The organism is Novosphingobium meiothermophilum, assembly GCF_003171715.1.
Classification (GTDB): domain Bacteria; phylum Pseudomonadota; class Alphaproteobacteria; order Sphingomonadales; family Sphingomonadaceae; genus Novosphingobium; species Novosphingobium meiothermophilum.
In genome coordinates, this window is sequence record NZ_QGHL01000005.1 from 112,515 (window position 1) to 167,702 (window position 55,188).

The 55,188-nt window shown below is 65.9% G+C and carries 56 protein-coding genes and 1 tRNA gene (2 of these 57 running past the window's edge); 33 read left to right on the top strand and 24 right to left on the bottom strand.

What is annotated here, in order from left to right:
- The 4 genes from pgmG to DKM43_RS03810 all read left to right on the top strand — a co-directional run.
- Positions 1–251, top strand: the 3' end of a protein-coding gene (pgmG, locus tag DKM43_RS03795) for a phosphoglucomutase/phosphomannomutase PgmG (protein ID WP_109797163.1). Its footprint begins 1,168 nt before the window's first position; 251 of the gene's 1,419 nt are visible here — the last part of the coding sequence; its start codon lies beyond the left edge, outside the window; its stop codon occupies positions 249–251.
- A 104-nt stretch (positions 252–355) separates the two neighbouring features.
- Positions 356–2,074 (top strand): Hsp70 family protein, encoded by a 1,719-nt coding sequence (locus DKM43_RS03800; RefSeq protein ID WP_109797164.1) that lies wholly within the window; start codon positions 356–358, stop codon positions 2,072–2,074.
- Positions 2,071–3,882 (top strand): hypothetical protein, encoded by a 1,812-nt coding sequence (locus DKM43_RS03805; protein WP_109797165.1) that lies wholly within the window; start codon positions 2,071–2,073, stop codon positions 3,880–3,882. Before DKM43_RS03800 ends, DKM43_RS03805 begins: the two co-directional genes overlap by 4 nt.
- Positions 3,883–3,896: 14 nt before the next feature.
- Positions 3,897–6,311, top strand: coding sequence for a ligase-associated DNA damage response DEXH box helicase (locus DKM43_RS03810; protein ID WP_109797246.1), 2,415 nt, complete (start codon positions 3,897–3,899; stop codon positions 6,309–6,311).
- An 11-nt stretch (positions 6,312–6,322) separates the two neighbouring features.
- On the opposite strand, the gene DKM43_RS03815 is transcribed toward DKM43_RS03810, so the two are convergent.
- Together DKM43_RS03815 and mutS are read right to left on the bottom strand one after the other, a co-directional pair.
- A complete protein-coding gene (locus DKM43_RS03815; RefSeq protein WP_109797166.1) occupies positions 6,323–6,937 on the bottom strand; it encodes a 5'-methylthioadenosine/S-adenosylhomocysteine nucleosidase in 615 nt (204 codons plus the stop codon).
- Positions 6,930–9,518 (bottom strand): DNA mismatch repair protein MutS, encoded by a 2,589-nt coding sequence (gene mutS, locus DKM43_RS03820; RefSeq protein ID WP_109797167.1) that lies wholly within the window; start codon positions 9,516–9,518, stop codon positions 6,930–6,932. Before mutS ends, DKM43_RS03815 begins: the two co-directional genes overlap by 8 nt.
- A 114-nt stretch (positions 9,519–9,632) precedes the next feature.
- On the opposite strand from mutS, the gene DKM43_RS03825 reads away from it, so the two are divergent.
- From DKM43_RS03825 to DKM43_RS03835, 3 genes are all read left to right on the top strand, one after another.
- Positions 9,633–11,279, top strand: coding sequence for a hypothetical protein (locus tag DKM43_RS03825; protein ID WP_236632363.1), 1,647 nt, complete (start codon positions 9,633–9,635; stop codon positions 11,277–11,279).
- A 129-nt stretch (positions 11,280–11,408) separates the two neighbouring features.
- Complete coding sequence (locus DKM43_RS03830) at positions 11,409–13,673, top strand: NADP-dependent malic enzyme (RefSeq protein ID WP_109797168.1); 2,265 nt, start codon at positions 11,409–11,411, stop codon at positions 13,671–13,673.
- A gap of 29 nt (positions 13,674–13,702) precedes the next feature.
- Positions 13,703–14,491: a hypothetical protein gene (locus DKM43_RS03835; RefSeq protein ID WP_109797169.1), complete on the top strand. Its 789-nt coding sequence runs from the start codon at positions 13,703–13,705 to the stop codon at positions 14,489–14,491.
- Between the two features lie 10 nt (positions 14,492–14,501).
- On the opposite strand, the gene thiS is transcribed toward DKM43_RS03835, so the two are convergent.
- Together thiS and DKM43_RS03845 are read right to left on the bottom strand one after the other, a co-directional pair.
- The gene (gene thiS, locus DKM43_RS03840; RefSeq protein ID WP_109797170.1) at positions 14,502–15,509 is read right to left on the bottom strand and encodes a sulfur carrier protein ThiS; all 1,008 of its coding nucleotides are present in this window, start codon (positions 15,507–15,509) and stop codon (positions 14,502–14,504) included.
- Between the two features lie 52 nt (positions 15,510–15,561).
- On the bottom strand, positions 15,562–15,939 hold the full coding sequence (locus tag DKM43_RS03845) for a MerC domain-containing protein (RefSeq protein WP_109797171.1): 378 nt from the start codon (positions 15,937–15,939) through the stop codon (positions 15,562–15,564).
- Between the two features lie 229 nt (positions 15,940–16,168).
- On the opposite strand from DKM43_RS03845, the gene DKM43_RS03850 reads away from it, so the two are divergent.
- From DKM43_RS03850 to DKM43_RS03870, 5 genes are all read left to right on the top strand, one after another.
- Positions 16,169–17,209 carry a COX15/CtaA family protein gene (locus tag DKM43_RS03850; protein ID WP_109797172.1) on the top strand — a complete coding sequence of 347 codons (1,041 nt, stop codon included), beginning with the start codon at positions 16,169–16,171 and terminating at the stop codon, positions 17,207–17,209.
- The gene (gene cutA, locus DKM43_RS03855) at positions 17,206–17,532 is read left to right on the top strand and encodes a divalent-cation tolerance protein CutA (protein ID WP_109797173.1); all 327 of its coding nucleotides are present in this window, start codon (positions 17,206–17,208) and stop codon (positions 17,530–17,532) included. Before DKM43_RS03850 ends, cutA begins: the two co-directional genes overlap by 4 nt.
- 139 nt (positions 17,533–17,671) lie before the next feature.
- Positions 17,672–18,151: a 50S ribosomal protein L13 gene (gene rplM / locus DKM43_RS03860; RefSeq protein ID WP_109797174.1), complete on the top strand. Its 480-nt coding sequence runs from the start codon at positions 17,672–17,674 to the stop codon at positions 18,149–18,151.
- 2 nt (positions 18,152–18,153) lie between these two features.
- On the top strand, positions 18,154–18,690 hold the full coding sequence (gene rpsI / locus DKM43_RS03865; protein ID WP_109797175.1) for a 30S ribosomal protein S9: 537 nt from the start codon (positions 18,154–18,156) through the stop codon (positions 18,688–18,690).
- 116 nt (positions 18,691–18,806) lie between these two features.
- Positions 18,807–19,514 (top strand): HPP family protein, encoded by a 708-nt coding sequence (locus DKM43_RS03870; RefSeq protein WP_236632364.1) that lies wholly within the window; start codon positions 18,807–18,809, stop codon positions 19,512–19,514.
- 3 nt (positions 19,515–19,517) lie between these two features.
- On the opposite strand, the gene DKM43_RS03875 is transcribed toward DKM43_RS03870, so the two are convergent.
- Positions 19,518–20,204 (bottom strand): SOS response-associated peptidase, encoded by a 687-nt coding sequence (locus DKM43_RS03875; RefSeq protein ID WP_330857608.1) that lies wholly within the window; start codon positions 20,202–20,204, stop codon positions 19,518–19,520.
- Between DKM43_RS03875 and DKM43_RS03880 the strand changes: the two genes are divergently transcribed.
- Together DKM43_RS03880 and DKM43_RS03885 are read left to right on the top strand one after the other, a co-directional pair.
- Positions 20,179–20,946, top strand: a complete 768-nt coding sequence (locus tag DKM43_RS03880; protein ID WP_109797176.1) for a class II aldolase/adducin family protein — start codon at positions 20,179–20,181, stop codon at positions 20,944–20,946. The genes DKM43_RS03875 and DKM43_RS03880 overlap by 26 nt on opposite strands.
- 46 nt (positions 20,947–20,992) lie before the next feature.
- On the top strand, positions 20,993–21,502 hold the full coding sequence (locus DKM43_RS03885; RefSeq protein WP_109797177.1) for a (2Fe-2S)-binding protein: 510 nt from the start codon (positions 20,993–20,995) through the stop codon (positions 21,500–21,502).
- 88 nt (positions 21,503–21,590) lie between these two features.
- Here DKM43_RS03885 and DKM43_RS03890 read toward each other — a convergent pair whose 3' ends face one another.
- Positions 21,591–23,708: a TonB-dependent receptor gene (locus DKM43_RS03890; protein WP_236632366.1), complete on the bottom strand. Its 2,118-nt coding sequence runs from the start codon at positions 23,706–23,708 to the stop codon at positions 21,591–21,593.
- Positions 23,709–23,915: 207 nt separating this feature from the next.
- Between DKM43_RS03890 and arsC the strand changes: the two genes are divergently transcribed.
- Positions 23,916–24,257: an arsenate reductase (glutaredoxin) gene (arsC, locus tag DKM43_RS03895; protein ID WP_109797250.1), complete on the top strand. Its 342-nt coding sequence runs from the start codon at positions 23,916–23,918 to the stop codon at positions 24,255–24,257.
- Positions 24,258–24,318: 61 nt separating this feature from the next.
- Here the strand turns inward: arsC and DKM43_RS16750 are convergent, their stop codons facing one another.
- The 4 genes from DKM43_RS16750 to DKM43_RS03910 form a co-directional block, all read right to left on the bottom strand.
- Positions 24,319–24,447: a hypothetical protein gene (locus tag DKM43_RS16750; RefSeq protein WP_269089603.1), complete on the bottom strand. Its 129-nt coding sequence runs from the start codon at positions 24,445–24,447 to the stop codon at positions 24,319–24,321.
- Between the two features lie 44 nt (positions 24,448–24,491).
- Positions 24,492–25,622, bottom strand: coding sequence for a M14 family metallopeptidase (locus DKM43_RS03900; RefSeq protein WP_109797179.1), 1,131 nt, complete (start codon positions 25,620–25,622; stop codon positions 24,492–24,494).
- Positions 25,619–26,212, bottom strand: coding sequence for a DUF4136 domain-containing protein (locus DKM43_RS03905; RefSeq protein ID WP_109797251.1), 594 nt, complete (start codon positions 26,210–26,212; stop codon positions 25,619–25,621). The genes DKM43_RS03900 and DKM43_RS03905 overlap by 4 nt, the downstream gene beginning before the upstream one ends.
- 73 nt (positions 26,213–26,285) lie before the next feature.
- Positions 26,286–26,999 carry a DUF4136 domain-containing protein gene (locus DKM43_RS03910; RefSeq protein ID WP_109797180.1) on the bottom strand — a complete coding sequence of 238 codons (714 nt, stop codon included), beginning with the start codon at positions 26,997–26,999 and terminating at the stop codon, positions 26,286–26,288.
- A 99-nt stretch (positions 27,000–27,098) separates the two neighbouring features.
- Here DKM43_RS03910 and galE point away from each other — a divergent pair, with 99 nt between their 5' ends.
- The 3 genes from galE to DKM43_RS03925 all read left to right on the top strand — a co-directional run bounded on the left by galE (position 27,099) and on the right by DKM43_RS03925 (position 29,096).
- Positions 27,099–28,109 carry a UDP-glucose 4-epimerase GalE gene (gene galE, locus DKM43_RS03915; protein WP_109797181.1) on the top strand — a complete coding sequence of 337 codons (1,011 nt, stop codon included), beginning with the start codon at positions 27,099–27,101 and terminating at the stop codon, positions 28,107–28,109.
- A 73-nt stretch (positions 28,110–28,182) separates the two neighbouring features.
- Entirely contained in the window at positions 28,183–28,308 is a 126-nt protein-coding gene (gene ykgO / locus DKM43_RS03920) for a type B 50S ribosomal protein L36 (RefSeq protein WP_011446910.1), read from the top strand.
- Between the two features lie 179 nt (positions 28,309–28,487).
- Positions 28,488–29,096: an HAD family hydrolase gene (locus tag DKM43_RS03925; RefSeq protein WP_109797182.1), complete on the top strand. Its 609-nt coding sequence runs from the start codon at positions 28,488–28,490 to the stop codon at positions 29,094–29,096.
- On the opposite strand, the gene DKM43_RS03930 is transcribed toward DKM43_RS03925, so the two are convergent.
- From DKM43_RS03930 to pepN, 3 genes are read right to left on the bottom strand one after another with little or no spacing between them, the layout of a single operon-like run.
- The gene (locus tag DKM43_RS03930) at positions 29,091–29,765 is read right to left on the bottom strand and encodes a glutathione S-transferase (RefSeq protein WP_109797183.1); all 675 of its coding nucleotides are present in this window, start codon (positions 29,763–29,765) and stop codon (positions 29,091–29,093) included. The two genes, DKM43_RS03925 and DKM43_RS03930, sit on opposite strands and share 6 nt — an antisense overlap.
- 21 nt (positions 29,766–29,786) lie before the next feature.
- Positions 29,787–30,548, bottom strand: coding sequence for a peptidoglycan editing factor PgeF (gene pgeF / locus DKM43_RS03935; RefSeq protein WP_109797184.1), 762 nt, complete (start codon positions 30,546–30,548; stop codon positions 29,787–29,789).
- A 24-nt stretch (positions 30,549–30,572) separates the two neighbouring features.
- The gene (gene pepN / locus DKM43_RS03940; protein WP_109797185.1) at positions 30,573–33,182 is read right to left on the bottom strand and encodes an aminopeptidase N; all 2,610 of its coding nucleotides are present in this window, start codon (positions 33,180–33,182) and stop codon (positions 30,573–30,575) included.
- A 56-nt stretch (positions 33,183–33,238) separates the two neighbouring features.
- On the opposite strand from pepN, the gene DKM43_RS03945 reads away from it, so the two are divergent.
- Positions 33,239–34,033: a Rossmann-fold NAD(P)-binding domain-containing protein gene (locus DKM43_RS03945; RefSeq protein WP_109797252.1), complete on the top strand. Its 795-nt coding sequence runs from the start codon at positions 33,239–33,241 to the stop codon at positions 34,031–34,033.
- On the opposite strand, the gene DKM43_RS03950 is transcribed toward DKM43_RS03945, so the two are convergent.
- On the bottom strand, positions 34,019–34,936 hold the full coding sequence (locus tag DKM43_RS03950; RefSeq protein WP_109797186.1) for a DMT family transporter: 918 nt from the start codon (positions 34,934–34,936) through the stop codon (positions 34,019–34,021). The genes DKM43_RS03945 and DKM43_RS03950 overlap by 15 nt on opposite strands.
- On the bottom strand, positions 34,933–35,949 hold the full coding sequence (locus DKM43_RS03955; protein ID WP_109797187.1) for a threonine aldolase family protein: 1,017 nt from the start codon (positions 35,947–35,949) through the stop codon (positions 34,933–34,935). The genes DKM43_RS03950 and DKM43_RS03955 overlap by 4 nt, the downstream gene beginning before the upstream one ends.
- A 94-nt stretch (positions 35,950–36,043) precedes the next feature.
- On the opposite strand from DKM43_RS03955, the gene DKM43_RS03960 reads away from it, so the two are divergent.
- Entirely contained in the window at positions 36,044–36,334 is a 291-nt protein-coding gene (locus DKM43_RS03960) for a GNAT family N-acetyltransferase (RefSeq protein WP_109797188.1), read from the top strand.
- A gap of 26 nt (positions 36,335–36,360) precedes the next feature.
- On the opposite strand, the gene DKM43_RS03965 is transcribed toward DKM43_RS03960, so the two are convergent.
- Entirely contained in the window at positions 36,361–36,741 is a 381-nt protein-coding gene (locus tag DKM43_RS03965) for a CZB domain-containing protein (RefSeq protein WP_109797189.1), read from the bottom strand.
- A gap of 126 nt (positions 36,742–36,867) precedes the next feature.
- Positions 36,868–36,942: transfer RNA gene (locus tag DKM43_RS03970), tRNA-Thr, on the bottom strand.
- Positions 36,943–37,085: 143 nt separating this feature from the next.
- On the opposite strand from DKM43_RS03970, the gene DKM43_RS03975 reads away from it, so the two are divergent.
- From DKM43_RS03975 to DKM43_RS04015, 9 genes are read left to right on the top strand one after another with little or no spacing between them, the layout of a single operon-like run.
- Complete coding sequence (locus DKM43_RS03975) at positions 37,086–37,277, top strand: hypothetical protein (RefSeq protein WP_109797190.1); 192 nt, start codon at positions 37,086–37,088, stop codon at positions 37,275–37,277.
- Positions 37,278–37,320: 43 nt separating this feature from the next.
- Positions 37,321–38,007 (top strand): 2,3-diphosphoglycerate-dependent phosphoglycerate mutase, encoded by a 687-nt coding sequence (gene gpmA, locus DKM43_RS03980; protein ID WP_109797191.1) that lies wholly within the window; start codon positions 37,321–37,323, stop codon positions 38,005–38,007.
- A gap of 30 nt (positions 38,008–38,037) precedes the next feature.
- Positions 38,038–38,526: a 5-(carboxyamino)imidazole ribonucleotide mutase gene (purE, locus tag DKM43_RS03985; RefSeq protein WP_109797192.1), complete on the top strand. Its 489-nt coding sequence runs from the start codon at positions 38,038–38,040 to the stop codon at positions 38,524–38,526.
- Entirely contained in the window at positions 38,523–39,593 is a 1,071-nt protein-coding gene (locus DKM43_RS03990; protein ID WP_109797193.1) for a 5-(carboxyamino)imidazole ribonucleotide synthase, read from the top strand. The genes purE and DKM43_RS03990 overlap by 4 nt, the downstream gene beginning before the upstream one ends.
- Positions 39,590–40,123: a dihydrofolate reductase gene (locus tag DKM43_RS03995; RefSeq protein WP_236632367.1), complete on the top strand. Its 534-nt coding sequence runs from the start codon at positions 39,590–39,592 to the stop codon at positions 40,121–40,123. Before DKM43_RS03990 ends, DKM43_RS03995 begins: the two co-directional genes overlap by 4 nt.
- On the top strand, positions 40,120–41,043 hold the full coding sequence (locus DKM43_RS04000) for a bifunctional riboflavin kinase/FAD synthetase (RefSeq protein WP_201739770.1): 924 nt from the start codon (positions 40,120–40,122) through the stop codon (positions 41,041–41,043). Before DKM43_RS03995 ends, DKM43_RS04000 begins: the two co-directional genes overlap by 4 nt.
- Positions 41,044–41,087: 44 nt before the next feature.
- Entirely contained in the window at positions 41,088–43,949 is a 2,862-nt protein-coding gene (ileS, locus tag DKM43_RS04005) for an isoleucine--tRNA ligase (RefSeq protein WP_109797195.1), read from the top strand.
- Positions 43,949–44,467 carry a signal peptidase II gene (gene lspA / locus DKM43_RS04010; protein ID WP_109797196.1) on the top strand — a complete coding sequence of 173 codons (519 nt, stop codon included), beginning with the start codon at positions 43,949–43,951 and terminating at the stop codon, positions 44,465–44,467. Before ileS ends, lspA begins: the two co-directional genes overlap by 1 nt.
- Positions 44,464–44,880 carry a DUF3035 domain-containing protein gene (locus DKM43_RS04015; RefSeq protein WP_109797197.1) on the top strand — a complete coding sequence of 139 codons (417 nt, stop codon included), beginning with the start codon at positions 44,464–44,466 and terminating at the stop codon, positions 44,878–44,880. Before lspA ends, DKM43_RS04015 begins: the two co-directional genes overlap by 4 nt.
- Positions 44,881–44,963: 83 nt before the next feature.
- Here DKM43_RS04015 and ung read toward each other — a convergent pair whose 3' ends face one another.
- Positions 44,964–45,647 carry a uracil-DNA glycosylase gene (ung, locus tag DKM43_RS04020; protein ID WP_109797198.1) on the bottom strand — a complete coding sequence of 228 codons (684 nt, stop codon included), beginning with the start codon at positions 45,645–45,647 and terminating at the stop codon, positions 44,964–44,966.
- A gap of 158 nt (positions 45,648–45,805) precedes the next feature.
- Here ung and DKM43_RS04025 point away from each other — a divergent pair, with 158 nt between their 5' ends.
- From DKM43_RS04025 to DKM43_RS04040, 4 genes are all read left to right on the top strand, one after another.
- Complete coding sequence (locus DKM43_RS04025) at positions 45,806–47,110, top strand: UDP-glucose dehydrogenase family protein (RefSeq protein ID WP_109797199.1); 1,305 nt, start codon at positions 45,806–45,808, stop codon at positions 47,108–47,110.
- Between the two features lie 76 nt (positions 47,111–47,186).
- A complete protein-coding gene (locus DKM43_RS04030; RefSeq protein WP_109797200.1) occupies positions 47,187–47,804 on the top strand; it encodes a ribonuclease D in 618 nt (205 codons plus the stop codon).
- Between the two features lie 25 nt (positions 47,805–47,829).
- Positions 47,830–48,474, top strand: coding sequence for an LPS export ABC transporter periplasmic protein LptC (gene lptC / locus DKM43_RS04035; protein WP_109797201.1), 645 nt, complete (start codon positions 47,830–47,832; stop codon positions 48,472–48,474).
- Positions 48,475–48,476: 2 nt separating this feature from the next.
- Positions 48,477–49,040 (top strand): LptA/OstA family protein, encoded by a 564-nt coding sequence (locus DKM43_RS04040; protein WP_407938481.1) that lies wholly within the window; start codon positions 48,477–48,479, stop codon positions 49,038–49,040.
- A gap of 41 nt (positions 49,041–49,081) precedes the next feature.
- On the opposite strand, the gene DKM43_RS04045 is transcribed toward DKM43_RS04040, so the two are convergent.
- The 6 genes from DKM43_RS04045 to DKM43_RS04070 all read right to left on the bottom strand — a co-directional run.
- The gene (locus DKM43_RS04045) at positions 49,082–49,789 is read right to left on the bottom strand and encodes a hypothetical protein (RefSeq protein ID WP_109797202.1); all 708 of its coding nucleotides are present in this window, start codon (positions 49,787–49,789) and stop codon (positions 49,082–49,084) included.
- Positions 49,786–51,120 (bottom strand): O-antigen ligase family protein, encoded by a 1,335-nt coding sequence (locus tag DKM43_RS04050; protein WP_109797203.1) that lies wholly within the window; start codon positions 51,118–51,120, stop codon positions 49,786–49,788. Before DKM43_RS04050 ends, DKM43_RS04045 begins: the two co-directional genes overlap by 4 nt.
- Positions 51,121–51,256: 136 nt before the next feature.
- Entirely contained in the window at positions 51,257–51,511 is a 255-nt protein-coding gene (locus tag DKM43_RS04055; RefSeq protein WP_109797204.1) for a hypothetical protein, read from the bottom strand.
- Positions 51,512–51,920: 409 nt separating this feature from the next.
- Positions 51,921–53,147 (bottom strand): nucleotidyltransferase family protein, encoded by a 1,227-nt coding sequence (locus DKM43_RS04060; RefSeq protein ID WP_109797205.1) that lies wholly within the window; start codon positions 53,145–53,147, stop codon positions 51,921–51,923.
- Between the two features lie 21 nt (positions 53,148–53,168).
- Positions 53,169–54,863 carry an ATP-binding cassette domain-containing protein gene (locus tag DKM43_RS04065; RefSeq protein ID WP_161554028.1) on the bottom strand — a complete coding sequence of 565 codons (1,695 nt, stop codon included), beginning with the start codon at positions 54,861–54,863 and terminating at the stop codon, positions 53,169–53,171.
- A 47-nt stretch (positions 54,864–54,910) separates the two neighbouring features.
- Positions 54,911–55,188 carry the 3' portion of a lasso peptide biosynthesis B2 protein gene (locus DKM43_RS04070; protein ID WP_161554029.1) on the bottom strand. Its footprint extends 199 nt past the window's final position, so 278 of the gene's 477 nt are visible here — the last part of the coding sequence; its start codon lies off the right edge, out of view; its stop codon occupies positions 54,911–54,913.

Consider the following 55,188-nt stretch of genomic DNA (forward strand, 5'->3'; position numbering starts at 1 on the left):
TTGCCGTGGACGAGGCGCGCAAGTTCGCCGCCGTCGATGAGGTGGCGCGCACGCTCGCTGCCGAGGGAATCGGTTTCAACGCCACCGATGGCGTGCGCGTCGACACGTCCGAGGGCTGGTGGCTGCTGCGCGCCTCGAACACGCAGGACATGCTGGTGGTCCGCGCCGAAAGCACCACCGCCGAAGGTCTTTCCCGGCTGCTGGCCGAAGTCGATGCGCGCCTCGCCGCCGTCGGCCTCAGCCGCGAATGAAGGTGCCGAGAAGAAGCGGGCCGGCCTGAGAGCGCGCTTTGCGCTTGCCAAGCCCGCCAGCGCTGCCCCATCACCCCCGCAAAGGCGAATGCACGGAACATCGGATGCTCATCGGGATCGATCTGGGAACCACCAACAGCGCGGTGGCCCTGTGGCGGAACAGCGATACCGGGGGCGAGGCGCAGCTCGTGCCCAATGCGCTGGGCGCGCTGCTCACGCCGTCTGCGGTGTCGGTCCTGCCCGATGGCACCACGCTGGTAGGCGCCGCCGCGCTTGAGCGCATGGCAATGAAAGACGGCGCCACCGCCACCAGCTTCAAGCGCCTGATGGGCACCGACCGCAAGCTGCGCCTTGGCCGCAAGCCCTTTTCGGCCGAGGAACTGTCAGCGCTGGTGCTGATGTCCCTGTGCAACGATGTGGAAGCCCACACCGGAACCCGCCCGACCGAGGCCGTCATCACCGTTCCCGCCTACTTCAACGACCGTCAGCGCAAGGCCACGCGCCGCGCAGGCGAACTGGCGGGCCTTGCCGTGCGCCGCCTCATCAACGAACCCACCGCTGCCGCGCTTGCCTTCGGCCTTGCCGACAAGGCCGAGCGCGAGCCGTTCCTGGTCTTCGATCTGGGCGGCGGCACGTTCGATGTCTCGATCGTCGAGATGTTCGAGGGCATTGTCGAAGTGCGCGCTTCTGCCGGAGACAACCGGCTGGGCGGCGATGATTTCAACCTTGCCCTCGCCACCGCCGTCAGGGGCAGGCTCGATCCCGACGGCCTGCTTTCCAAGATCGACGAGCGCCGCGCCGAAGCCCTGCTCCTTCAGGCGGCCGAACGGGCGAAGCGCGGCCTGAGCGAGGCGCAGGAGGCCGAGTTCGCCCTGACCATCGATGGCCAGCGCCTGTCTGCCACGGTGACTTCTGCCGAGTTCGAGGCGCAGGCCGAAGCGCTGGTCAAGCGCCTGCGCGATCCGGTGGTGCGCGCCCTGCGCGACAGCCAGATCGATGCCGCTGCGCTGAGCGAAGTGGTGCTGGTGGGCGGGGCCACGCGGATGCCGCTGGTGCGCAAGGCAATCACCCGACTGTTCGGGCGCTTTCCCGATACCTCGGTCCATCCCGATCATGCCGTGGCGCTGGGCGCGGCGATTCAGGGCGGTCTCATCGCGCGCGACGGCGGGCTTGAGGAAATCCGCATAACCGATGTCTGCCCCTTCACCCTCGGCATCGAAACCGCCGATCGTTCGGCGCGAGGCGCGATCCAGCAGGGCCTTTTTTCCCCGATCATCGAACGCAATACCCCCGTTCCGGTCAGCCGTTCGGGCGAGTTCAGCACGATGGGCGACAACCAGAAGCAGATCGAGGTCAAGATCTATCAGGGGGAGGCGCGCGAGGTTTCGGGCAATGTCTTTCTGGGCCAGCTCAAGGTGCCGGTGCCGCCGCGCCCGGCGGGCGAAGTGTTCATCGATGTGCGCTTTTCCTATGACAGTTCGGGCCTGCTCGAAGTGGATGTCGAAGTTCCGCTGACCGGGGCGAAACACAACCTCGTCATCATCGACGAGGAGGATCGCAAGGCTGCCGGCGATCTCGAAGCGCGGCGCAAGGCGCTGGCCGCGCTCAAGCATCACCCGCGCGAAGAGGCAGGCAACCAGATGCTGCTGGCCCGCGCCGAGCGCTGCTACGAGGAGTTTCTGGGCGATGTGCGGGCCGTGGTGGGCGATCATACCCGCCTGTTCGTCGCCGCGCTCGACAGCCAGGATCCGCGCCGCATCAGCGATGCCGCCACCGATCTTGCCCGCCTGCTCGACATGATCGAGGCCAATCCGCCGCTATGACCCCCGCTCAGGCATGGCAGGTGCTGGACCTTGCCGAAACCCGCGATGCCTCGGCCATCCGGCGCGCCTATGCCGCCCGGCTCAAGGCGATGGACATCGACCGCGATGTCGAGGGATATGCCCGCCTGCGGCAGGCCCGCGATACCGCGCTCAACTGGGCAAGACGCGCCGCGTCTGTTGAAGACGACAAGGCCGAAACCGCACTCCCCACCCCGCCGGAACCAAATGGACCGGCCAATCAGGACACCCCCCCTACAGGCTGGCTCTATGGCGCGCCGTCGGTGGAAGACCCGCAGGTTTCGGGCAAGGCGGAACCGGGACTGACCACGCGCCTGTCCGCAGGCGGCCCGGAAGAAGCACCAAGGCTCGACGTGACCGGCGGCGTTGCCGCGGCGCAGGCGCCCGCTGAACGGGCCATTGCCGTCGGGCCTGATCCTTTCGCACGGCCGGTGCTGCTGGGCCTTGAAAGCCCGCCCGATGCGGTCATGCCGGCATGGGCGCACGAACAGGCCCTCTACCGGCTTCTTCTCACCGATCTGCCTGATGACACGCCCCAAGGTGCCGATCTGCCCCCGCTTGAAGGCTGGCAGGAAGCCATGGCGCTGGGGCACCTCAAGGCCGTGCTGCGCCATGCCGAAAGCGTCAGCGTCAGCGCCTTCGACGAGATCGAGAACTGGCTCGCCAACCTCTTATGGGATGCCTGGCCGCGCTCCGCCCCGCTGCTTGAACCGGCCGCCGCGGTCTTCGGCTGGGAGCAGGAGCGCGGCCAGATCTCTGAACGTCCGGCCATCGCGTTTCTCAACGCACGCCTGCGGGGCCTGCGCTTCTGCGAGAAGGTGCAGGATCCCGCCCACCCCCTGCACAAGGCGTGGAAGGAACTGACCACGCCCGCCCATCAGGGCAGCCGCCGGGGCTGGTTCGTCAAGCGCGCCGATGTCGAACAGCTTCTCGATGGCGTGCGCCGCCATTTCCCCGAAATCGAACGCCACTTCGATCCGTGGCGCGTCGCCCTGTGGGACAGGAAGGGCGAAGACAGCGGCGGGCAGGGCTGGTTCAGCAAGGGCCGCCTTGCCATCTTCGCGTTGATCTTCATCGTGCAGATCATCCGCATGGCGATGGATGCAGGCGGCAGCAGCGACCGGCACGACGCCTTCGTCCCGCCTGCGCTTTCGGCTAGCGAAGCCGCGCAAGACCGCGAAGCGATTGGCAGCGCCATCAGGCAAGTATTCGGCCCCGAAATCACGTTCGAAGGGCTGCAATCGCTCCAGCCCGATCTGGCGGCCCTGTTCAGCGCCAACCGCACGATTGCCCGATCTGCCGGAGAGGACGATGCGGCCTATGCCGCCAAGGTCCATGATCTGGTGCGCGAACGGATGCTGGCCACTGCCCTTGCCGAAAAGGGCCAGTTGCTGGCCGATGTGCAGCGCCTGCGTGGACGGTTGCTGGAAGCCGCCCGGAAGCTGGGGCCTGCGCAGTGCATGGCCTTCATCCGCACCCGGCGGCTTGACCCGCGGGCGCAGGTCACGCCCGCTATCCTCGCGGCGGAACGCAAGCTGGCGGTGAAGATGCTCGATGCCCGTCTGCTTGGCCCGCCGCCGCGCCTGCCCCCGGCGCGGGCCAGCATTCCCGGCGAACTTGTGGACAGGGTGATTGCCACCACCGGCATTCCGGACAAGCGGGTTCGCGCGGCGATGGGCGGCAAGGGACCGGATGCCGATCAGTGCGCCGTCACCATCGCCCTGATCGAACAGACGCTGGCATGGAAAGGCCCCGCAGCCGAGCGCGAGGCCATCCTTTCGGTCCTGTGATGCAGGATCGGCACATGGCCCTGCCCGGCGTCATTGCCGAATGGTTTGCTGCCCGCGGCTGGCGCGTGCGGCGCCATCAGACCGAGATGCTGGATGCGGCCCGCCATGATCAGCACGCCCTGCTGGTGGCCGATACCGGCGCGGGCAAGACGCTCGCGGGCTTCCTGCCCACACTGGCCGATTTCGCGCAAGGCCCGTCCCCCGGCGATGGCCTTCACACGCTCTATGTATCGCCGCTGAAGGCGCTGGCGCATGATGTGCAGCGCAATCTGCTGACTCCCATCGAGGAAATCGGCCTGCCCATCCGCGTGGAAACGCGCAGCGGCGATACGCCGTCCGATCGCAAGGCTCGCCAGCGCGCAAGGCCGCCGCAGATTCTGCTGACCACGCCCGAATCGCTCTCGCTGCTGCTGAGCTACCCCGATGCCGCCACGATGTTCGGCGGGTTGAAGCGCGTCATCATCGATGAAGTCCACGCCTTCGCCACGGGCAAGCGCGGTGATCTGCTGGCGCTCTCGCTTGCCCGGCTGCAAGCCATTGCACCTGCAATGCGCCGGGTGGCGCTTTCGGCCACGGTTGCCGATCCGCAGGATTTCCGGGCGTGGCTCGCCCCTGATGGCGATGCCGATTGCGTGCGGCTGGTCGAAGGCGAGCCGGGCGCAAGGCCGGACCTTGCCATCCTGCACCCGCAGGACCAGCGCGTGCCGTGGGGCGGCCACGCGGCCGCCTGGGCCGTGCCCCAGCTCTACGAGGAAATCCGCCGCAACCGCACAACGCTGGTCTTCACCAATACGCGGTTTCTGGCCGAATACATCTTCCAGTGCCTGTGGGACGTGAACGAGGACAACCTGCCCATCGGCATTCACCACGGCTCGCTTTCCAGGGAGGCTCGGCGCAAGGTGGAAGGTGCCATGGCGCGCGGCGAACTGCGCGCGCTTGTCTGCACCGCCAGCCTCGATCTGGGGGTGGATTGGGGCGATGTCGATCTGGTGGTGCAGATGGGCGCGCCCAAAGGCTCCTCGCGCCTGCTCCAGCGTATCGGCCGCGCCAATCACCGGCTCGATTGTCCCAGCCGCGCACTGCTGGCGCCGGGCAACCGGTTCGAGTTTCTCGAAGCCTTCGCCGCGCAGGAGGCCGTCCATCAGGGCAGGCGCGATGGCGAACCCTTTCGCGCGGGCGGGCTGGACGTGCTGGCGCAGCATGTCATGGCCTGCGCATGTGCGGGACCGTTCGATGAAGCCGCGCTGCTGCGAGAGGTGCGCTCGGCAGCGCCCTACCGATGGGTGGACGCGGCGCAGTGGGCGCGCGTGCTCGATTTCGTGTCGACCGGCGGCTATGCCCTGCGCGCCTATGACCGGTTCCGGCGGATCGTGCGCGATGCTGATGGCACATGGCGGCTGACCCATCCCGAACATGCCGCCCGCCACCGCCTCAACGCCGGAATCATCGTCGATTCCGAAATGCTTGAGGTGCGGTTCCGGAATGGCCGATCGCTCGGCAAGGTAGAGGAAAGTTTCGGGGCCACGCTCTCGCCGGGCGATACCATCCGCTTCGCCGGAATGGACCTCGAAGTCGAAGGCGTGCGCGATCTTGAACTCGTGGTGCGCGCCGCGAAGAAGCCCGGCCAGATTCCCAGCTACATGGGCGCGCGCCTGCCGCTCACCACCCATCTGGCCGATCGGGTGCGCGCGCTCATCGCTGATCGCGCGGGCTGGGCGCGCTTTCCCGATGATGTGCGCGAATGGCTGGAAATGCAGGACTGGCGCAGCCGCCTGCCCGGCCCCGGCATGTTGCTGGCGGAAAGCTTTCCCCACCACGACCGGCACTATACCGTCTATTACACCTTCGAGGGCTGGAACGCGAACCAGTCGCTGGGAATGCTCATCACCCGCCGCATGAACGAACGCGGCCTGATGCCTATGGGCTTCGTTGCCAGCGACTATGCGCTGGGCGTGTGGAGCGCGCGGCCCGCGGGCAATCCCGCGCCGCTGCTTTCGCCCGACATCCTGTCGCACGAGTTCGTCGAATGGGTGCAGGAATCGCACCTCCTGCGCCGTGCCTTCCGCGAAGTGGCGGTCATATCCGGGCTGGTCGAGCGCCAGCACCCCGGCAAGCGCAAGTCGGGCAGGCAGGTCACGTTCTCCACCGATCTCATCTATGACGTGCTGCGCCGCTACGAACCCGATCACCTGCTGATCGAGGCCGCATGGGCCGATGCCCGCGCGCGGATGACCGATGTGGGCCGCCTTGGCGATCTGCTCGACCGGGCGCAGGGCCAGCTCGTCCATGTCGAACTCGATCGGGTCAGCCCGCTGGCCGTGCCGGTGCTGGTGATGATCGGGCGCGAGGCAACACCGCAGGGCGATGTGGACGATGCGCTTCTGGCCGAAGCGGAAAGCCTTGCCGCCGCTGCCATGCGGCCGGACTAGCGCTGCGCGACTCAGCCGTAATGCGCCGCCAGCAGGTCCACCGCCTTGGCCAGTTCTCCGTCGAGATAGCCCAGCAGCTTGTGCCAGTCATGCGCGCCGCCCAGTTCGCCCGGCCCATCAGACACCCCGCGCAGCCCCACCAGCGGCACCCCGAACGTGCGCGCCGCGCGGGCCACGGCATAGGTCTCCATGTCCACCATGTCCGCGCTCACCCGGTCCCATGCCGCGCCGCTCACCACATCGCCCCCGCTGGAAAGCGTGGCCACGGGTAGATCGAGCGGGCATTCCAGCGGCAGGTCCACTGGCTCGTCGAGATAGGGGACCACGCCGGGCGCGATGCCCAGCGGCGATGCGTCGATATCGCGCCACGATACGCTGCCGATCTGGTGGACCGACCCCAGCGCACAGCGTCGCGATCCGGCAGATCCGAGGCACACGACAAGATCGGGCAGGCGCCCGGCCGCCTCCAGCCGCGCCAGCGCAACGCCCGTGTGCAGCGCTGCCTCCACCGGGCCGATCCCGGTAATCAGCGGCGTGAAGCGGGCGCGCAGGTGCGGACCGTATTCCGGTTCGGCAGCCATGATGAACAGCGCGCTTTTCCGGCCGAGAGAGGCAAGTTCAACCATTGGCCTGAGCCTTCAGTTCGTAAAGCAGGTCGAGCGCCTCGCGCGGGGAGAGCGCATCGATATCAAGCCCGTTCAGCCTTTCGCGCAGGGCATCGACCTTTTCTTCGGCGGCCTCGATCGCGGCCGCAAACAGCGGCAGGTCATCCAGCCCCGCTGCCAGCCCGCCGGTGGCCGCGCGGCCCTTTTCCAGCTTTTCCAGCACCGCTTTCGCGCGCTTGATGACCGGCGCGGGCACGCCTGCCAGCCGCGCCACGGCAAGGCCATAGGATTTGTCCGCAGGCCCCTCGGCCACTTCGTGCAGCAACACCAGATCGCCCTTCCACTCGCGTGCCCGCACATGGTGGAGCGAAAGCGCCTCGCAGGTCTCGGCCAGCCGCGCGAGTTCGTGGTAGTGCGTGGCAAAGAGGCAGCGGCTGCGGTTGATCGAATGCACCGCCTCGGCCACGGCCCATGCCAGCGCCAGACCGTCATAGGTGGAAGTGCCGCGGCCCACCTCGTCAAGAATCACGAAGCTGCGCTCCGTCGCCTGGGCAAGGATCGCGGCGGTTTCCACCATCTCGACCATGAAGGTCGAACGTCCGCGCGCCAGGTTATCCGCTGCCCCCACGCGGCTGAACAGGCGGTCCACCAGCCCCACCTTGGCCGCCTGCGCGGGCACGAAGCCGCCCGCCTGCGCCATCAGCACGATCAGCGCATTCTGGCGCAGGAAGGTGGACTTGCCGCCCATGTTCGGCCCGCCCACCAGCCACAGCCGGTCCTGCGGCATCAGGGCGCAATCGTTGGCGACAAAGCGTTCGCCCTGTGCGGCCAGTGCGGCCTCCACCACCGGATGCCGCCCGCCCCGGATATCAAGGCAGGGCTCGTCAACCACGCGCGGCAGCGCCCAGCCGCCTTCGGCCGCGCGTTCGGCCTGTCCTGCGGCCACGTCGATCCGGGCCAGCGCGGCGGCCGTGGCGGCAATGGCCTCTTTCGCGCGCACGGCGTGGCCCACCAGATCGGCAAAGTGGGCCTCTTCCATCGCCAGCGCGTGCCCGCCGCTTTCGGCGATCCGGCTCGCTTCCTCATGCAGCGCCAGCGCATTGAAGCGCACCGCACCCGCCATTGTCTGACGATGGGTAAAGCCCGAATCGGGTGCCATGAGCCGGTCGGCATGGCGCGCGGGAACCTCGATGAAATAGCCCAGCACGCCGTTGTGCCTGATCTTCAGTGCGGCAATGCCCGTCTCGTCGCGGTATTTCGCTTCCAGCGCGGCAATGGCGCGGCGCGCATTGCCCGATGCACGCCGCAGTTCGTCAAGCGCGGCATCGTATCCTTCGGCAATGAACCCGCCCTGCGCACGCTCGGTCGGCGGCAGCGGCACCAGCGCACGGGCATAAAGATCGCACAGCGCTCCGTGCCCGGCCAGCGCAGGCAAAAGGTCGCGCAGCGGCGCGGGCAGATCGGCACGGGCCAGCAGCAGATCGTGAAGCGCGCGCGCCTGCATCAGGCCATCGCGCAACTGGCCCAGATCGCGCGGAGAGCCGCGCCCTGCCACCACCCGTCCCAGCGCGCGGCCAACATCGGGCAGTGCGCGCAGCAGCCCGCGCACATCGCCGCGCAGGAGCGGATCGTCATGCAGCCAGCTCACCACTTCCAGCCGCCGGTTGATCGCGCGCGCATCGGTCAGCGGCGCAGATAGATCCTCGGCCAGCAGCCGCGCCCCGGCCCCGGTCACGCAACGGTCAATCGCCTCGACCAGACTGCCGCGCCGCGTGCCTTGCGAACTGACAAGGATCTCAAGGCTGGCGCGCGTCGCCTCGTCCATGACCATGTGCGTGCCGGCATCGCGCACCACCGGCGGCAGCAGCAGCGGCAGGGTTCCGCGCCCCACATGGTCGAGATAGGCAATCAGCCCGCCAGCCGCAGCCAGCATCGCGCGGCTGAACCGGCCAAAGCCATCCAGCGCGTGAACGCCGTGCACCGCCTTCAACCGGGCCTCGCCCTCGTCGCTGGAAAACATGCGATTCGGACGGGCCACACCATCGGGGGGCGGCGCACCGCACGATGCGGGCCACGAATCGGGTATCACCACCTCGCTTGCGCCCAGCCGCGCCAGCGCGGCGCCGATCTGGTCGGGCGCACACTCCTCCAGCTCCATCCGCCCGGTGGAAATGTCGCAGGCGGCAATCCCGATCGTGCCGCGCACCTCGCACAGCGCCGCCAGCACATTGGCACGGCGCGGCTCAAGCAGGGCCTCTTCGGTCAGCGTGCCCGCCGTCACGAAGCGCACGATGTCGCGCGCCACCAGCGCCTTGGAACCGCCGCGTTTCCTTGCTTCTTCGGGCGTTTCCACCTGTTCGGCAATGGCCACGCGGCACCCTGCGCGGATCAGGCGCGCAAGGTAGCCTTCGGCCGCATGGACCGGCACCCCGCACATCGGCACGGGCACCCCGCCGTGCTCGCCCCGGCTGGTGAGCGCGATGTCGAGCACTTGCGCTGCCATGCGCGCATCCTCGAAGAACAGCTCGAAGAAATCGCCCATCCGGTAGAACAGCAGACAGTCGCCAGCCTGCTCTTTCAGAGCAAGATATTGCGCCATCATCGGAGTTGGGGCATTAGACGTCACGCGACAGGGGGCTAGACCAGCCGCGCGTGTTTCTCAAACCATTGAAGCCAAATATCCGCAACTCCGCGGCCATGCTGGGGTAAACGAAGCTTGACGCAAGTCCGCCAAAGGAACTGGATCGCAGCCGCAAAGGCGCTCTGGGCGCAGGCCGGGGCCTTGCCGTGGCTGTCCGGCCCCGGCATCGCGCTGGGCGTATTGCTCATCTGCGCGCCCTTCATCCTGGTGGAGGTGCCCCCGCTGATCGACGTGCCGGGCCACATGGGGGCCGCAGCGATCGAGGCGGCAGGACCGGGCAATCCGCTTGAACAGTATTTCACCTGGAAGTGGGTCTTCACGCTGAACATCGGCGGCGGCGTCCTGATGAAGGTGCTGGGCGCGCAGTTCGGCATCCTTGCCGCCGGGTGGTGGAGCACGGTGCTCGCCACCGGGCTGTTCGCGCTGGGCTGCCTGTGGACCATCCGCATGCTCAACCCGCGCGGAGGACACGCGGCGGCTTGGTCGCTGATGTTCGTGTTCAGCTTTCCGCTGCTCACGGGCTTCCTCAACTACATTCTCGCCACGGGGCTTGCGCTTACGGCCTTTGCCGCCTCGCTCTGGCTTGAACAGAAGAACCCGCGCGCGCGCGCCATCATGCTGCTGGTGGTGCAGCCCGTGGCCATGCTGTGCCATGCCATCGGCGGGCTGCTGCTGGCGCTGCTGGTCGGCGCCCATGCCCTTGGCCGGGCGATGGACGAACTGCCCGCTGGCTGGCGCTGGCGCGATCTGGCGGACCGGCGCTGGCTTGCCACGCTTGACTGGAAGGCCATCGGCCTGCGCCTGTGGCAGGCCTGCTGGCCGCTTGTCGCCACTGTCGTCACGATCCTTCTGTGGAAACTGCTCTCGCCCGAAGCGAAGAGCATGAACGTGTGGCGCTGGGACCAGAAGGCGTGGTCCTTCGTGCTCACCCTGCGCGATCAGTCGAAGCTGCTCGATTTCGGCACCACGATCATCGCCTGCCTGCTGGTGCTGGCCGGGCCGCTGCTGGGCGCGCGCTGGTCGTGGCGGCAGGGCCTGCCCGCACTGGCCGTTTTCCTGCTGTTCATCGCCATTCCCAGCGACATCAACGGTTCGGCCTTTGTCGACATTCGCCTCCTGCCGGTGGCCGCCATGCTGGGCCTTGGCCTGCAGGACTGGAGCCGCGCGCGCCGTCCCCGTTGGGCAAGGCTTGTCGCCTATGCCGGGCTGGCGCTGCTGGCGGTGCGCCTGTCCGTCACCGCGTGGAGTTTTGCCGGCTATGCCGAGGACTACCGCAAGCAGCTTGCCGCGCTCAGCCATGTCGAGCCGGGCAGCCGTGTTCTCGCCTTTGTCGAACACTCGTGCCTCGATGAATCGTGGCGCAATACCCGGCGCGATCACCTTGCCAGTCTTGCCAGCCTCTACCGACAGGCGTGGGTGAACGACAACTGGGCCGTGCCGGGGCTGCACATGGTCGTCCCCCGCTTCCGTCCGGGCCGCAATTTCACCGCCGATCCTTCCGAGTTCGTCTGGTCGCGCCGCTGCGCAGGCAAGTGGCGGCGCACGGTGGATACCGCGCTCAAGTATGCCCCGATCGAACGCGTGGATTATGTCTGGCTGATCGACACGGGCCTTCCACACCGCGCCGATCCGCGCCTCCAGCTCGTCTGGCAGGAAGGGCGCAGCCTGCTGTTCAAGGTGCGCCGCCTTGGCGTGCCGGGCTGGAACCTGCCTGAGCTGTAATTTCGCCTTGCTGCACCGCCGATCCGGCGCTGCCTCGCCTTGACGTAGCGGCAAAGAGCGGACAGGGCACACAGCCAAAGCCCGGTCATTCGCGCCGGTTCCAGTCTGCCCATCACCAACGGGGGAAATATGTCAGAGGAAAGCAACGTCCGTTTCACTGAACGCGAGGCGCTTTTCTACCACAACACCATCCGGCCCGGTAAGATCGAGATCATCGCCTCCAAGCCGATGGCCACCCAGCGCGATCTTTCGCTGGCCTATTCCCCCGGCGTGGCGGTTCCGGTCCGCGCCATCGCCGATGATCCCAAGACCGCCTATGATTACACCGCCAAGGGCAATCTGGTGGCGGTCATCTCCAACGGCACGGCCATTCTCGGCCTCGGCAATCTCGGCGCGCTGGCCTCCAAGCCGGTGATGGAAGGCAAGGCGGTGCTGTTCAAGCGCTTTGCCGATGTCGATTCGATCGATATCGAACTCGCCACCGAAGACCCCGATGCCTTCATCGAGGCCGTGGCGCTGATGGAGCCGACCTTTGGCGGGATCAACCTTGAAGACATCAAGGCGCCCGAATGCTTCATCATCGAACAGGCCCTGAAAGAGCGCCTGAAGATCCCGATCATGCACGATGACCAGCACGGCACGGCGATCATTTCCGCCGCCGGGCTGCTCAATGCCTGCCATCTGACGGGGCGCAAGCTCGAAGACGTGAAGGTCGTGGTCAACGGCGCGGGTGCGGCTGCCATCGCCTGCACCGCGCTCATCAAGGCCATGGGCGTGCGCCACAACAATGTCATCATGTGCGACCGGCAGGGCGTGATCTATCGCGGCCGCGAGACCGGCATGGACCAGTGGAAGAGCGCGCATGCCGTCGATACTTCGGCGCGCAGCCTCGAAGATGCGCTTGTCGGCGCAGACATCTTCCTCGGCCTTTCGGCGGCGGGCGCGCTCAAGCCCGAATGGGTCACGAAGATGGCGCCCCAGCCGATCATCTTCGCCATGGCCAACCCCGATCCGGAAATCACCCCGCCCGCGGCCAAGGCCGTGCGCCCGGACTGCATCGTTGCCACCGGCCGTTCGGACTATCCGAACCAGGTCAACAACGTGCTTGGCTTCCCCTTCATCTTCCGCGGCGCGCTTGATGTTCAGGCAACGACCATCAACGAGGAAATGAAGATCGCCGCCGCCGAGGCCATTGCCAAGCTGGCGCGCGAGCCTGTGCCCGAAGAAGTGGCCGCGGCCTATGGCATGAACCACACCTTCGGCCTCGATTACATCATCCCCGCCCCGTTCGATCCGCGCCTGATGGAAGTCGTCTCCTCGGCCGTGGCACAGGCGGCGATGGATTCAGGCGTCGCCCAGCGCCCGATCGAGGACATGGACGCCTACCGCACCAGCCTCAAGGCGCGGCTCAATCCCACCACCTCGGTGCTCACCAACGTCTTCGCGCAGGCAAGGGAAAACCCCAAGCGCGTGGTCTTTGCCGAGGCCGAAAACGAAGTGGTGCTTCGCGCCGCCATCCAGTTCAAGGATTTCGGCTATGGCACCCCGGTGCTGGTCGGCCGCACCCAGCCCGTGCTCGATCTGCTGGCCGAACTGGGCGTCAGCGATCCCGATTCCTACGAGATCCACAATTCCGCGGTATCGCCGCTTGTGCCCGAAATGGTCGCCTATCTTTACGAGCGACTCCAGCGGCGCGGCTATCTTGAGCGCGACGTGCGGCGCATGGTCAATCAGGATCGCAACGTCTTTGCCTCGCTGCTCGTGGCGCTTGGCCATGGCGATGCGCTCATCACCGGGATGACGCGCACTTTCGCCCAGTCGATGAAGGAAGTGCGCCGGGTGCTTGATCCCAAGCCCGGCCACCTGCCCTTCGGCATCCACCTGATGGTGGCAAAGAACTACACCGTGTTCCTTGCCGACACGACCGTGAACGAGCGGCCCTCTGCCGAAGACCTTGCCCAGATCGCGCGCGAAACCGCCGCCGTCGCCCGGCGCATGGGGCATGAACCGCGCGTGGCCTTCCTTTCCTACTCGACCTTCGGCAATCCCTATGGCCGCTGGCTCGATTCGATCCGGGGCGCGGTGGCCATTCTCGATGCCGAGAACCCCGGCTTCGAATACGAAGGCGAAATGGCGCCCGATGCCGCGCTCAACCCCAAGGTCATGGCGAACTACCCGTTCAGCCGCCTTTCGGGTCCGGCCAATGTGCTCATCATGCCCGGCCTGCAATCGGCGAACATCTCGGCCAAGCTGCTGCGCGAACTGGCGGGCAATGCCGTGATCGGCCCCATGCTGATCGGCATGGAAAAACCGGTCCAGATCGCGCCCATGACCTCGCTTGCGCCCGACATCATGACGCTGGCCGTGCTCGCGGCGGCGGGCATCGTGGGGTGATGGCTAAGCGTGCAATTGAGAATTGAGCCATGAAACTGAATCGACAGCAGATTCACGAGAAAGCACTGCAAGTGCTGGAGGAGAATCCGCAAGGCATTCGCTGGGTGGACTTACTGCGAGCTGTGAAAGCACAGTCGCCTGAGACACCACACAACAGTGTTCATGGTGGCATTCACAATCTGCTGACGACTCGAACGAACGAAATCGTCAAGGTAGCGCGAGGAACTTATCAGCTCGCAAAGTTTGTTGACGCCGACAATGCGCTCGCAAGTGCTAAAGACGCCGAAACGGTTGCCATCCCGGTCATTTCTGACGCTCCCGGTTCGGAGCCGCTGACCGAACAAGATTTTTACGCCAGCTTTGCTGAGTGGTTGGAGGAAAATGACGAAGCGACTGTTGCGTCAGCATTGGGTGGCGCAAGTCTCGGCGGCAAATGGGGCACACCAGATGTAATTGGCGTGCTTAAGCCGCGCGCGCAGGATATCTTCAAGTTTGAGCCGCAAATTGTCACGGCGGAAATCAAAGCTGTGCCAGGACAGCCTGTCGTTGCCTTTGGCCAAGCAGTCGCCTACAGACTGTTCTCACATAAAAGCTATATTGTCGTTCCCAATTCAACCTCTGGCGACGACATGAGTCGCCTGAAATCGTTATGCAGTATACATGGTGTTGGGTTGGTCACCTTTACGCTGAACAAGGAACAGCCCGACTACGCAGTAGTCGTCTTGCCGACCAACGCAACTCCGGACATGTTTTATGTCAACAGTATGCTTGAGCGACTGAAGGCAAGCGAGCCGAGGCTGTTAAACAGGCTATTCTAATACCTACCCCTCAGATCAACCCCGCCAGCGGGCTGCTCGGATCGGCATACTTGCGCGTCGGCATCCGGCCCGCAAGGTAGGCATGGCGCCCGGCCTCTACTGCCAGCTTCATTGCGCGGGCCATGCGGACCGGGTCTTTCGCCTCGGCAATGGCGGTGTTCATCAGCACGCCGTCGCAGCCCAGTTCCATCGCCACGGCCGCTTCGGATGCGGTGCCCACGCCCGCATCGACCAAGACCGGCACTTTCGCGCCTTCCACGATCAGCCGCACCGTCACCTTGTTCTGGATGCCAAGGCCCGATCCGATCGGCGCGCCCAGCGGCATCACCGCCACCGCGCCTGCGTCCTCAAGCTGCTTGGCCGCGATCGGATCGTCCACGCAATAGACCATCGGCAGGAAGCCTTCCTTGGCCAGCACTTCGGTGGCGCGGATGGTTTCGACCATGTTGGGATAGAGCGTGCGCGCCTCGCCCAGCACTTCCAGCTTCACCAGATCCCAGCCGCCCGCCTCGCGCGCCAGCCGCAGCGTGCGGATGGCATCCTCGGCGGTAAAGCAGCCGGCCGTGTTCGGCAGGTAGGTGATCTTCTTCGGGTCGATATAGTCGGTCAGCATCGGCGCCTTGGGGTCCGAAACATTCACCCGGCGCACCGCAACGGTGACGATTTCCGCACCCGAAGCCTCGACCGCAGCCGCGTTCTGCTCGAAGTCCCGGTATTTGCCCGTGCCCACGATCAGGCGCGAACGGAAGGTGCGGCCCGCAACAGTCCAGGTGTCATTCAGGGTATCGTTGCCATGCGTCACGTCCACTTGTCCTCCACCCACGAAATGCACGATTTCCAGCACGTCCCCGTCGGCAATGGCCACGTTGGCCAGTGTGGAGCGCGGCACGATCTCGCCATTGCGTTCCACCGCCACCTTGGCAGGGTCGAGTTCAAGGCTGCGCACCAGATCGGCGACAGAGCCGGGCGCGGCGCGGCGCGGCTCGCCATTGACGGTAAGAGAGAGGATCGCGGTCATGCGCGCCGCTTTAGCGATGCGCATGGCAGGTGCAAGTGTGCGAAAGGTGCGCTCAGGGGCAAACGCCGCGGCGCATGTTGATGATGTGGGCCGCCGCCACCAGCGTCACGCCGATCACCGTCAGCGCCACTTCGGCACTGCCATGGCCGGCGGCCACCGCGCCGCCCATCATTGCCAGCCCCGCGCCGCCGATGGCCAGCGGCAGCATCCGCCCATGACGCAGCGCGCCCAGCCCGATGGTCGCCGCACCGATCACCAGCGCCAGCGCCAGTCCCCAGCGGTGCCAGTCAGGATCGAGCAGCACCCCGCCGCCGATGCCGAACATGCCCACCAGAAACACGCCCGCCAGACAGTGCAGCAGGCACAGCCCCGAAAGGAGCACGCCGAACCGGTCGAGCCGGGCACGCAGGGCGGGAAGGATCGTGTTCACTGCACTCCCATATATGTTACATTATTACATTGCGCAAGCCGGTGCCACGATGCGGCGCCACCATGTCCGAACGTCCGTGCGCCCACGGCCGACAATCTCTCTTGCGATTTTGCGGGGGCAGGAGCAGGGCAACGCCATGACTGCCCAACCCGTCGCCGGACCAGCCCCCGTCGCACCCAGCCGGCACGATTCCGGCACCGCCCCCGGCCCTGCCGGTATTTCCGCCGCCATGCGTGCCAACGCGCTTTCGCTTGCCCGCTGGCTGTTCGTCGTGGCCCTGATGGTCGTCGCCATCGTGGCGGTCGGCGGGATCACCCGGCTGACCGAATCGGGGGTTTCGATCACCGAATGGAAACCCGTTACCGGAACCCTCCCGCCGCTCACGCAGGCCCAGTGGCAGGCAGAGTTCGACGCCTATCGCGCCACGCCGCAATACCAGCTCATCAATGGTCCTGCGGGCATGACGCTCGAAACCTACAAGTTCATCTTCTTCTGGGAATGGGTCCACCGTCTGATCGCACGGGTCATCGGGCTGGTCTTCGCGCTGCCGCTGGCGTGGTTCTGGATCAAGGGGCGCATTCCGCAAGGTTACAAGCCGCGCCTTCTGGCCCTGCTGGCGCTTGGGGCGCTGCAAGGCACGGTTGGCTGGTGGATGGTCAAGTCGGGCATCGTGAATGACGTGAAAGTCAGCCACTTCCGCCTGGCCGCGCACCTGCTGGTCGCGCTGTTCACGCTTGGCGGCCTTGTCTGGACCGCGCTTGATCTCGTGGCCCTTTCCAAGGGCAGGCCCCGCGCGCGGCTGCATGGTCTGGGCCTTGCGGCGCTGGCCATGCTGGCGCTGCAACTGTTCTACGGCGCGCTGGTGGCCGGGATGCGCGCGGGCACTTCGGCTGGCGCGGGCTGGTTCAGCGCGGATGCCTGGCCGCTCATGCAGGGCCGCTTCTATCCGGCTGGGGTGGACTGGGCGCAGGGCGCCGGCCACGCCTTGCTCTCCGATCCGTTCCTTGTCCACTTCATCCATCGCTGGTGGGCCTGGGCCGTGGTCGCGGTGCTGGTCATAGTCGCCCGCCGCCTGCGCAAGAGCCACCGCGCCGCCTCGGTCGTCCTGCACTCGGTGTTCGGAACGCAGGTGCTGCTCGGCATCTTCACCGTTTACAGCGGCGTTGCCCTCTGGCTTGGCGTCATGCACCAGCTCGTCGGCGCGCTGCTGGTGGCCGCAACCGTCTGGTGCGCGCACCTGCTCGGCAGCGGGAATGCCCGGCCGTCATGACCGCCGCGCTGATCTGGTGTCCCTTCGGCAGCATGGAAAGCGCCGAGGCCGCCGCCGGAACGCTGCTCGAAGAACGCCTGATCGCCTGCGCCAATATCCTGCCTGCCGTCCGCTCGCTCTACCGCTGGCAGGGCGAGCGGGGCGAAGGCACCGAGGTTGGCGTCCTGTTCAAGACCCGTGCCGATCTGCTCGATGCCGCCGTTGCCCGTCTGGAAGTGCTCCACCCCTACGATTCGCCAGCCATTGCCGGGTGGCGCTGCGATGGCGCGGGCGCGGCCACGCTGGCATGGCTGGAGGCCGATTGCGGCCCTGCGCAAACCTGACGGTATTATTTTACCTCCTCGTAAAACCGCGAGTTTGCTTGACTCTGGCGGCCATCTGCAACAAAGGCGCGCTTCCTTCGTCGTGATGCAAGCGGATTGTCGCCCGGATCGACGCACTGATATTCAGGGAACCGTAGCCATGAAGGCTCTCAGCAAGGTCACCCGGTCGATCAAGCCGGCCGAGGTGGAAAAGAAGTGGCATCTGATCGATGCCGAAGGCATGGTCGTCGGCCGTCTCGCCGTCATCATCGCCAACCATCTGCGCGGCAAGCACAAGCCCAGCTTCACCCCGCACGTCGATTGCGGCGATCATGTCGTCGTCATCAACGCCGACAAGGTGAAGTTCACCGGCAACAAGCTGAAGAACAAGACCTACTACAAGCACACCGGTTATGCCGGCGGCATCAAGGAAGTCACCGCGGACAAGGTCCTTGGCGGCCGCTTCCCGGAGCGCGTGCTTGAAAAGGCCGTGGAACGCATGATCCCGCGCGGTCCGCTTGGCCGTGCGCAGATGCGCGCCCTTCACCTCTATGCCGGTGCCGAACACCCGCATGGCGGAACCCAGCCGGTGCCGCTCGACGTCGCCTCGATGAACCGCAAGAACAAGGTGGGTGCATAATCATGGCCGAAACCGAAAACACCGTCTCCAGCCTGGCCGACCTCAAGGATCTGACCGCTGGCGCAGCCGCTGCCGCTCCGGCTGCCGGCGATGAAGCCCCTGTCGTGCGCACCGGCCCCGCTGCCGTCCTGCGCGAACGCGAAGTCGATGCGCAGGGGCGTTCCTACGCCACCGGCCGCCGCAAGGACGCCGTGGCCCGCGTGTGGCTCAAGCCCGGTTCGGGCAAGATCACCGTCAACGGCCGCGATCAGGAAGTCTATTTCGCTCGTCCGACGCTGCGTCTCGTCATCAACCAGCCCTTCGCCGTCGCCGGGCGCGAAGGTCAGTATGACATCGTCTGCACCGTGAAGGGCGGCGGCCTTTCGGGCCAGGCCGGCGCGGTCAAGCACGGCATCGCACAGGCCCTGTCGAAGTTCGAACCTGCCCTGCGCAGCGCGGTCAAGGCCGCCGGCTTCCTTACCCGCGACCCCCGCGTGGTCGAGCGCAAGAAGTACGGCCGCGCCAAGGCCCGCCGCAGCTTCCAGTTCTCGAAGCGCTGATCCGCGCTCCGGCAATTGCTGGAAGGAAAAATCGGGGGCTGGTCTTGCGGACCGGCCCCTTTTTTCATGCGGCCATGCCTTGCCGCAGGGCGCCCGATGCAGCACATCCTCGCACAATGCGCGCCCCCGCCCCCAAGATGATTGCCCGCAAAGTGATTGGCCCCTTGATGATTGCCGGATGGCCCCGTGCCGCCTTCGGGGCGGCAATGGGCATCGCGCTGGCCGCGCTCATGGGGCATGTCCTTCCCGCCAGCGCCCACCAGCCATGGATCATGGCTCCGGTCGGCGCCTCGGCCGTGCTGGTCTTTGCGGTGCCCGCCAGCCCGCTGGCGCAGCCCTGGCCCGTGATTGGCGGCAGTCTCGTCTCCGTCATGGTGGGCATGGCTGTCGGCTGGCTCTGCGCGCAGGCGAATATCGCTGCCCCGCTTGCTGTCAGTCTCGCCGTGGGCCTCGCCATTGGCGCAATGGCGCTTGCCCGCTGCACCCATCCACCCGGCGGGGCGGCGGCCATTCTCGGCGCTCTGGCGGGCCATGCCCCCGGCGCGCACTTGCCCGGCCCGCTTCTTCCGCTGGCCCTCAATGTTGCGGGGATCGTGCTGATCGGCTGGCTTTACAACGGGTTGACCGGGCACCGCTGGCCCCATCTGGCCATCGCGCCGCCCCCGCCCGCCCCCTCGCGCGCCGTCACCTATGACCGCGCCGATCTTGATGCCGTTCTGGACGAGTGGGACGAGACGCTTGATGTCTCTGCCGACGATCTCGACGCATTGTTCCGCGCTGTCGAACGCCGCGTCCTGCGCCGCTGGGCAGACGACCACAAGTAGCCGTCACAGGAGCCGGGGCTGCGCGGGCGGCGCCGCTTGCCGTTCATCCGCGATCTCGATCATTGCTGCCTCCGCGAAGGGGCGCTGCATGGCCTCGGCGCGCTCGGCATCGGCGGTCAGCCATGCCATCGCCGCCTCGCCCGAAGCAAGGATCACCGGCATCGCCTTGGGATGGACCCGCCCCACCAGCGCGTTGGCCGGACAGGTCAGGAAGGCAAAGCGCGGCCCATCGGCTGTCTGCCGCCACAGTCCGGCAAAGGCAAACAGCGGCTGGTCTTTCAGCGCGAACCAGTGCGGCCGCTTGCGCCGCGTTTGCGGGTCGATACTGGCCGACCATTCGCAGAACGCCGTCACCGGCACCACGCAGCGCCGCGCCGGGTCTTCCAGCGCCGCGCGCCACATCGGCGATTGCAGGTTGCGCACGTTGATGACCGGCCTTTGCCCGGCAACCGGCGGCGGCCAGCCCCACTGCATCGGCCCCAGCCGGTATTGCCCGCCGCGCGCGATCAGCACCGGCGCCGTGCTGCCGGGCCAGATCTCGGAAAAGGCGGGCAGATCATCCGGCGCCTTTCCGAGGGGTGCAAACATCCGTGCGATGGCTTGAACCCTGCCGGTCATGCGATACAAGTTGCACATAACAACCAGATATGCCCCGGAGAGCGCAATGGCCACCCACATCAGGCCCAACATCGAATGCAGCGAGGCGGAATGGCATGCCCGGCAGGAACTGGCCGCGTGCTACCGCATCTACGACCATCTCGGCTGGTCGGAATCGATCTACAATCACATCTCGCTGCGCGTTCCGGGCGAGGAGGGTGCATTTCTCATCAATCCCTTCGGGATGCTCTATTCCGAAGTCACCGCCTCGAACCTCGTCAAGATCGACATCGATGGCAACAAGCTGGATGACAGCCCATGGCCGGTCAATCCCGCGGGCTTTACCCAGCATTCCTATTTTCACCGGCACCTGCCCTGGGCGCACGCGATCGCCCATGTCCACACGACCGAGACGATGGCGGTGTGCAGCCTCGAAGAAGGGCTGATGCCGATCAATTTCTATGCCTGCAATTTCGCGGGCCAGCTTGCCTATCACGATTTCGAGGGCGTCACCGTGCGCGCCGAGGAGGGCGAGCGCCTGCTGAAGAACCTTGGCAGCAAGCGCATTCTGATGCTGCGCAATCACGGCCCGGTGGTGCTGGCGGAAAATCTCCAGCAGATGTTCCTGATGCAGTGGAGCCTTCAGCGCGCCTGCGAGATCCAGATGGCCACACTGGCCATGGGGCGCCCCGTCATCCGCGTGCCAGATGAGGTCATCGCCGTGCATCAGCGTGACATTTCCACCGTCAACCGCGAGACGGGGGCCGCGGGCGTTGCCGATTTTGCGGCATGGACCCGCCGGATCGACCGGATCGACCGGAGCTGGCGCGATTGAGCGGAGCGGATTGATCCGGCTCCCCAAGGCGGGCTAAGCGAACGCCATGGCCCGCCTCACCGTCAACAGCCAGCCCGTGCAGTATCGTCTTGAGGACGATACGCCGCTGCTCTGGGCGCTGCGCGATGCATCGAACCTGACCGGCACCAAATACGGCTGCGGCACCGGCGAATGCGGGGCATGCATGGTGATCGTCGATGGTCAGGCCATGCCAAGCTGCACGCTCCTGCTGGGCGAGGCCGAAGGGCGGAGCATCACCACCATCGAAGGGCTTTCGGCAGACCGGTCGCATCCGGTGCAACAGGCGATGGTGGCCGAACAGGCCATCCAGTGTGGTTTTTGCACGCCGGGCATCGTCATGGCCGCCGCCGCACTGCTGGCGGTCAACGCCAGCCCGGCCGATGAAGACATCGCGCGCGCCATCACCAATATCTGTCGCTGCGGGGTCTATCCGCGCCTGATCCGCGCCATCCAGCGCGCGGCCCGCGTGATGCGCGGCGAGGAAACGCTGAACGCCGCGCCGCCGCCCGCCATCGTCGCGCCTTCGGCGGGCTGAACGGCGGGCCGCCTCAAGCGCGGGCTTGCATCACGGGTTGGCGCCCTCCTGCTGCGGGAGGGACGGAGCAGAAGGGCGCCGGGGGGTATCAGAACTTCACGCGCACCGTCAGGCGGGCGTTGAGCGGCTCGCCCGTCGAGATGTTGTTGTCGGTGTGCGCGGCGGGGAAATAGTCGGTATCGGTCAGGTTCTCGACATTGAGCTGCACCGATACGCGCTGCGAAAGCTCATAGAACACGGCCGCATCGATCCGGGTGAAGGCAGGCAGCGTCACCCCGTTGCTGATCGTGGCAAAGCTCTTCGACTGGTGCGTCACGCCAAGGCCAAGGCCCAGCCGGTCCGTCACGTCATAGCGTGTCCATGCCGATGCCTGATGGCGCGGCAACTGCGCCAGCCTGCGCCCGGCCGGCGCGGCAGTGGTGGCCGAAAGCACCTCGCCGTCCTGAAGCGTGTAGCCAAGGCTTACCTGCCAGTCGGGCAGGATGCGCCCGGCCAGCGAAAGCTCGATGCCTTTGGCGCGGGTCTTGCCCGAAAGTTCCGGCAGACCGGTAACGGGATTGTTGAAGCGTGAATTGTCGCGGTCGAGCTGATAGACCGCCGCGGTAAAGGCAAGGCCGGGGTTCACGTCCCACTTCACCCCTGCCTCGATGTTCTCGAACTGCTCAGGGGCGAGCGTCGCCTGCGTGGGATCAAGCGCGCCGAACTGGTCGCCCGATTGCGGCAGGAAAGTGCGCGTGAAGCTGCCATAGAAGCTGACGTTCTCCTGCGGCTTCAGGATCACGCCAAGGCGCGGCGACCACTTGCCGTCGGTGCGCGATGCCGTCACCCCGTTGATCGCGTTGCGCCCGGTGATGCGGAATTCGTCATAACGCACGCCTGCCACCACCTGAAGGAACGGCGCCAGCTCTACCTGATCCTGGATATAGACCGAAATCGTGCGCACATCGGTGCGAGTGTTGTTGGTCAGCGGGCCATAGGTCAGCGCCGGAACGCTCAGCCGCCGTGCCAGCGTCACGCTGCCGTTGTTGGTGCTGCGGCGCGTGGCGTGGGTATCCTGATCGGCAAACTCGGCGCCTGCCAGCAGGGTGTGCCCGATCCCGCCGGTGCGGCCGGTCCAGACCAGATTCGCCTGCCCGATCCAGCTTGCGCGCACGGTGCCGCTTTCATACCCGGCAAGCGCCACGGTGTTGGTGGCGGTGTTCACCGCCCCGCTGGGGAAGATATTGCCATAAAGCTTGTCGGTATGGCTGTATTGGCCCAGCACATTGAAGCTGAGGTTTTCGGCCAGTTCATGATCCAGCCGGGCCTGTGCGATATGGGCCTTGACCGTGGCGATGTTGGTGTCGGTCCGCCCGAAGAAGGTATCGTCATATCCTGTCAGCGGCCTGCCGCCCAGCGAAGGCACGCCGCGATCGGTAATGCGCCGGTCATCGTCATAGACATAGGAAAGCTCGATGCGGGTGGCTGCGCCGGGCTGGAAGGCAAGGGTCGGGTTGACGCCGATGAAGCGCCCCTCGAAATCCTGCCGGTGATTGTCGAACTCCTCGTAGGTAGCGTTGATCCGCGCGCCCACCGTTTCGCCCAGCGGCTGGTTGAAGTCCGCCGCCAGCGCGAAAGCGCCGAAGGTGTCGGCATTGGCGCTGGCCTGCGCCCTTGTGCGGTTGAGATCCGGCGTCTTGCTCACGCGGTTGATGACCCCGCCGCCGCCGCCCCGCCCGAACAGCAGCGCGTTCGCTCCCTTGAGCACTTCCACTCGCTCGATGTTGTAGAGCGAGCGGTAATACTGCGTGTCGTCGCGCAGCCCGTCGAGATAGAAGTCGGCGGTGGTGTTCTGCCCGCGGATGGTGATCTGATCGCGGTGGCCTTCGCCCTGCCCCAGAACCACCCCCGGCACATAGCGCAACGCGTCGCCAAGCTGGGTGATGCCCTGATCGTCAAGCTGCTCGCGGGTCAGCACGGTGATCGTCTGCGGCACGTCCAGCAGCGGGGTCGGCGTCTTGACCGCGTTGGCATCGACCGGGCGATAGCCATCGGCCGTGCCGGTCACGACGATCACCGTTCCCGCCGCATCTGCTTCAAGCGCCGCGTCAGCAGGCACCACCGCTTCATCGGCATGGGCAGCCGACGATGCAATGACGGAGCACGTGGCAAGCGCGGTTCCGGCAAGGATGGTCCGGGCAAACATGATTCGGGCAAGGCGGCTCACTTCTGTCCCCTTCAGCTATCGATAATCATTCGCAAGAACGCCCTATTGCGACTCACTCGCACTGGCAAGCAGTTTTTTGCAAATTATTCTCAATTCCATTGATCCCGGTCAAAATATGGGACTTGCCGCCGGATCGGATTTGCGCCTGCTGCACGCGCGGCTATGACCGGCAGGCGAAAAGCATCGCAAAGCGCGCAGGAGACATCGATGAAGGCAACGATCTGGCACAACCCGGCTTGCGGCACCTCGCGCAATACGCTGGCGATGCTTCAGGAAGCGGGTGCGGACGTGACGGTGATCGAATACCTGAAAAACCCGCCGGGCGCGGAAAAGCTGGCACAGCTTTATCGCGATGCGGGGATCACCCCGCAGCAGGGCCTGCGTCTGCGCGGAACCGATGCCGAAGCGCGCGGCCTGCCGCAGGCCGATGATGCCACGGTGCTGGCCGCGATGGCCGCCGAACCCAGGCTGATCGAACGCCCGCTGGTGGAAACCGAAAAGGGCGTGCGCCTGTGCCGGCCCAGGGAAAAGCTGCTTGAAATCCTCTGATCCGTCACCCGGTCAAGCCGCAAGGCCCGCCGCAGCAAGCGCCGCCAGAAAGCAGGCGATGTCAGAGAGGAAGCGCGCGCCCGGCAAGGATCAGCGCGGCGGCGCAGCCCAGCACGATCATCCGGCGCGCCAGTTCAAGCAGCGCTTCGGCAGGGTGTGCGGTCTGGATCAGGGCGATTGCGCGGGCCATGCGCCAGACATGCGCCCCGATCCCTTAACAACCGGTAAAGCGCCTCAGCCCTCAAGCCATTCCAGCAGTGCCGCAAGGCATTCGCGCGCCAGCAGCTTCGATCGCTCCGGGCTCCAGCCCTGTTCCTTGCAGGGCAGATCGTCATTGTCCTTGAAAGGCATTTCCAGCGTCATCGCCACGCAGCCGAAACGCTGCGCCACCTGATTGGTCGACATCGCCAGATTGGCCCGCCCCGGCGCCGCGACCGGATAGCCTCGCCGCGTCTGGAAATCGGGCGTGCGGCGTTCGAGAATGCGGCGGTAACGTTCATAGCCCGCCCCCAGTTCGTCAGTCCACGAAGGGATACCCTCGAACCCGGCAAGGAAAACGTGCGGGATTGCCTCGTCCCCGTGCACGTCCATGGCAAAGTCCACGCCGGTTTCGTCCATGGCATTGCGGATCGCCAGCACTTCGGGGGATCGCTCTGCGCTCGGCGCGTGCCATTCGCGGTTGAGGTTCACGCCAACCGCATTGGTGCGCAGGTGCCCGCGGCAGGAACCGTCGGGATTCGCGTTGGGCACCACGTGGAACCGGCACAGCTGGCGCAGGCGGCGTGCATGCGGATCGGCCGGATCGGTCAGCATCTCCAGCGCGCCTTCCATCCACCATTCGGCCATGCTCTCGCCGGGATGCTGGCGGGCATAGAGCCAGACCTGCTTCGGCCCCTCGCCCATTTCGAGGCAGTCGATCGGCTGGCCTTCGATGCTCGTGCCAAGGCAGCGATAGTCCACCCCCGCCTGGGCAGCGGTCTGCGCCACCAGATCGTGATGCCGCTCCATCGAATAGGGCGCGAAATAGGCAAACCAGCAGGTGCCGGCCTCTGGCCTGTGGCGAATGGTCAGCGTGCCGCCGTCTTCCGCCGGGTCATACGCGGTGTCCGTGCGCTCCCAGTATTCGCGGTCCTGCGAACAGACCGCGCGATAGCCCGGCCAGCCGTCCGGATAGGCCGATGCCCCAAGCCCCGTGATCTTCAGTTCCAGCGCACGTCCGGCCGCCCCGTCCACGCGGAAATGAAACCACTGGAAGAAATCCGAATCGCGGTCCTTGCGGATCGCCAGACGCGCACTGGCACCCGCAATTTCCAGCACCTCGATATTGCCCGAATCGAAGGCGGCGTTGATTGCAATGTCGCTCATTTGACCGAGACAGTCTCGCCCGAAGTGCCGGGAAAACCCGCGAACAGCGCATGGGCCATGCGCGGCGCGGCTTCGGCAATGGCGGCTTCCTTCGCCTTGGCCTTCTCGCGGTTCTCCGCCCGCCCTTCCCACAGCGATTCGCCGGTCCGGCGATCGCGGATGCGCACCGACAGGCGCGTGACGACATATTCCTTCGCCCCGCCGCCAAGGTTGAAGCCAAGGCCCATGCCCACACCGCTGCCAAAGCCGCCGGTCGTGCCGCCCACGCCCACGCTCACCGGGCCGCGGGTGCCTTCGCGCTTGAACACCTCGCGCTCGACAAAGACTTCGGCAACCACATCGGTGGCCCCCGGTGTCGCCACGCCAAAGCCCTGCGCGGAAAGCTCCTTCTGCACCGCCGCCAGCCAGACCTTGCTTTCAAGGCTGGCCGGATCGCTCCCCGGCGCGGCTTCGACCGTGGCCGCCACGCCTTTCAGCCGGGCAAGCGTTTCGGGGGTATGAAACCGGGTCACTTCGACCGGCGCTGCCCTCGCCAGCACCGGCGCGGCAACAAGCGCGCAAAAAGCAAGGGCGGCAGCAATACGTTTCATCTTCAGGCTTCCTGTTGTCTGCACGCAAACGTGGGACGACTTGCCCGCCGCTGCAATGGCATTTTGCACACCCTCAGCCCGCCGGGCCATCTGCGCCCGCGTTCACGACCTGCGCATCGGCAAAGCGCGCAAACATGGCCGAGGCCAGCCGCGCCGCCACGGCACCGTTGTCCAGCCCTTCGTCGCCTTCGCGGGTCTGCGCTTCGGCATGGCCTTCCCACAGCACGCGGTTGCTTGCCCGGTCGCGTATGCGCACGTCCAGCCGGGTGGCCACGATGGCGCGCGCCGGTTTGGAAAGATCGACGTTGAGCGCCATGGCCTGATAGCTGCCCCGGTTGGAAACCCCCACTTCCATCGCGCCCGAAACCGGCTTGCGCTTCGGCTCTTCGGGCACGACGACACTGTGGCTTATGCCGATCTGGGCAATCTGCCCGCCTTCGGCGCCGCTCGTTGCGGTATCGTATCCCAGCTTCGCCAGTTCATCGACGACAGCCGCCTCATAGACCGGCAGCTTCCATTCCGCCTCGGAACCCGCTGCCGCCGCCACGGTGATCGCGCCCTTGCCCAGAAGCGGCGCGGCATCGGCAGCCTGAAAGGCGCTGACTTCCACCGCGCGGGAAGGCTGAACCGCGCGCCTGCGCTCGATTCGCGGATCATCGTCGCCTCGCTCCCATCCGCGCGCGCCGCCAGGAAAGGGTTGGGCCTGCACTGCCACGGCGGCCGCCGTGGAAAGGGCAGTGGCAAGGCCGCCCGCCAGCAGAATCGGCAAAATCGGCTTCACGTTCATCGGGTATTATCCTGTCCGGCGTTAGGTGCCCCATCACGCGGCTAGCCTCCGGCGGCTGTCGCATGGCTGAACATGAAAGAGGTCGGGAATCAGGCACCGATGACCACACCCAAAGTTCCCGTCCTCGTGACCGGCGGCGCCGGGTATATCGGCAGCCACGCCGTGCTTGCCCTGCGCGATGCGGGCTGGCCGGTCGTGGTGATCGACAATCTTGTCACCGGCTTCCGCTTTGCCGTCCCGGCCGATGTTCCCTTCCATGAAGGCGACATCGAGGATCAGGCGCTCATCGCGCGGATAGCGGCCGAACACCGGATCGGCGCGGTCATGCACTTTGCCGGATCGGTGGTGGTGCCCGAATCGGTAGAGAACCCGCTGAAATACTATCACAACAACACCGCCAAGAGCCGCGCCCTGATCGAGGCCGTGGTGCGCGCAGGCATCGGCCACTTCATCTTCTCATCCACCGCCGCCACTTATGGCACGCCGGATGTCTCACCTGTGGCCGAAGACTGCCCGCAGCGCCCGATCAACCCCTATGGCATGTCCAAGCTGATGACCGAGGCGATGCTGGCCGATGTCGCCGCCGCCCATCCGCTCAACCATGCTGCGCTGCGCTATTTCAACGTGGCCGGGGCCGATCCCGCGGGCCGCACCGGCCAATCGACCGCAGGCGCCACGCACCTTATCAAGGTCGCGGTCGAGGCGGCTCTGGGCAAGCGCGCCTCGGTGGGCGTGTTCGGCACCGACTTTCCCACGCCCGATGGCACCGGCGTGCGCGACTATATCCACGTCTCCGATCTGGCCGCCGCCCATGTCCTTGCGCTTGAAGCGCTGATCGCCTCCCCGCGCGAATCGCTGGTCCTGAACTGCGGCTACGGGCGCGGCTTCTCGGTGCGCGAGGTGCTCGATGCGGTGGACCGGGTGGCAGGCGTCAGAATCGTGCGCGAAGAGCAGGGCCGCCGCGCGGGCGATCCCGCGCAGCTCATTTCCGACAACCGGCGGATCATGGCGCGCCTGCCATGGCGGCCGCGCCATGCCGATCTCGATGTGATCGTCGGCCATGCCCTCGCATGGGAGCGAAAGCTCGATGAAATGCGCGCCAGCGGTTGACTTGGCCCGCCCACCCCACTAACGGCCACGCTTCAGTTTTCAGCCCGGTCAGCTTCGGGCAAAGGGATTCGACATGAAGATTCGCAACAGCCTGAAGTCGCTCAAGGACCGCCACCGGGACAACCGCGTGATCCGCCGCCGTGGCCGCGTCTATGTGATCAACAAGACCCAGAAGCGCTTCAAGGCGCGCCAGGGCTAATCAGACCCGCTGATTTACAGGTTTCGGTGCAGTCGCGCGACGGCGTAAGGCTGCACCGGAAACCGGCAGGCTGACGCCAGCAGCCCCGCTGCCCCCGCCCCAACGCGGGGGCACAGTCGTTTATGGCGCCCGTTTATGGCACCGCCCTTCCTTGATGGATCGGCCGCGATGAGGCAGAAATGATGGTCAAGGCAGTCGTCTGGGACATCGGCCGCGTGCTCATCCAGTTCGATCTTGCCGGCATCTACGCCGAAGCCATTCCCGATCCCGCCGAGCGCACCCGCTTCGTGGCAGAGGTCGTCACCGAAGAATGGCATTCGCAGCACGATGAGGGCGTCCCCTTCGCCGAAATGGTGGCGGCCCGCACGGCCGAGTTTCCCCAGCACGCTGCGCATATCGCGCTCTATGCCAGCAACTGGCTGGCCAGCCTTCCCGGTCCCGTGCCCGGCACGCCCGAACTGGTCGAACGCCTCGCCGCACGGGGCGTGCCGCAATATGCCATCACCAATTTCGGCGCGGATTCGTGGGCCCTGTTCCGCCCCACCTTTCCCGTGCTGGATCACATGCGGGATATCGTGATTTCCGCTGTCGAGCGGCTCACCAAACCCGATCCGGCGATCTTCCGCCTTGCCGCGCGCCGGTTCGGCCGCACGCCGGAAACCATGCTGTTCATTGATGATAATCCCGCCAACATAGCCTCCGCACAGGCGCTGGGCTGGCAGGTCCACCACTTCACCGGGGATTGGCGCGCGCTTGAGGCGCAGCTTCAGGCGCTGGGCCTGCTATAGCGCGGGAAAGATCACTGGCGCGTCGCCTTCGCGCCAGGGGGCGAACCGGCCCATCACGGCGCCAAACAGCGCCGATGCCAGATGTTCCTCCAGCCAGCGCTGCAAATGCGGCAGGGGCAGGCTGGCAAACCATGCCGGATCGACCGCGGCGAACTGGCGCACGAAGGGCATGATCGCCATGTCGGCCAGACCGCGCACCGCTCCGCAAAGCTGCCCCGCACCGAACTTACCCGCCCCAAGCTGATCTTGCCGTGCCAGCCGCGTGTCCAGATCGCGCAGAAAACCCAGTGCGCGCTCGCGGTGCGCCACCGCCTCGGCGCTTGCCTGAGCATAGCCAAAGCGTTCAGGATACTTGTAGCGATCAAGGTCATGCTTGAATGCGCCATCATTGCGTTCGATCAGCGCCGGATCGTCGCGCTCCAGCCAGCCTTCGGGGTCATGGCGGCCCAGCGCCCAGCGCATCACGTCAAGGCTTTCCGCAATCACCTGCCCGCCGGGCAGAACCAGGACCGGCACTGTCCCCTTGGGGGATGCGGCCAGCATGGCTTCGGGCTTTGCCGCGAGCTTCACCTCGCGCAAGGCCACGCGGCATCCGCTGGCCGCAATCGCCAGCCGCGCCCGCATGGCATAGGGGCAGCGGCGAAAGCTGTAGAGCACCGGCAGCGTCATGGCCTTCGGTTCACCCAGCCATCAGGCAGGCAGCCCGATAAGGGAAATCTGCCGCCCGTATCCCGGCTCGCTGCGATGGGTGGCGCGGCGGAACGAATAGAACCGCGTCTCCTGCGCATAAGTGTCCTCGCCCAGCAGCCCCACACGCACCAGACCCGCATCGCGCAGCCGCGATGCGACATAGCCTTCCAGGTCGAACCAGCCGTGCCCTTCGCGCCCGGCGCGAAAGAAGCGTTCGTTTTCAGGGTTCTGCTCCACGAACCGTGCTTCGAAGGCGGCATCCACCTCGTAGCTTTTCTGCGCAATGCACGGACCGACCACCGCGGCAATGCGCGCGCGGCTGGCGCCCAGCGCTTCCATCGCCGCAATCGCGGTATCGGTCACACCGCCAATCGCGCCCTTCCACCCCGCATGGGCTGCGCCCACCACTCCGGCATCCGCATCGCACAGCAGCACCGGGGCGCAATCGGCCGTCAGCACGCCAAGCACGATTCCCCGCCGGTCCGTGACCAGCGCATCGGCCTGGGGACGATCCGCATCGGCCCACGGCTCGCGCACCGTCACCACGTCGGCCGAATGGATCTGGTAGCAGGTCTGCAAGGTGCCGCCCGCAAGCACGGCTTCCACCGCACGGCGGCGGTTTTCGGCGGTCAGGGCCGGATCGTCCTCGCTGTAACTCACGTTCAGCCCGGCCAGATCGCCGGTGCTCACCCCGCCCCGGCGGCCAAGGAACCCGTGCGCGGCGCCGCCTAGCAGCGGATGGGTCAGCTTCTCGACGCTCACGCCCGCGCCCTCACGCCCGCGCCCTCACGCTTCAAGGCTCTTCGTCACCTGCTCGCGCACATCGCGCGAAAGGCCGGGGGCTGCGGCAATGCGTTCAAGTTCTGCCCGCATCAAGGCGGCGCGGGCCTCGTCCACCTTCTTCCACCGCCCCAATGGCGGCACGAAACGCGCGGCGACATTGCCGTTGATGGGATCGAGCTTCAGGATCAGATCGGCAATCAGGCGGTAGCCCTCGCCCCCTTCCTTATGAAACGCCTGCGCATTGGCGGCAAAGGCCATCCACAGCGCGCGCACGCGGTTGGGGTTGGTCAGCGTGAAATCGGGATGCTGCGCCAGCGCCTTCACGTGGCTTGTCACATCGGGATGGAGCGAACCGGCCTGAAGCGAAAACCACTTGTCGATCACCAGCATGTTGCCGGCAAAGCGCATGTGGAAATCCGCCAGCGCCGCTTCCCGTTCGGCACGGTCCAGCCCGCACAGCACCATCAGCGCGCCCTGCCGGTCGGTCATGTTGGTGGCGCTGTCGTATTGCACGCGGGCGCGGCGCGCGGCTTCGGCCGGATCGGCCGCCGCCAGATAGACCAGTGCTTGCGTCTTGCACTTGCGCGCGCCGCGCGCCTCGGCCTCAAGGCTGTATGGCACCGCGCTGCACCGGTCATGCAGGGCCAGCCACTTGTCCTTCAGCGTCTCGCCCAGCCAGCGCTTCAGCGCCTCGCGCTCGGCAAAGATGCGGGTTGGGTCGGGCCGGCTCAGCTGTTCGGCCAGATAAGCCTCTCCGGGCAGGATCAGCAGTTCGCCGCGCATCAGGTCATCCAGCGCCGCATCATCGAGGATCGCCCCCATCGCCGCGCCAATCGCCGCCTGCGATGCTTCGCGATCGGTCAGCGTTCCTGCCACCGCACCCACCAGATGCCGCACCACAAGCTGCTGCATCGCCTCGTAGCGGGCGAACGGATCATCGTCATGCAGCGCAAGGAACACCAGATCCTCGCCGGTCACCGGGGCCTCGATCTCGACCGGCGCGGAGAAGCCGCGGTTGATCGAAATGACCGGCGGCGCATCGAACCCCTCAAAGGTGAAGGTCTGCTCCGCCTCGGTCAGCACCAGCAGTTCCTCGCCGCGATGGCTGCCGGTCGCGCGGTCGAACAGCGCCGTGCGCAGCGGGATCACCATGGGCTGCTTCAAAGGCTGTCCGGGGGTGGGCGGACATGCCTGTTTGATCGTCAAAGCTACCCGATTGCCCTCGAAAGCTGCCGAAACGCTCACGCGCGGAGTTCCGGCCTGTTCATACCAGCGCCGGAACTGGCCAAGGTCCAGCCCCGCGCCATCTTCCACAGCCTTTACAAAGTCTTCGCAGGTCGCCGCCTCGCCATCATGCCGCTCAAAGTAGAGGCTCGTGCCCTTGAGGAACCGCTCCATTCCCGCCATGACCGTCATCATGCGGATCACCTCGGCCCCTTTGTTATAGACAGTCGCGGTATAGAAGTTGCTGATTTCCTGATAGGAATCGGGCCGTATGGGATGCGCCAGCGGCCCCGAATCCTCAGGAAACTGCGCCGCCCGCAAGATCCGCACATCCTCGATCCGCTTGACCGGCGCAGACCCGCGATCGGCGCTGAACTGCTGATCCCTGAGGACGGTGAAACCCTCTTTCAGCGAAAGCTGGAACCAGTCGCGGCAGGTCACGCGGTTGCCCGACCAGTTGTGGAAGTATTCGTGCGCCACCACGCCTTCTATGGCATCGTAATCGGCATCGGTGGCGGTTTCAGGATCAGCCAGAATATACCGCGTATTGAAGATGTTGAGGCCCTTGTTCTCCATCGCCCCGGCGTTGAAATCGCTTACCGCGACGATGTTGAAATCATCGAGGTCATACTCGCGGCCATAGACATCCTCGTCCCACTTCATCGAGGCGATCAGCGAGCGCATGGCGTGATCGGTGCGCGTCTCGTCACCGGGGCGGACCCAGATCGCCAGATTTACCTTGCGTCCCGACCGGGTGACAAAGCTGTCGCGGTTGGCCACCAGATCGCCCGCCACCAGCGCGAAGAGATAGGATGGCTTGGGCCAGGGATCATGCCACTCGGCCCAGTGCGTGCCATCGCCATCGTCTGCCGCAGCCACGGGATTGCCGTTCGACAGGAGGACCGGAAACCGCGCCTTGTCCGCACGCATCCGCACCGAATAGACCGAAAGAACATCGGGCCGGTCGGGGAAGAAGGTGATGCGCCGGAAACCTTCCGCCTCGCACTGGGTGCACAGCAGCCCGCCCGATGCATAAAGCCCGGAAAGCTGGGTGTTCGCGGCCGGGTCGATCAGCGTCTCGATGCCCACCTCGTGCGCATCGGCCGGAAGGTCGATCACCAGATCGGCCCCGTCCATCCGCCATGAATTGCACGGCTTTCCATCAACCGTCACCGCCCTTGCCTCGATCGCATCGCCATTGAGCCGCAGTGGCGCCGCCCCGGTGCCCTGCGGATTGCGGCGGACCTTCAGCGTCGAAAGAACCCGCGTGTCCGTGAGCGAAAGCGCGAAGTCGAGCGCGATTTCGGGGACCAGCCATTCGGGCGGGCGATAGTCCGCGCGGTGGATGACGACAGGGGCGGAAACGGGCGTGCCGGAAAGATCGTTCATGCCGACGAACTTAGGAAGTGGTGCGCGCGGCGGCAATCGCGGTTATCAGGGTTTCCATGGGAAACATGCTGATCTTCGGAATGGGCTATACCGCGCAGGTGCTGGCCGCGCGCCTCGGCGCGGCGGGCTGGACGGTGAACGGCACCGGCAGGGCAGGCAACATCGCCTTTGACGACAGCGCAGGCGTGGCCGCTGCGCTTGCGCAGGCAACGCACGTGCTCTCCTCGGTCCCGCCCCTGCGGGAGGGCGGCGATCCTGTGCTGCAAGCCTATGGCGCGGCGCTGGCGGCAGCGCCGCTGCGCTGGATCGGTTATCTTTCCTCGACCGGCGTCTATGGCGATGCTGGCGGCGCATGGGTGGACGAAAGCGCACCGGTGGGCACCGGGCGGCGTTCCGCGCGCACCGAGGCCGATCTGGCCTGGCAGGCCCTGTCGGACCAAGTGCGCGTCTTGCGCCTGCCCGGCATCTATGGTCCGGGCCGCAGCGCGCTCGACCGCGTGGCAGAAGGCCGCGCGCACCGCATCGCCATTGCCGGACAGGTGTTCAGCCGCGTCCACGTGGACGACATCGCCAGCGGCGTGATCGCGAGCTTTGCCGGACCGGCTGGGGTCTATAATCTGGCCGACGACCTGCCGTGCAGCCAGAACGAAGTGATCGCGGAAGCCGCGCGCCTGCTGGGAGTGGCGCCGCCGCCCATGCAAACGCTTGAAGAGGCGAACCTTTCGCCCATGGCGCTGGCCTTCTATGCCGAGAACCGACGTGTCGCCAATGGCAAGGCCCGCCGCGTTCTCGGCTGGAGCCCGGCCTATCCCACCTACCGCGAAGGGCTGCGCGCGCTACGCCGCGCGTGATCGCAGGGCCATGACCAGCCCGATCAGTGCCAGCACCGATCCGGCCACGGCCAGCACCGACCAGCGATAGCCTTCGAACAGGGTGGACAGCAGCATCGCCACCACCGGAACCAGAACCCCGTTATAGGCACCGCGCCCCGCGCCCAGCCGCTGGAGCAGGCGGAAGTAGAGCGGGAAGGTGACAACCGACCCCACGATGCCGAGATACAGCACCCCGAAGACATAACCCGGCCGCAGGTCGAACTGCGGCGGCCCTTCCACCGCAAGGGCAAACAGGCCGTCCATCACCGCGCCCAGCAGCATCGCCACCGCCAGAAGCGGCACCATCGGCACACTGCGGGCGCGCGGCGCCGCCTGAAGCACATTGGCGCACGAGGCGCTGCACAGCGCCGCCGTGGTCAGCGCGATCCCGGTCAGCACCTGGCCTTCGGGCGGGGCCATGCGGTATTCGTGCAGCAGCAGCAGCGCAATGCCCGCCCCGGCCACCGCCGATCCCGCCAGAAAGCCGCGCGTAACCGGCTGCTTCAGCACGATCCACGCCAGCAGCGCATTGGGCACCAGCAGCAGCGCAAAGAACACCGCAACGATGCCCGATGTAAGATGATGTTCGGCCCGATAGACGAACTGGAAGTTCATCACGAACTGGGCGAGGCCCAGCAGAAATGCCGTTTCCAGCCCCTTCCTGCCGATCATCAGCGATTCGCGCCGCAGCAGCGCAAGCGCGGCCATTCCCGCTGCGGCCGCGGCAAAGCGCCACGTGACCGACCAGCTTGGCGGAACGCTGCCGATCTGGTCCTTGATGACCAGCCAGGTCGACCCCCAGATCAGCGCGACAAGGAAGAACGGCCCGGCAATGCTCCACTGCCAGAACCGCGCCTGACCGGGCAGTTCCTGCCCGGTCATAGTGCGGCAATCGCGCGCGCGAGGGCGGCAACATCAGCCGGATCGCTGTTCCATGCCGTAACCAGCCGCACCGCGCCGGGCGCACCTGCGGGGGCGGTCCAGTCGTAGAAATCGAAGCCTTGCGCGCGCAGGGTGGCCTGTTCGACCGGCGAGAGCACCACGAAGACCTCGTTGGCTTCGACCGGATGGAACAGCCGATCCTTGCAGGCGGCCGCAATTTCCTGCGCGGCGGCATTGGCAGCACGGGCATTTTCAAGCCACAGGCCATCTTCGATCATGGCCAGAACCTGCGCCGCCAGATAGCGCCCTTTCGATTGCAGGTGCCCCGCCCGCTTGCGCCGGTAGCGGACCACATCGGCCAGTACCATGTCGAAGAACACCAGCGCCTCGGCGTTCATCCCGCCGTTCTTGACGCAGCCGAATGTCAGGACATCGACGCCCGCCTCGGCACTCACCTCGGCAGGATGACAGCCAAGGTGCGCCACCGCATTGGCAAAGCGCGCGCCGTCCATGTGCAGGCCCAGCCCGCGCCCCTGCGCCAGCGAGCCGATGCGCGCCACCTCATCGGGCGAATAGACGCGGCCATATTCGGTGGCCTGCGTGATCGTGATAGCGTGCGGCTGAACCTGATGCACGTCGTTGCGAATCGGGTCGATCACGGCGCGTATGCTTTCCGGCGTGAGCTTCGCGCCTTCGCCTTCGGCCAGCATCAGCTTTGCCCCGTGCGTGTAGAAGCCCGGCGCGCCGCCTTCGTCCATTTCTACATGGGCTTCGCGGTGACAGACCACGCCGCCATGGGGCGGAACCATCGCCGCCAGGGCAAGGCAATTGGCCGCCGTGCCCGTTGCCACCCACAGCGCGGTGCATTCGGTGCCGAACAGCACGGAAAACGCCTCGTCCATGCGGCGGGAAAGCGCATCGCCATCATAACCGGCGTCGGGCGCGTCGGCGGCACGCATTGCGTCCCACACGCGGGGGTGGACGGCAGCGGCATTGTCGGAGAAGAACTGCATGATGCTGCCGCCATGATGGCGACAGCGGCCCCGGTCAAGCAGCCCCGGACGAAAGGGGTGGGCCGGGCTGTTCTATCACGCGCGGAGCAAGGCCATGGCCGATGTCACGATTACCCACCACGATCAGGGCACATGCGGGGAATACCATGCCCATGTCGCCGGGGCCGCCGCGATCGGCCGCCTGACCTACCAGCGCAGCGGCGATGTGGTGGTGGCCGACCATACGCTGGTTCCGGCCGAGATCGGCGGGCGCGGCGTGGCCGGTGAACTGGTGCGGGCGCTGGTTGCCGATGCGCGCGCAAAGGGCTTCAGAATCGTGCCGCAGTGCAGCTATGTGGAGGCTGCCTTCCGCCGTCATCCCGAATGGGCAGACCTGCGGGCATAGCGCGGCACGAACCCGTCCGGCCGCGCTCAGGCAGGTTGCAGCAGTTCGCCCTTCCACTTCAGCAAGGCACGCACCAGCTTTTCCGAGGTTTCGCTGAACGGACCGGCCATTGCTGCATCGGCCGCCGCCTGATCGCCCGCCAGCGCCAGTTGCAGCACGCGGCCTGCCTCGCGGTGGAACTCGGCATGGACACGGCTGACCACGCGGTGCGGCACGCCGCCCTTGTGCGCAGAATCAAACGCGGGATCGTGCAACCACTTGCCAAACTTGCAGTTGCAGTCGCCCGATGCCTCATACGGCGTGATATCGCAGGTGCCCGTACGGATCGCCCCGCGCAGACGCATCTTCCAGAGCCCGTGCGCCCCGATGGCTTCATCAATCTGGCTGACCAGTGCCATATTTGACATGACATTGCCTTCCCGTTTTCAGAAAGGGCTGCCGATAAGGTGTCAACGGCAAAAGCTTTGCCCATCCCGGCTACGCGCGAATGCGTAGGCGCGGTGCTTGCGAAGTGTGGGAGGGGAAAAGGGAAATGGTGCTGCTGGGGAGGATTGAACTCCCGACCTCAGCCTTACCAAGGATGCGCTCTACCACTGAGCTACAGCAGCACACCATTTCCATCGCGCCACCGCGGTCCGGCGAACCGGCGGGGTGGGCAGGGGCGCGCTATTGGCCGTGAGCACCGGGTTTGTCAAGCGACTGTTCCGGCAGGCCTTGCGAGAGGTGCAGGTTCACGGCATTCAGCGGCGCAATGACCGACCCGAAAGTCCCGATGACCCGCGAAGAGCGCCTTGCCGCGCGCTTGCGCGAAAACCTCAAGCGCAGGAAGGCGCAGGCCCGCGCGCTGGAAGGCGGCGCACAGCCGCAGAGCGAATCGCCGGATTCCTTGCTCACTTCCGTGCCGGTTTCTGGGACAAGCGGGCTTTCCAAGCCTGCCACCTGACGCTAGGGCGCGGTTTCTTTTCAATCAGTCACAGGATGCCCCGATGCCCCGCCTGATCCTGATTCGCCACGGCCAGTCGCAGTGGAACCTCGAAAACCGCTTCACCGGCTGGTGGGACGTTGACGTGACCGAGAAGGGCGCGGCCGAAGCCGTGGCCGCCGGTGAACTTCTGCGCGACAAGGGCATGGTGCCAACGGTGGCGTTCACTTCGCTCCAGACCCGTGCGATCAAGACGCTGCATCTGGTGCTCGAAGTCATGGGGCGTCTGTGGATCCCCGAAGACAAGGACTGGCGGCTCAATGAACGGCACTATGGCGGGCTGACCGGGCTGGACAAGTCCGAGACGGCTGCCCGCCATGGCGACGAACAGGTGAAGATCTGGCGCCGCAGCTTCGATGTGCCGCCGCCGCCGATGGAAGCGGGAAGCGCCTTCGATCTGTCGGCCGATCCGCGCTATGCCGGCATCGCGGTGCCCGCCACCGAAAGCCTGAAGGACACGATCGCCCGCGCCCTGCCCTGCTGGGAGGAAAAGATCGCCCCCGCCCTGCGCGCCGGCGAGACGGTGATCGTTTCGGCTCACGGCAATTCCCTGCGCGCGCTGATCAAGCATCTTTCGGGCATTTCCGACGAGGACATCACCAGCCTCGAAATCCCCACCGGCCAGCCGATCATCTATGAACTGGACGATGATCTGGCCGAGGTGGAACGCTATTACCTGTCGGAGCGCTGAGCGACCGACAGCCTGAAAAGGGGCAAAAGGATGACCGACAAGCCGCAGGTCGCCATCGTCATGGGCAGCCAGTCCGACTGGGAGACGATGAAGAACGCTGCCGCCGTGCTCGAAAAGCTGGGTGTGGCGCATGAATGCCGCATCGTTTCGGCCCATCGCACACCGGACCGGCTGGTCAGCTTCGCCAAGGACGCGCACCTTGAAGGCTTCAGGGTGGTGATAGCAGGCGCGGGCGGCGCGGCGCACCTGCCGGGCATGGTCGCCTCGATGACACACCTTCCGGTGCTGGGCGTGCCGGTGGAATCCAAGGCGCTGAAGGGCATGGATTCGCTCCTGTCGATCGTGCAGATGCCGGGCGGCATTCCCGTGGGCACGCTGGCCATCGGGGCTGCGGGTGCAACGAATGCGGGCATTCTGGCCGCCTCCATTCTTGCAACATCGGATGCGGCGCTGGCGGAACGGCTGATCGCTTTCCGCGCTGCCCAGACAGACTCAGTGGCGGAGAATCCGGTCGGATGACCCTGCGCACGATCAGTCCGGGCGAAACCATCGGCATTCTGGGCGGAGGCCAGCTTGGCCGGATGATCGCGCTGGCGGCGGCCAATCTGGGCTATCGCTGCCATGTTTATGCGCCGGAGGCGGATTCCATCGCCGCCGATGTCAGCGCCGCCTTCACGCAAGGGGCCTATGATGACGAATCCGCGCTGGCCGCCTTTGCCGCCCAGTGCGCCGTCGTTACCTACGAGTTCGAGAACGTGGCCGCAGCGCCGCTTGCCGCCGTCACCGCCCATGCGCCGCTGCACCCGCCTGCCCGTGCGCTCGAAGTGGCGCAGGACCGCGTGAACGAGAAGGCTTTCGTCGAAGAACTGGGCGGCCGCCCCGCGCCATGGGCGAAAGTCGATTCGCGCGATGACCTGCGCGCCGCCATCGCGCGCATCGGCACACCCGGCATCCTCAAGACCCGGCGCGACGGCTATGACGGCAAGGGCCAGTGGCGGATCATGACGCCTGACGATGCCGAGACGGTGGAACTTCCGGGCAAGTCACTGATCTACGAAGGCTTCGTTGCCTTCGCGGCAGAGTTCTCGGTCATTCTCGTGCGCACGGCCGGGGGCGAAGTGCGCTTCTGGGACAGCGCCGAGAACGTCCACAAGGACGGCATCCTCGATACCTCGACCGTGCCTGCATCGCCCGTGATCCTTGCGCAGGTGGAAGCTGCGCGCACGCTGGCGGCAATGGTGGCCGATGCGCTGGACTATGTTGGTGTGCTGACGCTTGAGTTCTTTGCAACGGACGATGGCCCGGTGTTCAACGAGATGGCGCCGCGCGTCCACAATTCCGGGCACTGGACCATCGAAGGGGCCATCGCCAGCCAGTTCGAAAACCACGTCCGCGCGATATGCGGCCTGCCGCTCGGCTCTACCGCGCTTGTCACCCGCGGTGCGGTGATGGAAAACCTCATTGGCGATGACGCATCGGGCTGGGCTGCGATCCTGGCCGATCCGGAAAAGCACCTGCACCTCTACGGCAAGGCCGAAGCGCGCGCCGGGCGCAAGATGGGCCACGTTACGCGGCTGGTGCGGTGATCTCCGCAAAGTTGCCCGCAGCGACGAACGTGCGACCGGGGCTGTTCCTCATCTATGCCCGCTCTGCCAATGGCGTGATCGGCAAGGACAATGGCCTGCCCTGGCGGCTTCCGGCCGATCTCAGGCGCTTCAAGGCGCTCACCATCGGCAAGGCCATGGTCATGGGCCGCAAGACCTTTGAAAGCCTGCCCGGCCTGCTGCCCGGCCGCCGCCATATCGTGCTGACCCGCGATGCCGGGTGGAGCGCCGAGGGCGCGCAAGTGGCGACCGACATTGCACAGGCGCTCAGCCTTGCGGGCGCAGGCGAAGTTGCCGTCGTCGGCGGTGCGGAAATCTATCGCCTGTTCATGCCCCTTGCCGAACGGGTGGAATTGACCGAGATACACGCCACGTTCGACGGCGATACCACGATGCCGCCGCTCGGACCGGAGTGGACAGAGGTATCGCGCGAAGTGCATCAGGCCGAGGCTGGCAGACCTGCTTTCGATTTCGTGACTTACGCGCGCCGGGACGGTGAAGGCGCAGCATGATCCGCCTCGACAGCCTGCAACCTGTGCCAGATACGATGCGCGGCGGGATCGTGGCGCTGGGCAATTTCGACGGGTTCCACCTTGGTCATCAGGCCGTGGTGGGCGAGGCGATCGGTTGGGCCAGAGCGGAAGGGCGGCCCGCCATTGTCGCCACGTTCGATCCGCACCCGGTGCGCCACTTTGCCCCGCAAACGCGGCCCTTCCGCCTCACCACGCTGGACCAGCGGCAGGAACTGTTCGGCGCAGCGGGCGCCGACGCCATGCTGGTGATCCACTTCGGCGCGGATGTGGCAGGGATGACCGCGCTGGAATGGATCGAGCAGGGCCTTGTCGGCCATCTCGGCGCAGTGGGCGTCGTCACCGGCGAGGATTTCACCTTCGGCAAGGGCCGCAGCGGCAATGCGCAGGTGCTGCGCGAGGAAGGCCCGCGCTTCGGGCTTCGTGCACGCGCGGTCGGGCCGGTAACGCTCGAAGGCGAGGTCGTCTCCTCAAGCCGCATCCGCGAAGCCCTGAAGGCAGGCGACTGCGAAACCGCAACCCGCCTGCTCACGCGGCCCTTCGCCATGCGCGGCACGGTGCAGCACGGCGACAAGCTGGGCCGCACGATCAATTTCCCGACCGCCAACCTCGACATCGGCATGTATCTGCGCCCGCGCTACGGCATCTATGCGGTGACGGGGCGCCTGCCCGACGGGAGCGTGCTGAAGGGCGCGGCAAACCTTGGCATCCGCCCCACCTTCGATCCGCCCAAGGAACTGCTGGAGCCGCACTTCTTCGATTTTTCGGGCGACCTTTACGGGCAGGAAATCGAAGTGGCCTTCCACCACTTCCTGCGGCCCGAAGCCAGGTTCGATGGCCTGGACGCGCTGGTGGCGCAGATGGAGCGCGACTGCGATCAGGCACGGGCTTTGCTGGCCTAGCCCCACTTCCCCAATCTGCGCAATTGCTCTAGTGCGCAGCCGTCATGACCGAGCAACGCGACTATCGTCCCACCGTCTTCCTGCCGAAGACCGATTTCCCCATGAAGGCCGGCCTGCCCCAGAAGGAGCCGGTGATCCTTCAGCGCTGGGAGGACGAGGGCATTTACCGGAAGGTGCGCGAGGCCCGAAAGGGGCGCGAGAAGTTCATCCTGCATGACGGCCCGCCCTATGCCAATGGCGACATGCACATTGGCCATGCGCTGAACCATATCCTGAAGGACATGGTCTGCCGCACCCAGACGCTGCTGGGCAAGGACGCGCCCTATGTGCCCGGCTGGGATTGCCACGGCCTGCCGATCGAATGGAAGGTCGAGGAAGAATACCGCAAGAAAAAGAAGAACAAGGACGAGGTTCCGCCCAAGGAATTCCGCGCCGAATGCCGCGCCTATGCCCAGAAGTGGGTCGACGTGCAGCGCGAGCAGTTGAAGCGCCTTGGCATCAATGGCGATTGGGACAATCCCTACCTGACGATGGACGCCCAGGCCGAAGGCACCATCGTGCGCGAACTGCTGAAGTTTGCAGAAAGCGGCCAACTCTATCGCGGCGCCAAGCCGGTCATGTGGTCGCCGGTCGAAAAGACCGCGCTGGCCGAAGCCGAGGTTGAATACGAGGACATCACCTCGACCCAGATCGACGTGGGCTTCGAGATCGTGGAATCGCCGATCCCCGAACTCGTTGGCGCCCATGCGGTGATCTGGACGACGACGCCCTGGACGATTCCGGTCAATCAGGCTTTGGCCTATGGGCCGGAGGTTGATTACACCTTTCTGACTGATGGTGATCGTAAAGTAATCGTCGCCACAGCTCTCACGTCCCAATTCATGGAGCGATCTGGGGACCAGTGGTCTCACGTGATGGGATCAACCGGTCCGTTCGTGTTTAAAGGCTCCACATTCGCCGGAACCATCTGCCGCCACCCGATGCACCATCTCGGTGGCTTTTTCGCCAAGCAGCGCCCCATGCTCCCCGGCGATTTCGTCACCACCGACAGCGGCACGGGCCTTGTCCACATGGCGCCCGATCATGGCGAGGACGACTTTGCGCTGTGCAAGGCCCACGGGATCGAGCCGGTCTTTGCCGTCACGGCCGATGGCAGGTATCGCGAGGACTGGGGCTGGCTCGGCGGACAAGGCTCGGTCATCAATCCCAAGTTCAACGCGCCAGATGGCCCGATCTGCGAGGCCCTGCGCGAGGCGGGCGGGCTGCTCGCGGCGAGCGCGGACTACAAGCATTCCTACCCGCATTCGTGGCGTTCGAAGGCCAAGGTGATCTATCGCTGCACGCCGCAGTGGTTCGTGCCGATGGATCGGCCCGTCGCGCACCTGCCGGTGATCGAGAGCGCGGAACAGCGCTGGGAGAACGAGGGCGGCGACCAGACGGTCGACGAAGTGCCCGCTGCCGGCGCGCGTTCGCTGCGCGAGATTGCCTTGTCAGAGATCGGGCGGGTGCGCTTCGTCCCCGAAAAGGGCCGCAACCGCATCGGCGCGATGGTGGAAGGCCGCCCGGACTGGGTGCTTTCACGCCAGCGCGCGTGGGGCGTGCCGATCACGCTGTTCGTCGATCGCAGGACCGGCCAGTATCTGAACGATCCTGAGGTCAACGCGCGCATCGTTGCCGCCGTCATGGCCGATGGCGTCGATGCATGGGACGAGGAACGCGCGCAGGAGTATCTGGGCGCCAAATACCGGCTGGAAGATTACGAGCGCGTCACCGACATCCTGGATGTGTGGTTCGATTCCGGTTCCACCCATGCCTTCGTGCTCGAATCGGGGCGCTGGCCCGATCTGCAATGGCCCGCAAACCTCTATCTCGAAGGATCGGACCAGCATCGCGGCTGGTTCCAGTCCTCGTTGCTGGAAAGCTGCGCCACGCGCGGTCGCGCGCCCTATGACGCCATCCTGACCCACGGCTTCACCATGGATGCCAAGGGCATGAAGATGTCGAAGTCGCTCGGCAACACGATCAGCCCGATCGACCTGATGCGCGATTATGGCGCGGACATCCTGCGGCTCTGGGCGCTGTCTGTCGATTTCACCGAGGACCACCGCATCGGCAAGGAAATCCTTGCAGGCGTTGCCGACCAGTATCGCAAGCTGCGCAATACCTACCGCTATCTGCTGGGCGCGCTCGACGGCTTTACCGAGGACGAGCGGCTGCCGGTAGGCGAGATGCCGGAGCTTGAGCGCTACATGCTCGGCCTCTTGGGCAAGCTCGATGCAACGCTGCGGCAGGCGGTCGATGCCTTCGACTATAACACCTATGTCCGCGCGCTGACCGATTTCTGCAACGAGGACCTGTCGGCCTTTTTCTTCGATATCCGCAAGGACTGCCTCTATTGCGACGCACCGGCCGATCCCAAGCGCCGCGCCTATCGCACCGTGCTGGATGTGCTGTTCCACGCGCTCGTGCGTTATGGCGCGCCGGTGCTGGTGTTCACGGCGGAAGAGGTCTGGCAATCGCGCTATCCGGGCAGCGAGAGCGTGCACCTGCTGGAATGGCCCGAAGTGCCCGCCGCCACCGTGGACGAGGAGCGCTGGAGCGCATTGCGCGCCCTGCGCCAGCGCGTGAACGAGGCCATCGAACCGCTGCGCCGGGAAAAGGTGCTCGGCTCCGGCCTTGAGGCGGTCGTCACCGTGCCGGAAGGTGCGCCGGAGGCCGATCTGGCCGAACTGTTCATCACCGCGAAAGTCATCCGCGGGCAGGGCAGCGACGTGACCGTCGAACGCTCAACCGACCACAAGTGCGGCCGTTGCTGGCGCCTGCTTCCCGAAGTTGCGGAAGATGGCGCGCTGTGCGGCCGGTGCGAGGACGTGGTGGCCCGGATCGACGCGGAATCGGCTGCCTGATGCTCACTCGCCTGCGCATTCAGGGTCTTGGGCTTGCGCTGCTGGTGGCACTGATCGACCGCAGCGTGAAGGCGCTGATGATCGGCCCGCTGGCGCTGCGCGAACGCGGGCTGATCGAACTCCTGCCCTTCTTCGACCTGCGCTATGCCGAAAACCTTGGCGTTTCCTTCGGCATGTTCAGCGCCACATCGCCGCAAATGCGGCTGGGGCTGATCGCGATAACGGCGCTGATCGCCACGGGGGTTCTGATCTGGCTGCTGCGCGAGACCGCGCGGGCGGAGATCTTCGGCCTTGCCCTGATTCTGGGCGGAGCGCTGGGCAATATCTATGACCGGGTCGTGTTCGGCTATGTCATCGACTATGCCGATCTCAACATCGGGGAATGGCGGCCGTTCCAGATCTTCAACCTTGCCGATGCGGCGATCACCTTCGGCGTCCTGATACTGCTTGCCCGCTCGTTCAAATCGGGCGAAAAGCCTGATGAAACCGGCGACGATACCGCCACGGAGAATGCATGATGCGTAAAGCCGCTGCCCTTGTTCTGGTTCTCTGCGGGGCAACCCTCGTTTCCGCCTGCGGTAGCAGCGGCGGGCTGCTCAACCGTGGTCGTCCGGATGAAATGGCCGTCACCCGCGCCGCGCCGCTGGTAGTGCCGCCCGATTTCGCGCTGACGCCTCCCAGCCCCGGTGCGCCGCGCCCGCAGGATTCTGACGCAGGCAAGCAGACGCTGGAAACCCTGTTCGGCGGCCCTTCCGCGCGGTCGAGCATTGAGACCGATGCCATCAACCGCTCCGGCACGGCTGCTGCCTCGATCCGCTCCACCGTGGGCGATCCGGGCACGCAGACCGTGGCAAAGGGGCAGGTTTTGCGCGATATTCTGGCCGCCCCCGAAGGCGACGGGCAGGCCGCATCGGCCAGTATTCCCGGCTGATCTGGTATTCCCGGCTGATCTGGCAGCTTTGCAGTTGCCATCTCACAGAAGATTAGCAAAGGCCCCGCTTCGGCGGGGCTTTGTTACAGCCGCCAGTCGATTGCTCCGCGCCCGTGTTCTTCCAGAAAGGCATTGGCGCGGCTGAAATGGCGGCAGCCGAAGAACCCGTTATGCGCCGAAAGCGGGCTGGGGTGTGCGGCCTTGAGCACAAGGTGCGGGCCATCGGCAAGGCCAGGAACGCGCGCCGCCTTCTTCTGGGCATGGCTTCCCCACAGCATGAACACCGCAGGTTCCGGGCGCGCCGCCACGGCGGCAATGGCGGCATCGGTGAACAGTTCCCATCCCTTGCCCTGATGCGACCCGGCACTCGCCGCCTCGACCGTCAGCGCATTGTTGAGCAGGAGCACCCCCTGTTCGGCCCAGCGCGCAAGGTGCCCGTGGCCTGCGCGCGGCAGGCCGAGATCGGCTTCAAGCTCCTTGTAGATGTTCACCAGGCTCGGCGGGATCTTCACGCCCTGCTGCACCGAAAAGGCGAGACCATGCGCCTGCCCCGGCCCATGATAGGGGTCCTGCCCCAGAATGACCACGCGCACCGCATCAAGCGGGGTCAGTTCCAGCGCGGCCAGCCGCTGCCCGCGCGGCGGATAGATGACCTTGCCCGCCCGCTCCTCGGCCTGAAGGAAACCACCCAGCGCGCGCAAGGGCGGCGATTGCAGAACGGGTTCCAGCGCGGCGCGCCAGCTTTCGGGAAGTGCGTTTGCGGTCATGCCATCGTCGCTTAATTGCGGCAGTCTATCCGGGCAAGCGGACAAGACGAGGCAGTGCAGGCCGAAGTGCGCTTGTGCAGCATGAGTAACTTCCCCTATGCTGCTTGTGCGAAATGGCCGCGTAATGGCGCGGCGGATCACTTACGGATGGTGTGCGAATGAAGATCGCGATGGTTGGCTCGGGCTATGTCGGGCTGGTTTCGGGTGCCTGCTTTGCCGATTTCGGCCACGACGTGGTCTGCATCGACAAGGACGAAGGCAAGATCAACCGCCTGCTTGAAGGCGTGATGCCGATCTACGAGCCGGGCCTTGCCGAACTGGTCGCCGCCAATGTCAAGGCAGGCAGGCTGTCCTTCTCAACCGATCTGCCCAGCGCGATCGAAGGCGCACAGGCCGTGTTCATCGCGGTGGGCACGCCCTCGCGGCGGGGCGATGGCCATGCCGATCTCAGCTATGTCTATGCGGTGGCTCAGGAACTGGCCGCCAATATCCGCACGCCCACGGTTGTCGTCACAAAGTCGACCGTTCCGGTGGGGACAGGCGACGAGGTTGAACGCATCATCCGCGAGAGCGGCACCGACGTGAAGTTCGCGGTTGTCTCAAACCCGGAGTTCCTGCGCGAAGGCGCAGCCATCGGTGATTTCAAGCGTCCGGACCGCATCGTCATCGGCGCGGAAGAGGAATGGGCGCGGGCCGTGATGCAGGAAGTCTATCGCCCGCTGTTCCTCAACAAGGCGCCGATCCTGTTCACCTCGCGTCGCAGCAGCGAACTCATCAAGTATGCGGCCAATGCCTTCCTTGCCACCAAGATCACCTTCATCAACGAGATGGCCGATCTGTGCGAGAAGGTGGGAGGCGACGTGCAGGACGTGGCGCGCGGCATCGGCCTTGATAACCGCATAGGGTCCAAGTTCCTCCATGCGGGGCCGGGTTATGGCGGCTCGTGCTTCCCCAAGGATACGCTGGCCCTGCTCAAGACGGCCGAGGATTTCGGCAGCCCCGTGCGGCTGGTCGAAGCGGTGGTCAAGGTGAACGACAGCCGCAAGCGTGCCATGGGCCGCAAGGTGATCGAAGCGCTGGGCGGCGATGCGCGAGGCAAGCGCGTGGCGCTGCTTGGTCTCACGTTCAAGCCCAATACCGACGACATGCGCGATGCGCCCTCCATCGCGATCGTGCAGACCCTGCTCGATGCGGGTGCCGAAGTGGTGGCCTATGATCCCGAAGGCATGGAAGCGGCCGCCGCGATCATGCCTGAGGTGAAAATGGCGACAAGCGCCTATGCCGCGGTCGAGGGTGCCGATGCGGTGGCGCTTGTCACCGAATGGGATGCCTTCCGCGCGCTCGATCTGGCGCGGGTGAAGGCGCTGGTGAAGTCGCCGGTGCTGGTGGACCTGCGCAATGTCTATGACCCGGCCGAAGCGCGCGGTGCGGGCTTTGCCTATTCCAGCATTGGCCGGGTCTGACAGGCAGCACAATCGGGCACACGGGGCGCCGGACTGAATGCTTGCGGCCCGTGCCCGGAACGCCTAAGCGACGGGGATGGCCGTATTCCTTCATGAAGAAGACCTGCCCGAAGGCGTGCTTGCGCCCGGCCCGGTCGCCGTCGACACTGAAACCATGGGGCTGGTCACACCGCGCGACCGTCTGTGCGTGGTCCAGATTTCCGACGGCGGCGGGGATGAACATCTCGTGCGCTTTTCGCCCGGCAGCACCTTTGCCGCGCCGAACCTCAAGGCGGTTCTGGCCGATCCCGCGCGGCTCAAACTCTTCCATTTCGCGCGGTTCGATCTGGCCGCGATCGAACATTACCTCGGCGTGATGGCAACGCCGGTCTTCTGCACCAAGATCGCCTCGAAGCTGGTGCGCACCTACACTGATCGTCACGGTCTGAAGGAACTGGTGCGCGAACTGCTGGGCAAGGAGATTTCCAAGCAGCAGCAATCCAGCGACTGGGGCGGGCCGGTGCTGTCAGAAGCGCAGCAGGAATATGCCGCCTCGGACGTGCGCCACCTTCATGCCATGCACGCCATACTGGTCGAGCGGCTGGAGCGCGAGGGCCGCTCCGCCATGGCGCAGGCATGCTTCGATTTCCTGCCCACCCGCGCCCGGCTGGATCTGGCGGGCTGGGCCGAGCGCGACATCTTCAGCCACGAGTAATCCCGCCGGAGGCAAGGCCGCAACCATGACCGTGCAGGCTGATATCATCAGGATCAAGCGCCGGAGCTTTGCCGCTCCCGGCGGGTTCCATGATCGGCTCGTGCATGTTCTTGCCCGTGCGCTGCCTGTGGCCATCGGCGCGCTGCTGGCGGTGATGATCCTTGCCCCGCTGTCGCCGCGCGGCGAGATCAGCTTCCTGCTCGACCGGCGCAAGGTGGCGGTTGTCGATGACCGGATGCAGGTTTCCAGCGCCATGTATCGCGGCCAGGACAACGAAGGGCGCAACTTCTCGATCACTGCCGGATCGGCAGTGCAGCGCACCAAGGCCCGGCCGCTGATCGAACTGGAGCAGCTTACCGCGCGCATCATGCTGAACGATGGCCCCGCGCTGCTGACCGCGGCCAAGGGCAACTACGATTTCGGCAAGGAAATCGTCGATATTGCCGGGCCGATCAATTTCCAAACCTCCGACGGCTACCGGATGACCGCCTCGAATGTGGACATCGACCTTGGCAGCAAGCGGCTGAAAAGCCGCGGACCGGTCGAAGGCCGCATCCCGGCCGGGACGTTCTCGGCCGACCGCATCAGCGCCGATCTTTCCGAGCGCACCGTTACCCTTGATGGCAACGCCCGCCTGCGCATGGTGCCGGGCCAGATGAAGATGCCCTGATGATGAGCGAGACGCCCATGACCAAGATGCCGATGCTCCAAGCCGTGCGATCCGCCCGGCCGCTGCGCTGGGTCGCCATCGGCTTTGCCGGATCGGCAGCCCTTGTGGCGGGCGCACAGCACCTCTCGGCACAAGGCATCGCCAGCCACGACAGCAAGGCCCCCGTGAACTACGCCGCCGATCGGATCGAGGTGCAGGACAAGGCCAAGCGCGTTGTGCTTTCAGGCCATGTCGACATCAGCCAGGCTGACCTGCGAATGCAGGCAGCACGAACCACGGTGGCCTATACCGACAACGGCGAGATCCAGATCGACCGGATCGATGCCACAGGCGGTGTCCGGATTGACCGCGGCACCGAACAGGCGCGGGGCGATGTGGCGGTCTATGATTTCGGGCGCAAGGTCATCACCATGACTGGCAACGTGGCGCTGCGCCGCAATGGCGACACGCTCAACGGAGGGCGGCTGGTGATCGATCTCGATTCGGGCCTTTCCAGCATCGATGGCAAGAGCAGTGGCTCAGGCCGGGTTTCCGGCACGTTTCAGGTTCGGGGCAACAAGAACTGAACGACCGGCCCACTCGCCAGCAGGCGGGATGCGCGGCGCCATCAGCGCCGTCTGGCGGTGCACCTGTCCAGGAGGGCAGCCTCGGCCGCATGTCCTTTGGCGATGAATGCGCGCTTTGCCGCCTGCGCGGCGGCGCAATCGGGGCGAGCACCGGCGTTCTGCGCCATCGTGATCGTCTCGGCCAAGGCGGGCGTGAGATCGCCCGCAGCCTGGCGCAGGAATGCCTTGGTCCAGTTCCCGCCTGCGGCCATGGCTGCGGCAAGAGCCTGACGGCCCTCCGGCGTTGCCACCAGCCTCGCCGTCATGTCCCTGAGCGGCGCCTGATCTTCCTGCACGCCAAACAGCGCCGCCAGACGGCGTGCCGCCTCGGCCTCGTCTCCGGCGGCAAGCGCAATGTCGAACATGGCCTGCTGCGCGATGGGATCGCGCCAGCCGCGCTGGGCCGCGCGCTGGACCAGCAATGCGCTGCCTTGCCGGTCGCCGTTGCGCTCGCTGGCGATGGCCAGCAGGGTGAGGTGCTCGGCTGGCAGAGGGCTGCGCGACACCAGCGTGCGGGCATCGGCAAGCGCGGCTTCGGGAGCAGCGCTGCGCACAGTCGCAATCGTTAGCCGTTCCTGCGCAAAGCTGCGGAAGACCGGCGGCACCAGCGAGGCCAGCGCGGGCTGACGACGCGATGCCCGGTCAAGTTGCGCCCCGGTTGCAATCACGGCCAACAGGCCAATCAGCGCCAGCCATACGATGCGCTTCATGCCGCTGCTCCTTGCGGTTCGGCCCGCTTGCGCGCGGATGCCAAGAGCAGCACGGCGAAGGCGGCAATGCACAGCATCGTCTGGTTGCGCAGCGGATAATCGAGCAGCGATTGCAGGGCTATGGCCAGAAGAATGCCCGCGCCCGCAAGAGCGGACCAGCGCTGCGGCGTGCCTCTTGCCGCCCAGGCGACCCAGAGCACCCAGAGCGCCCACAAGGCCGCGAGGACAAGCCCGGCAGGACCGGCTTCGATGGCGAGTTCAAGATAATCGTTGTGCGCCCGTCCGGCGCGGCGCGGCGAAATGTTTTCCAGCGATTCGTCGAGCTGGAAAACTTCGTCAAAGGTGCCCATGCCCGCCCCCGCAGGCCAGTATCGCCCGACCGCATAGCGCGCATCCTCCCACATGGCGGGCCGCTGCTCGTCGCCCTTCTCGAAGCGCGCCAGCACGGTTTCGACACGTGTGCCGGGAAGCGAGACAATCGCGCCAAGACCCAGGACAAGCGCGGCCAGCGTTGCCACCACGACCGCAAGCGGAGCGCCGCCTTGCTCGCCCGATCCACGGCGCTCAAGCCAGCCGACCAGCATCCGCAGGGCCATGAGGCCAGCCGGCAGTGCAAGCAGCACCAGCCCTGTGCGCGACTGGGTGAGCACGACACCTGTCACGATCAGCACCGCCGCTACCACTTGGGCAAACCACTTGGGCGAAAGCGGGCGTCTCGAAGGAAAGCTGCACAACACCAGAAGACAGGCCACAAGAAAGATCGCGGTTGAATTGCGATTGGCAAAGAAGCCGAACAATACGCCGGGCATTTCGATTTCAGGATAGAGCAGCGCGAACTGATCCTGCCCCAGAACCTGAAGCGTGCCAAGCAGCACGCTGGCAACACCGGCAGCAACGACAGCCAGTTTCCCCAGTTCCAGCCCCTGGCGGCCTTGCGCAAGACCGATGGCCAGAACCGCGAAGGGCGCGAGCAGCGCGATGAACGCCACCAAAGTGCGCGCGACATTCACCGTCAGCGGACGCCAGGCGCCAGCGCCTGCTGCGCCCACCGCCTCGGTGATGAGTGTGCGGCCTGGCAGAACGGTCCAGACATCTGGCGGAAGCGGGACCAGCTGCACCAGCGGCAGCAGCAGCGTCGCGATTGCGAGCAGCGCGAGAGGCCAGCCGGCATTTGCGCCAAAGCGCCAGAACGCAACCGGCATCAGCGCGGCTGCGGCAAGCGCTGCAAGCTGGACGACAAGATTGGAAAGCCCATAGGCGCTGCCACCGCCGCCGAACAGGCAGGCGAGGATAATCAGCGCAGCAAGCATGACGCCGGGTTGTTTCAGCATGGAAGGGTGATTGAACCGAAGCGCGCGCAGGTCAAGCGCTTAGCGCATGGGCACGGCGCACCGCACCCGCAGCGCAGGCATGAAAAAACCCGGCCGCCCTGAAGGCAACCGGGTTTTCAATTCTGCAAGCCAGAATTCAGGCGCCCGACGACTTCGTCTCCAGAGCGCGCGACAGGCCGTAAGCCGCAGCACCGCCGGCGAGCAGGATCAGGATCCATGCAGCGCCCTTGAGGTCGTTTTCGGCTTCAACCGAAGTCGACGCACGGCTGGCGGAATAGCTGGCTGCCGGATACGTGGCCGAGCTGCTGGCACGAGTACCAGCTTCAGCGACAACCGGTGCGGCCATAAGGACCGAAGCGGCCAGCGCCGATGCAATGCGCGCAATCTTCATGCTCAATCTCCTAAGCAGTATCGCTTCCGTGTACCGCCCTCTCGATGCTTCGCTTACCGCAACGCAAAATGATTCGCAACCTAAACTGCGTAATTTCCCTTACGCAATATACGTATGGTTGTATCGCGGAACTCAACGGAAGTTAAGGACGCGAACGGGGCAGAAAACGCCCTGAAATCGGCGCCTGACTCACGCGCTGGCTGGATCACAAGGCCGCAAATCTTGGAAATATGCGCCTCGCGGCGACTGGGCCGGTCAGTTCGTGCCCGCCCGATGCCAACGCCCGTTGCGACATGGCATGAACCAAGGTTTCTCTTGACAGGTCAGGCTGGTGCCCGCGCGCCATGCTGCATTGCAGAAGTGCAGGCAGTGCACCTTTCTGCCCGCGCAAGCCCCCCATCGCGGCCCGTCATGAACTGCCGCGCAGCCAGCGCAGCGTCGAGACTTCCTGCATCAGGGCGTCCTGATCCACCCTTGCGCGCCGGGCAGCAAGATAGGCGCGCCCCCGCTGCACCAGCCAGACAGGATAGGCCAGCCAGCGCAAGGGATTGTCACCGCTCACGCGCATCATGCCCGCAAGGATCAGCGGGGTGGGGGTGACGGCCGCCCGCAGCGCCGCCTTCCAGCCGGGCGCGCGCCCCTTTCGCATGATGAGCCCGCGCATCATGAAAGCATGTTCGAACTGGCTTTCATCGCGCAGCATGGCGGCGCGGCTGGCCGCAAGGTGCGCGGCAAGATCGGGCGCGGGATCGCGCAGGGCCGGGGGCACCCAGCTTGCGCCGTAGGACAGCGCAAGCATCGCGATCAGCCGCAATGCGCGCTCCAGTCCCATCTGCCTTGCCTGATCGATAAGCACCTCCCAGTCGACCGGACCCTTCATGGCCGCAAAATGCAGGTCCGCCAGCGTGATCGGACCATTCTCGAACAGGTGATGCAGCGTGGCGTGTTCCACCAGATGCAGCAGGTTGGCATGCATCGACGGAACCCGCACCGCCGTTCCCGCCACCACGATCTCCTCGGCATGCTCATGGACCATGCGCACCAGTTGCGGTTCCTCGGCCCAGTCGCGCGCATTCAGGCGGTGGTGGATTTCGAGCGAGATGCCGCGCTGCAAGTCGGTCAGTTCGGGAAGCTGATGGCCGAACTCGATCCCGTAGAACGCCGACCACTCGGCCACTTCGTAGATCCCGCTTTCGATCATCGCCTGCTGCGCATGTTCGGCGCGGTCTGCTGGCACCAGCAGATCCAGATCGCGCAGCCTGCGCAGCTGCGGCTCCGGATAGTCGTTGAAGGCAAGCCGGGCGCCCTTCAGCGCAATCGGTGAAATCCCCTGGGCCTCCAGAAACCTGACAGCTTCGGACAGCCCGATCATGTGACCAAAGCTCGACATGGCCGCGCTGCGCGCCTCATCGTCGAGCGCCTCGCGCGCCGGTGCGGGCACAAGCGTCTCTGCCCCGGCACGCCGCACGGCGCGGTCAACCAGCAGGCCCACCCGCTTCGAAATGGCCCGATCGACCAGTTGCGCCCAGCCTTGCGCGGCCAGAGCCTCGAAATCGGGGCCAAAGTCGGCGTCAGGCGCTGCGCACAGGCGCGCCAGCAGTGCGCCGATGCGATCCTGCTCGCTGCCATAGGCCATCGGATCACAGTCCTGCACGGATCACCCCACATCCCCCGCGGCAGGCTGCGCCGCCGCTGGCGCTGGATCATCGAGAATCCTGCCATCGGCCAGCCGCACGTGATGATCGGCCACGGCTTCAAGCGCCCCGCCATGCGCAATCACCAGAATGGTGCAACGATCGCGCAGGCGCCGGATCGTGCGCGCGATCGCCGCGTCGTTCTCGCGGTCGAGCGCGTTGGCGGCTTCGTCAAGAATCAGGAGTTCCGGCACATGAAGCATCGCGCGCGCAAGGATGAGGCGCTGCCGTTCCCCGCCGGAAAGCTGGTGGCCGTGTTCCCCGACCATCGTATCAAGCCCCTGCGGCAGGCGCGCAACGAAATCGGCCGATGCCTCGGCCAAGGCCTCATGGAGGGCGGCATCATCGGCATCAGGCCGCGCCCAAAGCAGGTTTTCGCGGATCGTGCCGCTGAAGAGCACCGGCACCTGCTGCACGTAGGTCACGCGCGAACGCCATGCGCGCCGCTGCCCGAACGGCAAGGCCTGCCCGTCGATCACCAGTTCGCCGGCATCGGGCGTCAGTAGCCCGCCGATAACGTCGGCCAGCGTGCTCTTGCCCGCGCCGGACGGACCGCTGAGTGCGGTAATGCGATGAACCGGCAGGACAATGCTGACCCGGTCGAGAGCGGGCCGGTCGCGCCCCTCGAAACGCACGGTGACATCGCTAAGCGCAATTGCCCTGCGCACGGGTGGCAAGACGACGGCCGCATCGGCATCGGGTTCACGCGCCGCTTCGGCGCGCGCGATCATCGCGCTCGCCGCCTCCACCGCGGGGCGCGCGTAGGCAATGTCCTGCATGCAGCCCTGAAGGGCAAGCAGCAGCGGCAGGGCGCGCGCGAACAGCACAATCATCGGCAGCATGGCCAGAACATCCACGTGCCAGACCTCCAGAGCCAGCCAGACCACGATCGCCAGCAGCACCGCATTGCCCACCTGCAACGCAAGCTGGCCAAGCTGGTTGTCGCGGTTATAGCGCCTTTCGGTATCGTGCAGGGCCGCCAGTTCGCGCTGGAGGCGCGCCTCGGTCTGCCGCTCGGCGCCGAAGCTCTTGATGACGCGCAGCGCGGCCAGCCCCTCGCTCAGCTCGGCGTGGATGCGGCTGTAAACATGGTCGAGCGCCTCTCCCAGACGCCGGGCACGTCGCCGCATCCCCCTGTAGGCAAGGATCACCAGTGCGCCGCAAACCAGGGCCCCGGCCGTGATCTGCGGCGAGATCGCAAGCGATGCCAGCCCCACCCCGGCAAGCGTGACAAGCGCGATTGCGCCGGACAGCACCCGCTCGACGCCATAGCCCACGCGGTCGATCGTGGTGATGAGCAGATTGGCGCTTTCGGTCTGTCGCATTCCCGAAAGAACGCGCCAGTCGCAATGCAGCAGGGCACGCCATGCCCTGAGGCGCAGCCCGTCGATCAGGCGGCGCTGCACCGCCAGCGCCACCAGCGTGCGGGCAAGGTTGAGCAGCCCCCGCAGCGCGATCAGCAGCACGAACACCACCAGCATGATCGCCAGCGCCCGGCTGCCGCGCAGGGCATCGGGGCCGCCCAGATAGCCTGCCATGCCGGAAAGGATGCCGGGCAGCGCGGCGGTGCCGGTCATCACCGCGAGAATGGGCACGAGCAGGACAAGACCGATGCTCTCGGTCGCCGCCGAAGCCAGCGACAGGACCACCAGCAACACCGCGCGGCGCGGTTCGATCTGGCTGGCGACAATGGCGAAGGGGTGGTTCAGCGCCCTGTCCTCTGCTTGTCGGAGCTTGTCCTCTGTTTTGCGGGAAAGGCGGGAAAGGCCGCAAAATCCGCAATGTCCCCGCCCGTCACGATGGTTTCCCCCACGGCCAGCCAGGCATGGGCCAGCAGGCCATCGCCGTCCTCGCGCTTCATGCCGATGCTGATCCGCGCCGTGATGCCGTGACCGGCAAGCCAGCGACGCGCTGCAAGGCACTGCACCAGACAGTCCGACCGCCAGGGCACGCGCGGCGCGACAATGGCAATGGCACGGCTCA

Coding starts and splice junctions, on each gene's coding strand:
- DKM43_RS03905 (WP_109797251.1), bottom strand. CDS start 26,212: ATGAAACGTATTGCTGCCGCCCTTGCTTTTTGCGCGCTTGTTGCCGCG.
- DKM43_RS04050 (WP_109797203.1), bottom strand. CDS start 51,120: ATGCTGAAACAACCCGGCGTCATGCTTGCTGCGCTGATTATCCTCGCC.
- lptC (WP_109797201.1), top strand. CDS start 47,830: ATGACCGTGCAGGCTGATATCATCAGGATCAAGCGCCGGAGCTTTGCC.
- galE (WP_109797181.1), top strand. CDS start 27,099: ATGACCACACCCAAAGTTCCCGTCCTCGTGACCGGCGGCGCCGGGTAT.
- DKM43_RS03950 (WP_109797186.1), bottom strand. CDS start 34,936: ATGACCGGGCAGGAACTGCCCGGTCAGGCGCGGTTCTGGCAGTGGAGC.
- DKM43_RS04030 (WP_109797200.1), top strand. CDS start 47,187: ATGGCCGTATTCCTTCATGAAGAAGACCTGCCCGAAGGCGTGCTTGCG.
- DKM43_RS16750 (WP_269089603.1), bottom strand. CDS start 24,447: ATGGCCCGCGCAATCGCCCTGATCCAGACCGCACACCCTGCCGAAGCG.
- rpsI (WP_109797175.1), top strand. CDS start 18,154: ATGGCCGAAACCGAAAACACCGTCTCCAGCCTGGCCGACCTCAAGGAT.
- rplM (WP_109797174.1), top strand. CDS start 17,672: ATGAAGGCTCTCAGCAAGGTCACCCGGTCGATCAAGCCGGCCGAGGTG.
- DKM43_RS04045 (WP_109797202.1), bottom strand. CDS start 49,789: ATGAAGCGCATCGTATGGCTGGCGCTGATTGGCCTGTTGGCCGTGATT.
- DKM43_RS04015 (WP_109797197.1), top strand. CDS start 44,464: ATGATGCGTAAAGCCGCTGCCCTTGTTCTGGTTCTCTGCGGGGCAACC.
- gpmA (WP_109797191.1), top strand. CDS start 37,321: ATGCCCCGCCTGATCCTGATTCGCCACGGCCAGTCGCAGTGGAACCTC.
- DKM43_RS03910 (WP_109797180.1), bottom strand. CDS start 26,999: ATGAACGTGAAGCCGATTTTGCCGATTCTGCTGGCGGGCGGCCTTGCC.
- DKM43_RS03885 (WP_109797177.1), top strand. CDS start 20,993: ATGGCCCGCCTCACCGTCAACAGCCAGCCCGTGCAGTATCGTCTTGAG.
- DKM43_RS03805 (WP_109797165.1), top strand. CDS start 2,071: ATGACCCCCGCTCAGGCATGGCAGGTGCTGGACCTTGCCGAAACCCGC.
- pepN (WP_109797185.1), bottom strand. CDS start 33,182: ATGAACGATCTTTCCGGCACGCCCGTTTCCGCCCCTGTCGTCATCCAC.
- ykgO (WP_011446910.1), top strand. CDS start 28,183: ATGAAGATTCGCAACAGCCTGAAGTCGCTCAAGGACCGCCACCGGGAC.
- DKM43_RS03815 (WP_109797166.1), bottom strand. CDS start 6,937: ATGGTTGAACTTGCCTCTCTCGGCCGGAAAAGCGCGCTGTTCATCATG.
- DKM43_RS03975 (WP_109797190.1), top strand. CDS start 37,086: ATGACCGACCCGAAAGTCCCGATGACCCGCGAAGAGCGCCTTGCCGCG.
- DKM43_RS03965 (WP_109797189.1), bottom strand. CDS start 36,741: ATGTCAAATATGGCACTGGTCAGCCAGATTGATGAAGCCATCGGGGCG.
- DKM43_RS04000 (WP_201739770.1), top strand. CDS start 40,120: ATGATCCGCCTCGACAGCCTGCAACCTGTGCCAGATACGATGCGCGGC.
- cutA (WP_109797173.1), top strand. CDS start 17,206: ATGACCGCCGCGCTGATCTGGTGTCCCTTCGGCAGCATGGAAAGCGCC.
- DKM43_RS03990 (WP_109797193.1), top strand. CDS start 38,523: ATGACCCTGCGCACGATCAGTCCGGGCGAAACCATCGGCATTCTGGGC.
- ung (WP_109797198.1), bottom strand. CDS start 45,647: ATGACCGCAAACGCACTTCCCGAAAGCTGGCGCGCCGCGCTGGAACCC.
- arsC (WP_109797250.1), top strand. CDS start 23,916: ATGAAGGCAACGATCTGGCACAACCCGGCTTGCGGCACCTCGCGCAAT.
- DKM43_RS03945 (WP_109797252.1), top strand. CDS start 33,239: ATGGGAAACATGCTGATCTTCGGAATGGGCTATACCGCGCAGGTGCTG.
- DKM43_RS04055 (WP_109797204.1), bottom strand. CDS start 51,511: ATGAAGATTGCGCGCATTGCATCGGCGCTGGCCGCTTCGGTCCTTATG.
- DKM43_RS04060 (WP_109797205.1), bottom strand. CDS start 53,147: ATGGCCTATGGCAGCGAGCAGGATCGCATCGGCGCACTGCTGGCGCGC.
- DKM43_RS03835 (WP_109797169.1), top strand. CDS start 13,703: ATGAAACTGAATCGACAGCAGATTCACGAGAAAGCACTGCAAGTGCTG.
- DKM43_RS04025 (WP_109797199.1), top strand. CDS start 45,806: ATGAAGATCGCGATGGTTGGCTCGGGCTATGTCGGGCTGGTTTCGGGT.
- DKM43_RS03955 (WP_109797187.1), bottom strand. CDS start 35,949: ATGCAGTTCTTCTCCGACAATGCCGCTGCCGTCCACCCCCGCGTGTGG.
- DKM43_RS04040 (WP_407938481.1), top strand. CDS start 48,477: ATGAGCGAGACGCCCATGACCAAGATGCCGATGCTCCAAGCCGTGCGA.
- DKM43_RS03925 (WP_109797182.1), top strand. CDS start 28,488: ATGATGGTCAAGGCAGTCGTCTGGGACATCGGCCGCGTGCTCATCCAG.
- thiS (WP_109797170.1), bottom strand. CDS start 15,509: ATGACCGCGATCCTCTCTCTTACCGTCAATGGCGAGCCGCGCCGCGCC.
- DKM43_RS03960 (WP_109797188.1), top strand. CDS start 36,044: ATGGCCGATGTCACGATTACCCACCACGATCAGGGCACATGCGGGGAA.
- DKM43_RS03810 (WP_109797246.1), top strand. CDS start 3,897: ATGGCCCTGCCCGGCGTCATTGCCGAATGGTTTGCTGCCCGCGGCTGG.
- DKM43_RS03930 (WP_109797183.1), bottom strand. CDS start 29,765: ATGACGCTGCCGGTGCTCTACAGCTTTCGCCGCTGCCCCTATGCCATG.
- DKM43_RS03880 (WP_109797176.1), top strand. CDS start 20,179: ATGGCCACCCACATCAGGCCCAACATCGAATGCAGCGAGGCGGAATGG.
- lspA (WP_109797196.1), top strand. CDS start 43,949: ATGCTCACTCGCCTGCGCATTCAGGGTCTTGGGCTTGCGCTGCTGGTG.
- purE (WP_109797192.1), top strand. CDS start 38,038: ATGACCGACAAGCCGCAGGTCGCCATCGTCATGGGCAGCCAGTCCGAC.
- DKM43_RS03830 (WP_109797168.1), top strand. CDS start 11,409: ATGTCAGAGGAAAGCAACGTCCGTTTCACTGAACGCGAGGCGCTTTTC.
- DKM43_RS03850 (WP_109797172.1), top strand. CDS start 16,169: ATGCGTGCCAACGCGCTTTCGCTTGCCCGCTGGCTGTTCGTCGTGGCC.
- DKM43_RS03875 (WP_330857608.1), bottom strand. CDS start 20,204: ATGTTGGGCCTGATGTGGGTGGCCATTGCGCTCTCCGGGGCATATCTG.
- mutS (WP_109797167.1), bottom strand. CDS start 9,518: ATGATGGCGCAATATCTTGCTCTGAAAGAGCAGGCTGGCGACTGTCTG.
- DKM43_RS03800 (WP_109797164.1), top strand. CDS start 356: ATGCTCATCGGGATCGATCTGGGAACCACCAACAGCGCGGTGGCCCTG.
- ileS (WP_109797195.1), top strand. CDS start 41,088: ATGACCGAGCAACGCGACTATCGTCCCACCGTCTTCCTGCCGAAGACC.
- DKM43_RS03870 (WP_236632364.1), top strand. CDS start 18,807: ATGCGCGCCCCCGCCCCCAAGATGATTGCCCGCAAAGTGATTGGCCCC.
- DKM43_RS03900 (WP_109797179.1), bottom strand. CDS start 25,622: ATGAGCGACATTGCAATCAACGCCGCCTTCGATTCGGGCAATATCGAG.